At 69.6% G+C, this 55,328-nt stretch carries 53 protein-coding genes and 1 tRNA gene (2 of these 54 cut by a window edge); 26 read left to right on the top strand and 28 right to left on the bottom strand.

The annotated features are described in order from the left end of the window. A protein-coding gene (locus G5B31_RS15055) for an elongation factor G (RefSeq protein ID WP_165019017.1) crosses the window boundary here: on the bottom strand, positions 1-215 show its start. The gene continues 1,828 nt to the left of window position 1, outside the view; the window shows 215 of its 2,043 coding nt (coding positions 1-215); it begins with the start codon at positions 213-215; the stop codon falls past the left edge of the window. Positions 216-710: 495 nt separating this feature from the next. Between G5B31_RS15055 and G5B31_RS15060 the strand changes: the two genes are divergently transcribed. Further along, positions 711-1,511 carry a DUF3445 domain-containing protein gene (locus G5B31_RS15060; protein ID WP_165019018.1) on the top strand — a complete coding sequence of 267 codons (801 nt, stop codon included), beginning with the start codon at positions 711-713 and terminating at the stop codon, positions 1,509-1,511. A gap of 6 nt (positions 1,512-1,517) precedes the next feature. Here G5B31_RS15060 and G5B31_RS15065 read toward each other — a convergent pair whose 3' ends face one another. From G5B31_RS15065 to G5B31_RS15075, 3 genes are all read right to left on the bottom strand, one after another. Continuing rightward, the gene (locus G5B31_RS15065; protein ID WP_165019019.1) at positions 1,518-2,153 is read right to left on the bottom strand and encodes a hypothetical protein; all 636 of its coding nucleotides are present in this window, start codon (positions 2,151-2,153) and stop codon (positions 1,518-1,520) included. Positions 2,154-2,328: 175 nt separating this feature from the next. Further along, complete coding sequence (gene glnA, locus G5B31_RS15070; RefSeq protein WP_165019020.1) at positions 2,329-3,738, bottom strand: type I glutamate--ammonia ligase; 1,410 nt, start codon at positions 3,736-3,738, stop codon at positions 2,329-2,331. A 57-nt stretch (positions 3,739-3,795) separates the two neighbouring features. Then, positions 3,796-4,134 (bottom strand): P-II family nitrogen regulator, encoded by a 339-nt coding sequence (locus G5B31_RS15075; RefSeq protein ID WP_165019089.1) that lies wholly within the window; start codon positions 4,132-4,134, stop codon positions 3,796-3,798. 169 nt (positions 4,135-4,303) lie between these two features. Between G5B31_RS15075 and G5B31_RS15080 the strand changes: the two genes are divergently transcribed. Beyond that, entirely contained in the window at positions 4,304-5,995 is a 1,692-nt protein-coding gene (locus G5B31_RS15080) for an NAD(P)H-hydrate dehydratase (RefSeq protein WP_165019021.1), read from the top strand. A gap of 74 nt (positions 5,996-6,069) precedes the next feature. Here G5B31_RS15080 and G5B31_RS15085 read toward each other — a convergent pair whose 3' ends face one another. After that, positions 6,070-6,552 (bottom strand): Hint domain-containing protein, encoded by a 483-nt coding sequence (locus G5B31_RS15085; protein WP_165019022.1) that lies wholly within the window; start codon positions 6,550-6,552, stop codon positions 6,070-6,072. Positions 6,553-6,796: 244 nt separating this feature from the next. Here G5B31_RS15085 and G5B31_RS15090 point away from each other — a divergent pair. Further along, positions 6,797-6,881, top strand: a tRNA-Leu gene (locus G5B31_RS15090). A gap of 22 nt (positions 6,882-6,903) precedes the next feature. Next, positions 6,904-8,238, top strand: coding sequence for a trigger factor (gene tig / locus G5B31_RS15095; RefSeq protein ID WP_165019023.1), 1,335 nt, complete (start codon positions 6,904-6,906; stop codon positions 8,236-8,238). Positions 8,239-8,259: 21 nt separating this feature from the next. Here the strand turns inward: tig and G5B31_RS15100 are convergent, their stop codons facing one another. From G5B31_RS15100 to fabD, 9 genes are all read right to left on the bottom strand, one after another. Continuing rightward, positions 8,260-9,213 carry a DMT family transporter gene (locus tag G5B31_RS15100; RefSeq protein WP_165019024.1) on the bottom strand — a complete coding sequence of 318 codons (954 nt, stop codon included), beginning with the start codon at positions 9,211-9,213 and terminating at the stop codon, positions 8,260-8,262. A gap of 55 nt (positions 9,214-9,268) precedes the next feature. Then, positions 9,269-10,285 carry a GSU2403 family nucleotidyltransferase fold protein gene (locus G5B31_RS15105; RefSeq protein WP_205911964.1) on the bottom strand — a complete coding sequence of 339 codons (1,017 nt, stop codon included), beginning with the start codon at positions 10,283-10,285 and terminating at the stop codon, positions 9,269-9,271. 178 nt (positions 10,286-10,463) lie between these two features. After that, positions 10,464-11,033: a 50S ribosomal protein L9 gene (rplI, locus tag G5B31_RS15110; RefSeq protein WP_165019026.1), complete on the bottom strand. Its 570-nt coding sequence runs from the start codon at positions 11,031-11,033 to the stop codon at positions 10,464-10,466. Between the two features lie 12 nt (positions 11,034-11,045). Continuing rightward, positions 11,046-11,273: a 30S ribosomal protein S18 gene (gene rpsR / locus G5B31_RS15115; RefSeq protein WP_165019027.1), complete on the bottom strand. Its 228-nt coding sequence runs from the start codon at positions 11,271-11,273 to the stop codon at positions 11,046-11,048. Positions 11,274-11,302: 29 nt separating this feature from the next. Beyond that, positions 11,303-11,707: a 30S ribosomal protein S6 gene (gene rpsF / locus G5B31_RS15120; protein WP_165019028.1), complete on the bottom strand. Its 405-nt coding sequence runs from the start codon at positions 11,705-11,707 to the stop codon at positions 11,303-11,305. A 438-nt stretch (positions 11,708-12,145) separates the two neighbouring features. After that, positions 12,146-12,577: a PACE efflux transporter gene (locus G5B31_RS15125; RefSeq protein WP_165019029.1), complete on the bottom strand. Its 432-nt coding sequence runs from the start codon at positions 12,575-12,577 to the stop codon at positions 12,146-12,148. Positions 12,578-12,679: 102 nt separating this feature from the next. Continuing rightward, complete coding sequence (locus G5B31_RS15130; protein WP_165019030.1) at positions 12,680-12,913, bottom strand: acyl carrier protein; 234 nt, start codon at positions 12,911-12,913, stop codon at positions 12,680-12,682. A gap of 483 nt (positions 12,914-13,396) precedes the next feature. After that, positions 13,397-14,134, bottom strand: coding sequence for a 3-oxoacyl-[acyl-carrier-protein] reductase (fabG, locus tag G5B31_RS15135; protein ID WP_165019031.1), 738 nt, complete (start codon positions 14,132-14,134; stop codon positions 13,397-13,399). Positions 14,135-14,195: 61 nt separating this feature from the next. After that, complete coding sequence (fabD, locus tag G5B31_RS15140; protein ID WP_165019032.1) at positions 14,196-15,131, bottom strand: ACP S-malonyltransferase; 936 nt, start codon at positions 15,129-15,131, stop codon at positions 14,196-14,198. 244 nt (positions 15,132-15,375) lie between these two features. Between fabD and G5B31_RS15145 the strand changes: the two genes are divergently transcribed. Beyond that, complete coding sequence (locus tag G5B31_RS15145; RefSeq protein WP_165019033.1) at positions 15,376-16,560, top strand: cytochrome b/b6 domain-containing protein; 1,185 nt, start codon at positions 15,376-15,378, stop codon at positions 16,558-16,560. A 9-nt stretch (positions 16,561-16,569) separates the two neighbouring features. Here the strand turns inward: G5B31_RS15145 and mazG are convergent, their stop codons facing one another. Further along, a complete protein-coding gene (gene mazG / locus G5B31_RS15150; RefSeq protein ID WP_165019034.1) occupies positions 16,570-17,448 on the bottom strand; it encodes a nucleoside triphosphate pyrophosphohydrolase in 879 nt (292 codons plus the stop codon). 67 nt (positions 17,449-17,515) lie between these two features. Here mazG and G5B31_RS15155 point away from each other — a divergent pair, with 67 nt between their 5' ends. The 7 genes from G5B31_RS15155 to G5B31_RS15185 all read left to right on the top strand — a co-directional run bounded on the left by G5B31_RS15155 (position 17,516) and on the right by G5B31_RS15185 (position 24,427). Continuing rightward, entirely contained in the window at positions 17,516-18,679 is a 1,164-nt protein-coding gene (locus G5B31_RS15155; protein WP_165019035.1) for a M20 aminoacylase family protein, read from the top strand. Positions 18,680-19,109: 430 nt separating this feature from the next. Next, positions 19,110-19,523: a DUF6636 domain-containing protein gene (locus tag G5B31_RS15160; protein ID WP_165019036.1), complete on the top strand. Its 414-nt coding sequence runs from the start codon at positions 19,110-19,112 to the stop codon at positions 19,521-19,523. Between the two features lie 119 nt (positions 19,524-19,642). Beyond that, positions 19,643-20,608, top strand: coding sequence for an agmatinase (gene speB, locus G5B31_RS15165; protein WP_165019037.1), 966 nt, complete (start codon positions 19,643-19,645; stop codon positions 20,606-20,608). Between the two features lie 10 nt (positions 20,609-20,618). Then, positions 20,619-21,485, top strand: coding sequence for a hypothetical protein (locus tag G5B31_RS15170; RefSeq protein WP_165019038.1), 867 nt, complete (start codon positions 20,619-20,621; stop codon positions 21,483-21,485). A gap of 31 nt (positions 21,486-21,516) precedes the next feature. Further along, positions 21,517-22,572: a peptide chain release factor 1 gene (gene prfA / locus G5B31_RS15175; RefSeq protein ID WP_165019039.1), complete on the top strand. Its 1,056-nt coding sequence runs from the start codon at positions 21,517-21,519 to the stop codon at positions 22,570-22,572. Next, the gene (gene prmC / locus G5B31_RS15180; RefSeq protein ID WP_165019040.1) at positions 22,569-23,411 is read left to right on the top strand and encodes a peptide chain release factor N(5)-glutamine methyltransferase; all 843 of its coding nucleotides are present in this window, start codon (positions 22,569-22,571) and stop codon (positions 23,409-23,411) included. The genes prfA and prmC overlap by 4 nt, the downstream gene beginning before the upstream one ends. Positions 23,412-23,620: 209 nt before the next feature. Next, positions 23,621-24,427 (top strand): DUF4167 domain-containing protein, encoded by an 807-nt coding sequence (locus tag G5B31_RS15185; RefSeq protein ID WP_165019041.1) that lies wholly within the window; start codon positions 23,621-23,623, stop codon positions 24,425-24,427. A gap of 101 nt (positions 24,428-24,528) precedes the next feature. Here the strand turns inward: G5B31_RS15185 and rsmA are convergent, their stop codons facing one another. The 6 genes from rsmA to lptF all read right to left on the bottom strand — a co-directional run bounded on the left by rsmA (position 24,529) and on the right by lptF (position 32,068). Next, positions 24,529-25,380: a 16S rRNA (adenine(1518)-N(6)/adenine(1519)-N(6))-dimethyltransferase RsmA gene (gene rsmA, locus G5B31_RS15190; RefSeq protein WP_165019042.1), complete on the bottom strand. Its 852-nt coding sequence runs from the start codon at positions 25,378-25,380 to the stop codon at positions 24,529-24,531. Positions 25,381-25,443: 63 nt separating this feature from the next. Beyond that, positions 25,444-26,421 (bottom strand): 4-hydroxythreonine-4-phosphate dehydrogenase PdxA, encoded by a 978-nt coding sequence (gene pdxA, locus G5B31_RS15195; RefSeq protein ID WP_165019043.1) that lies wholly within the window; start codon positions 26,419-26,421, stop codon positions 25,444-25,446. Continuing rightward, positions 26,418-27,659 carry a peptidylprolyl isomerase gene (locus tag G5B31_RS15200; protein WP_165019044.1) on the bottom strand — a complete coding sequence of 414 codons (1,242 nt, stop codon included), beginning with the start codon at positions 27,657-27,659 and terminating at the stop codon, positions 26,418-26,420. The genes pdxA and G5B31_RS15200 overlap by 4 nt, the downstream gene beginning before the upstream one ends. 46 nt (positions 27,660-27,705) lie before the next feature. Next, positions 27,706-29,844 (bottom strand): LPS-assembly protein LptD, encoded by a 2,139-nt coding sequence (locus tag G5B31_RS15205; RefSeq protein WP_165019045.1) that lies wholly within the window; start codon positions 29,842-29,844, stop codon positions 27,706-27,708. Further along, positions 29,844-30,941 carry an LPS export ABC transporter permease LptG gene (lptG, locus tag G5B31_RS15210; protein ID WP_165019046.1) on the bottom strand — a complete coding sequence of 366 codons (1,098 nt, stop codon included), beginning with the start codon at positions 30,939-30,941 and terminating at the stop codon, positions 29,844-29,846. The genes G5B31_RS15205 and lptG overlap by 1 nt, the downstream gene beginning before the upstream one ends. Next, positions 30,938-32,068, bottom strand: coding sequence for an LPS export ABC transporter permease LptF (lptF, locus tag G5B31_RS15215; protein WP_165019047.1), 1,131 nt, complete (start codon positions 32,066-32,068; stop codon positions 30,938-30,940). The genes lptG and lptF overlap by 4 nt, the downstream gene beginning before the upstream one ends. Before the next feature lie 159 nt (positions 32,069-32,227). Here lptF and G5B31_RS15220 point away from each other — a divergent pair, with 159 nt between their 5' ends. Continuing rightward, positions 32,228-33,700 (top strand): leucyl aminopeptidase, encoded by a 1,473-nt coding sequence (locus tag G5B31_RS15220; protein ID WP_165019048.1) that lies wholly within the window; start codon positions 32,228-32,230, stop codon positions 33,698-33,700. A gap of 17 nt (positions 33,701-33,717) precedes the next feature. Next, positions 33,718-34,173: a DNA polymerase III subunit chi gene (locus G5B31_RS15225; protein WP_240904439.1), complete on the top strand. Its 456-nt coding sequence runs from the start codon at positions 33,718-33,720 to the stop codon at positions 34,171-34,173. A 192-nt stretch (positions 34,174-34,365) separates the two neighbouring features. Here the strand turns inward: G5B31_RS15225 and G5B31_RS15230 are convergent, their stop codons facing one another. From G5B31_RS15230 to G5B31_RS15240, 3 genes are read right to left on the bottom strand one after another with little or no spacing between them, the layout of a single operon-like run. After that, complete coding sequence (locus G5B31_RS15230) at positions 34,366-34,944, bottom strand: TIGR02281 family clan AA aspartic protease (RefSeq protein ID WP_165019050.1); 579 nt, start codon at positions 34,942-34,944, stop codon at positions 34,366-34,368. A gap of 54 nt (positions 34,945-34,998) precedes the next feature. Continuing rightward, on the bottom strand, positions 34,999-35,619 hold the full coding sequence (locus G5B31_RS15235) for a MarC family protein (protein ID WP_165019051.1): 621 nt from the start codon (positions 35,617-35,619) through the stop codon (positions 34,999-35,001). A 57-nt stretch (positions 35,620-35,676) separates the two neighbouring features. Continuing rightward, positions 35,677-37,521, bottom strand: a complete 1,845-nt coding sequence (locus G5B31_RS15240; protein WP_165019052.1) for an ABC-F family ATP-binding cassette domain-containing protein — start codon at positions 37,519-37,521, stop codon at positions 35,677-35,679. 163 nt (positions 37,522-37,684) lie between these two features. Between G5B31_RS15240 and G5B31_RS15245 the strand changes: the two genes are divergently transcribed. Both G5B31_RS15245 and ndk read left to right on the top strand, forming a co-directional pair. Beyond that, positions 37,685-38,077 (top strand): DoxX family protein, encoded by a 393-nt coding sequence (locus tag G5B31_RS15245; RefSeq protein ID WP_165019053.1) that lies wholly within the window; start codon positions 37,685-37,687, stop codon positions 38,075-38,077. 125 nt (positions 38,078-38,202) lie between these two features. Beyond that, entirely contained in the window at positions 38,203-38,625 is a 423-nt protein-coding gene (gene ndk / locus G5B31_RS15250) for a nucleoside-diphosphate kinase (RefSeq protein ID WP_165019054.1), read from the top strand. Positions 38,626-38,698: 73 nt separating this feature from the next. Here ndk and G5B31_RS15255 read toward each other — a convergent pair whose 3' ends face one another. Further along, the gene (locus G5B31_RS15255; RefSeq protein ID WP_165019055.1) at positions 38,699-39,040 is read right to left on the bottom strand and encodes a TfoX/Sxy family protein; all 342 of its coding nucleotides are present in this window, start codon (positions 39,038-39,040) and stop codon (positions 38,699-38,701) included. A 363-nt stretch (positions 39,041-39,403) separates the two neighbouring features. Beyond that, positions 39,404-39,595, bottom strand: a complete 192-nt coding sequence (locus tag G5B31_RS15260; RefSeq protein ID WP_165019056.1) for a heavy-metal-associated domain-containing protein — start codon at positions 39,593-39,595, stop codon at positions 39,404-39,406. A 144-nt stretch (positions 39,596-39,739) separates the two neighbouring features. Between G5B31_RS15260 and G5B31_RS15265 the strand changes: the two genes are divergently transcribed. From G5B31_RS15265 to G5B31_RS15280, 4 genes are read left to right on the top strand one after another with little or no spacing between them, the layout of a single operon-like run. After that, complete coding sequence (locus tag G5B31_RS15265) at positions 39,740-42,130, top strand: heavy metal translocating P-type ATPase (protein WP_165019057.1); 2,391 nt, start codon at positions 39,740-39,742, stop codon at positions 42,128-42,130. Continuing rightward, on the top strand, positions 42,127-42,516 hold the full coding sequence (locus G5B31_RS15270; protein ID WP_165019058.1) for a Cu(I)-responsive transcriptional regulator: 390 nt from the start codon (positions 42,127-42,129) through the stop codon (positions 42,514-42,516). The genes G5B31_RS15265 and G5B31_RS15270 overlap by 4 nt, the downstream gene beginning before the upstream one ends. 58 nt (positions 42,517-42,574) lie before the next feature. Continuing rightward, positions 42,575-42,826 carry a CopG family ribbon-helix-helix protein gene (locus G5B31_RS15275; protein WP_165019059.1) on the top strand — a complete coding sequence of 84 codons (252 nt, stop codon included), beginning with the start codon at positions 42,575-42,577 and terminating at the stop codon, positions 42,824-42,826. After that, on the top strand, positions 42,823-43,131 hold the full coding sequence (locus G5B31_RS15280) for a type II toxin-antitoxin system RelE/ParE family toxin (RefSeq protein WP_165019060.1): 309 nt from the start codon (positions 42,823-42,825) through the stop codon (positions 43,129-43,131). The genes G5B31_RS15275 and G5B31_RS15280 overlap by 4 nt, the downstream gene beginning before the upstream one ends. A 75-nt stretch (positions 43,132-43,206) precedes the next feature. On the opposite strand, the gene G5B31_RS15285 is transcribed toward G5B31_RS15280, so the two are convergent. Continuing rightward, complete coding sequence (locus tag G5B31_RS15285) at positions 43,207-43,641, bottom strand: Rrf2 family transcriptional regulator (RefSeq protein WP_165019061.1); 435 nt, start codon at positions 43,639-43,641, stop codon at positions 43,207-43,209. 392 nt (positions 43,642-44,033) lie between these two features. Between G5B31_RS15285 and G5B31_RS15290 the strand changes: the two genes are divergently transcribed. The 6 genes from G5B31_RS15290 to G5B31_RS15315 all read left to right on the top strand — a co-directional run bounded on the left by G5B31_RS15290 (position 44,034) and on the right by G5B31_RS15315 (position 55,143). Further along, positions 44,034-46,427, top strand: coding sequence for a glycogen/starch/alpha-glucan phosphorylase (locus tag G5B31_RS15290; protein ID WP_165019062.1), 2,394 nt, complete (start codon positions 44,034-44,036; stop codon positions 46,425-46,427). A gap of 11 nt (positions 46,428-46,438) precedes the next feature. Next, positions 46,439-48,607, top strand: a complete 2,169-nt coding sequence (gene glgB, locus G5B31_RS15295) for a 1,4-alpha-glucan branching protein GlgB (protein WP_165019063.1) — start codon at positions 46,439-46,441, stop codon at positions 48,605-48,607. 27 nt (positions 48,608-48,634) lie between these two features. Continuing rightward, a complete protein-coding gene (gene glgC / locus G5B31_RS15300; RefSeq protein WP_165019064.1) occupies positions 48,635-49,906 on the top strand; it encodes a glucose-1-phosphate adenylyltransferase in 1,272 nt (423 codons plus the stop codon). A 79-nt stretch (positions 49,907-49,985) separates the two neighbouring features. Next, the gene (glgA, locus tag G5B31_RS15305; RefSeq protein ID WP_165019090.1) at positions 49,986-51,419 is read left to right on the top strand and encodes a glycogen synthase GlgA; all 1,434 of its coding nucleotides are present in this window, start codon (positions 49,986-49,988) and stop codon (positions 51,417-51,419) included. After that, a complete protein-coding gene (glgX, locus tag G5B31_RS15310) occupies positions 51,416-53,524 on the top strand; it encodes a glycogen debranching protein GlgX (protein ID WP_165019065.1) in 2,109 nt (702 codons plus the stop codon). Before glgA ends, glgX begins: the two co-directional genes overlap by 4 nt. Next, positions 53,521-55,143 carry an alpha-D-glucose phosphate-specific phosphoglucomutase gene (locus G5B31_RS15315; RefSeq protein ID WP_165019066.1) on the top strand — a complete coding sequence of 541 codons (1,623 nt, stop codon included), beginning with the start codon at positions 53,521-53,523 and terminating at the stop codon, positions 55,141-55,143. The genes glgX and G5B31_RS15315 overlap by 4 nt, the downstream gene beginning before the upstream one ends. Before the next feature lie 57 nt (positions 55,144-55,200). Here G5B31_RS15315 and G5B31_RS15320 read toward each other — a convergent pair whose 3' ends face one another. Beyond that, positions 55,201-55,328, bottom strand: partial view of a lytic transglycosylase domain-containing protein gene (locus tag G5B31_RS15320; protein WP_165019067.1) — the end only. The gene runs 334 nt beyond the window's last position; only the last 128 of its 462 coding nucleotides appear in the window; its start codon lies off the right edge, out of view; its stop codon occupies positions 55,201-55,203.

Below are 55,328 nucleotides of genomic sequence, written 5' to 3' on the forward strand. Positions count from 1 at the left end.
GCGACCGAAAGCTCGGTCGAGATGCCGCGCGCCCGCGCCTCGGGGGCGGCGTCGCCCACGGTGTTGCGGTCCTTGGCGGTGCCGCGTCGGTCGGTTGCGCCGGCGGTGTGCAAAAGCGCCTCGAAAAGCGTGGTCTTGCCGCTGCCATGCGCGCCAACCAGCGCGGCGCATCGGGTGCCCCGTCTTGCCTCGGGATTCGCGGTCTTCGGGCTCATGTCTAGCCTCCCTTCGGGCCTTGGGACGGCCGTCGGGGCGGGGCGCGGGCTCAAGGCGGCCCGTCCTCGCCCGGCCGCCGGTTCGGGGGCGCCATGACCGCGCCCCATGCGGCCAGCTTAGACGCGGGGGAAGCGCCCTGTCGCGCGGAATCGTCACCGCGGCGGCATCGGGTCGCGGGCTCCCCCTGGCTTCCTTGGCGAAGGCCATCGCCTTCGCCACATTCCGACGCTTCACCTTGTCCCGGCCAGCGCCCGCCCCGCCCCCGGCGGGCGCTTCTCGCCCGCCGGGTCGGGCGCTGGCCTCTGTAGTCTCGTGCCGACAGGTCTCCGGTTGAACCCATCCGCACGGGCGGGGGCGAGGCAGTGCCTCGCCTTCTCCCGCCCGGGGAAGCCGGGTGGCGGGGTGAACCCCGCCCTACGGTCGCCGCCTTTACAGGGGGGCACCCCGCCCGAGCCCCCGTTGCAGCCCCTCGCGATCCGCCCTAGCCTGCCGCCATGAAAGACCTCCTCCCCCAGCCCGCCCCGATCCTGCAGGCGCGCCTGCCCTTCCTGCCCTGGATGGACCCGCGCACCGCCCGGATGCCCGGCATCCTGCCGGTGGAGGGCGAGGACTGGCTGCGGGTGGACGACGCCTACGCCGCCCAGATGGCGGAGCGCGAGCGGCTGATCGGTGCCGTGCCGGAGGTGGTCCACGCGCTGCTGCCCGAGGGCCGGGCGGCGGCGGAGGAGCTTTACGCTACCGTGCTCGACCGTCTTACCCGGATGGAGGGGTTCCGCATCGGCGCGGCCTCCGCCCTGCGGCCCGACGGGGTGGAGGTGGCGCTGGACCCGGGCGCCCCGCTGCTCACCCTCGGCCGGCTGGTGCAGGAGGACCTCTGCCTGATGGAACAGGCGGGGGAGGAGCACCGGCTCACCGGCGGCATCCTCTGCTTTCCGGCCAGCTGGACCCTGCGGCAGAAGATCGGCCGGGCGCTGGTCTCGATCCACCGGCCGGTCGACAGCTACGATGACGGCATGGCCCGCCGGGTCCAGCGCCTGTTCGACGCGATCCGCCCGGGCGCGGCGCTGTGGCGGATGAACTTCCTGACCTACGACGACCCGGCGCTGCACCAGCCGCGGCTGGAGGGCCAGCACCGCCCCCGCCCGCAGGGGCATTTCTTCATCCGCTGCGAGCGCCAGTGCCTGCTGCGCCTGCCGCAGAGCCGGGCGGTGGTCTTCGCCATCCACACCTATGTCGTCCCCGCCGATACCCTGACGGCCGGGGAACTTGCGGCGCTGAAGGCGGCGCAGGGCTGAGGCGGCTCAGCCCCCGGTCCGCCGGCGCAGGTCCTCGCCGTTCAGGTGGGCGATCCCAGCCAGCGCGGCGCCGACCGGTAGCGCCAGCACCAGCAGCGCATGGCCGAGCAGCCAGCCTGCCCCCGCCGCGAGCCGGTCCCGGCCGCGGGTGAAGGCAGGCGAGGCTTCCTCCGGCGCAGGGGTTTCGCGCGGCGCGGGGACAGGCTCCCGCAGCAGCGCGCGGATGGCGGCGAGGTCGCAGTCCTCCTCCGGCCCCGCCGCCGCGGGCGCGGGTCGCGCCGGCCGGGGCGCGGCGGGTTCCGCGGTGAAGATCGTCGGAGGCGCAGGCTCCTGCGCCCGGTCCCGCCCGACCGACCGCCCGGCGCGGGCCAGCACCTCGGCCCCGCCGCGGATCGCCGCCGCGGTCCGGGCGACCGAGGGTAGGAAGCGGCCGCTGCGGCCCAGCCGGTCCGGCGGCACCCGCCAGCGGCCGGTGGCGACCTCGACCCCCGAGCCCGCGGCCGAGGAGCGCCCCAGCAGCCCCGACAGCCCCTCGCGGGCGCAGGTCACCGAGGCCCGGGCGAAAGCGCGGGCGTCGAAGGGCGGGTTCTGGCTGCCCTCGGCCCAGATGCGGGGGCGGCTGTCCTTGGCGGTCTTCGGCATGGGGCCTCGCAGGGCGGATGGGCAATCCGGGCCATGCTGCGGTGGAAATCGGGCGCCGCCTGGGCGGAACCGCGGCGGAAGCGTGGCATCGCGTCGCCGTCCGGGAAACAATCCCTTGACGAGGAACGGAAAAAGGCCGCCCGGAGGCGGCCTTTCCCTTGCCTTCCCGCAGGGGTCAGCAGGAGTAATACATCTGGTATTCGATCGGGTGGGGGGTATGTTCGAAGGCATAGACCTCTTCCCATTTCAGCCCGATATAGGCCTCCAGCTGGTCGCGGGTGAAGACGTCGCCCGCCAGCAGGAAGTCCATGTCCTTCTCCAGCTCCTCCAGCGCCTCGCGCAGCGAGCCGCAGACGGTCGGGATCGCCGCCAGTTCCTCGGGCGGCAGGTCGTAGAGGTCCTTGTCCGAGGCGGGACCCGGGTCGATCTTGTTCTTGATCCCGTCGAGCCCGGCCATCATCAGCGCCGCGAAGGCCAGGTAGGGGTTGGCCGCCGGATCGGGGAAACGGGCCTCGACGCGCTTGGCCTTCGGCGATTCGGTCCACGGGATACGGACGCAGCCCGAGCGGTTGCGGGCGGAATAGGCCCGCAGCACCGGCGCCTCGAAGCCCGGGATCAGCCGCTTGTAGCTGTTGGTCGAAGGGTTGGTCAGCGCGTTCAGCGCCTTGGCATGTTTCAGGATGCCGCCGATGAACCACAGCGCCTCCTGGGAAAGGTCGGCATATTTGTCGCCGGCGAACAAGGGCTTGCCGCCCTTCCAGATCGACATGTTGACGTGCATCCCGCTGCCGTTGTCGCCCTTCATCGGCTTCGGCATGAAGGTCACCGTCTTGCCATAGGCGGCGGCGACATTGTGGATGACGTATTTGTATTTCTGGATGTTGTCGGCCTGCTCGACCAGCCCGCCGAAGATCATCCCCAGTTCATGCTGGCAGGTGGCGACCTCATGGTGGTGCTTGTCCACCTTGATGCCCATCCGCTTCATGGTGGACAGCATCTCGGACCGCAGGTCCTGCGCGGTGTCGACCGGGTTCACCGGGAAGTAGCCGCCCTTGTAATTGGCGCGGTGGGCGAGGTTGCCGCCCTCGAAGGCGGCGTCGGTGTTCCAGGCCGCATCCTCGGCGTCGAGCTGGAACGACACCTTGTTCGGCGCCACCGAATAGCGCACGTCGTCGAAGATGAAGAACTCGGCTTCCGGGCCGAAATAGGCGGTGTCGCCGATGCCGGAGGATTTCAGGTAAGCCTCGGCCTTCAGCGCGGTCTGGCGCGGGCAGCGGCTGTAGGCCTCGCCGGTGTCGGGCTCCACCACGTTGCAATGCACGCAGAGCGTCTTCTCGGCGTAGAACGGGTCGATGTAGACGCTGGCCGCATCGGGCATCAGCTTCATGTCGGACTGGTCGATCGACTTCCATCCGGCGATGGAAGAGCCGTCGAACATGAAGCCTTCCTCGAAGAAGTCCTCGTCCACCAGGTCGGCGACCAGGGTGACGTGCTGGAGCTTGCCCTTGGGATCGGTGAAGCGGACATCGACATATTCGATCTCCTCTTCCTTGATCAGGTCCAGCGCCTTTGCGACTGCGCTCATCGTGATGCCTTTCGGTTCTGGTTTGCGGGGGGCTGATTTTCGACGAAAATCAGGGGATCAGAGGGCGTCGTCGCCGGTCTCGCCGGTGCGGATCCGGATCGCCTGCTCGACGGGGGTGACGAAGATCTTGCCGTCGCCGATCTTGTCGGTGCGGGCGGCGGTGACGATGGCCTCGACGGCGCCGTCCACCATGTCGTCGGTCAGGACGACCTCGATCTTCACCTTGGGCAGGAAGTCCACGACATATTCGGCGCCGCGGTAAAGCTCGGTATGGCCCTTCTGGCGGCCGAAGCCCTTGATCTCGGTCACCGTCAGGCCCTGGATGCCGGCCTCCTGCAGCGCCTCCTTCACCTCGTCGAGCTTGAAGGGCTTGATGATCGCCTCGATCTTCTTCACGGCCCGGGTCCTCCTGCGCATCTCTGCGCCTCTCTGACCACTTCCCCGGAGGGCGGGCAATGTGACAGGCTGCTTCCCGCGGCTTTGCCGGAGGGATTCCGGGACTGCCGCCCAAAATTTGTGCAATGCGCCCGTCCGTTGGGCGGTTTGCGAAAGAGGTGCCCGGAAAATGACCGAACTCCTGACCGCCGCGCAGATGCGCGCCATCGAACAGGCCGCCATCGAAAGTGGCGAGGTGACCGGGCTGGAGCTGATGGAACGCGCCGGGCGCGGGGTGGTGGAGGCGATCCTTGCGGAATGGCCGGAACTGGCGGAAGCCGCCGGGGCGCTGCCCCGGACCCCGGAGTATTTGGGTCAAGAGGAAGGCCGCAGGCGGGCGGTGGTGCTGTGCGGGCCGGGCAACAACGGCGGCGACGGCTTCGTGGTGGCGCGGCTTTTGCGCGAGCGGGGGTGGCAGGTGGAGGGCTTCCTCTACGGCGACCCCGGGAAGCTGCCGCCGGATGCAAGGGCGAATTACGAGCGGTGGTGCGGGATGGGGGAGGTGCGTGCGCTGGAAACTCCACCGGATTTCGCCGGCGTCGACCTTCTGGTTGACGCTTTGTTCGGGACCGGCCTGACAAGGGCGCTCGCTCCCGAATGTGCAAATATTGCCACGGCTTTGATCAGTGCTGTTCGCGCTACGCTCCGGGTCTGCTCCGTCGACATTCCCTCCGGCATTTGCAGCGACAGCGGCAGCCCCTTGGAGACGGATAAGCCGACGCTTCCCTTCATATATGCCGACCTTACGGTAACATTTCAGTCGCTGAAGCTTGGGCATCTTCTGTGCATGGGGCCTGTTGCCAGCCGAAAGGTTGTCATTTGTGATATTGGAATCGGGCGGTGGCTCTCCGCTTTCTGGACGCGGGAGGGGTTGTCCCCGGTCGTTGCGCGCTTGGCCGGGGCGTCGCGTTCCGAATTGTCCAAGCGTAGCGACTCCCACAAATATACCCACGGCCACGCCCTGATCCTCTCCGGTCCCTCCGGCCATGGCGGCGCGGCCCGGCTTTCTGCCCGCGGTGCGCTCAGGATCGGCGCCGGGCTGGTGACGGTGGGGTGCCCGCCCGATACTCTGCCCGAGAACGCCGCCCGGCTGGATGCGGTGATGCTGCGGCCGGTCCAGGATGCAGATGCCTTGGCACGGATGCTGGAGGACCGGCGGATCAATGCGCTCTGCCTCGGGCCGGGGCTGGGGACCGGGGAGCGGGAGGCGGGGCTGGTGGCGGCGGCTTTGGGTCTCGACCCCGTCCCGGGCTTGACCCGGGACCTCGATCAACCGCAGGCGCTCGGCGGAAGCGGAGGCCCCGGGTCAAGCCCGGGGCGGGGTCTCGTGTTGGATGCCGACGCACTGACCATCCTCTCGCAGACCCCCGACCTCTTCGCCGCGCTGCATGACCGTTGCGTCCTTACCCCGCATGACGGGGAGTTCGCGCGGCTGTTTCCCGACATCGCCGGGAAACTTGCGGCCCCCGCGACCACGGGCCCCGCCTATTCCAAGGTGGATGCCTGCCGCGAGGCGGCGGCGCGGGCAGGGTGTGTGGTGCTGTTCAAGGGGCCGGATACCGTGATCGCCGACCCCTCGGGACGATGCGCGATCAACTCCGCCCATTACGACCGCGCCGCGCCCTGGCTGGCGACGGCCGGCAGCGGCGATGTGCTGGCGGGGTTCATCGCCGGGCTGCTTGCCCGCGGCTTCCCGCCCTTCGACGCCGCCTGCACCGGGGCTTGGTTGCATGTCGAATGCGCCCGCGGCTTCGGTCCCGGGCTGATCGCCGAAGATCTGCCGGAGGAGCTGCCCAAGGTGTTCCAGGCGCTCGGGCTGTGACGGCGAAAAGGGGGCGTCCATGACGGACGACCCCCGATCCTTTCAGGTTCTGCCAGGAGCCTTGAAGGAATTCCTCAGACGGGCGCCGGCACCGGGGCGCAGGCCAGCTCCAGCCCGCCGGCGTAAAGCACTTCCTCGCGCTCGAAGCGCAGGGTGAAGAGGCGGACCTCGGCCACCACCTCCTTGCGGATGTAGTCGCCGTCGGCCAGCCGCTGCGCCTCGACCATCGCGGCCTCCTGGCCGTAGAGCGCCCTGGCGCGCCAGTCGCGGACCAGGATCGGCTGGGCGGGGGCGACGAAGAGATCGGCGTCGGGCCGGTCGTGGCCGAGGGCGGAGGCGGAAATCCGCACCATCTGCACGTCCTGCAGCACCGAGACCTGGATGTCCTTCAGCACCCGGGCCCCGGAGCGGGTGATCACCCGGTCGCCGGGGGCCAGGAACTGCACCGGCAACTCGCCCTCCAGCGTCAGGACCATGGTGCCGGCGGTGATGCCCTGCAGGGGAACGGCCTGCTGCACGGCCCCGGCGGTGTCGAAGGTCTGGGTCAGGTTGCCCATCGGCGTCCTCGCTGCATCCTTGCCCATCGTTCTTGCCGCAGATTGTGGCAGGAATAGGTCCAATCATGGCAAAGTTTCGGGCGCCCGCCGGTTTCGGCGACGGTTTTCCAAGCCGGCGCTGCCTTGGATTTTCCTCTCGCATCCGCCTTTCGCCTTTGTTAGAAGGGCGCGGAATTTCCGGCACGGGCGGGGACCGACCCTCTGGCAGAGGGCAGGTCCCCTTGTTCGTGCAGGAACGGCACATGCGGGTGTGGCGGAATTGGCAGACGCACCGGATTTAGGTTCCGGCGCCGCAAGGCGTGGGGGTTCAAGTCCCTTCACCCGCACCAGGTAGGACAGAAGGACGCAAACATGCAGGTCACCGAGACCCTGAACGAAGGCCTCAAGCGCGGCTACACCATCACCGTCACCGCGGCGGAGCTGGAGGCCAAGGTGCAGGAAAAGCTCCTGGAGGCGCAGCCCGAGGTCGAGATCAAGGGCTTCCGCAAGGGCAAGGTGCCGCTGGCGATCCTGAGGAAGCAGTTCGGCCCGCGCCTTCTGGGCGACGCCATGCAGGACGCCATCGACGGCGCCATGAAGGACCATTTCGAGAAGACCGGCGACCGCCCGGCGCTGCAGCCCGAGGTCAAGATGGTCAACGGCGAGGAGTGGAAGGAAGGCACGGATGTCGTGGTCGAGATGAGCTACGAGAACCTGCCGCCGATCCCGGCCTTCGATGCCGCCAAGATCAAGCTGGACAAGCTGGTGGTCAAGGCCGACGACAAGGCCGTGGACGAGGCGCTGGCCAACCTGGCCGAGGGCGCCAAGTCCTTCGAGGACCGCAAGAAGGGCGCCAAGGCCAAGGACGGCGACCAGGTGGTGATCGACTTCAAGGGCTCGGTCGACGGCGAGCTGTTCGAGGGCGGCTCGGCCGAGGACTATCCGCTGGTGCTGGGATCGAACAGCTTCATCCCCGGCTTCGAGGCCCAGCTGGTCGGCGCCAAGGCCGGCGACGAGGTGTCCGTGAACGTCTCCTTCCCGGAAAACTACGGCGCCGCCCATCTGGCCGGCAAGGCCGCGGTCTTCGCCTGCACCGTCAAGGCGGTGAAGGAGCCGAAGGCGTCCGAGATCGACGACGAGCTGGCGAAGAAATACGGCGCCGAGGATCTGGCGGCGCTGAAGGCACAGGTCGCCTCGCGGCTGGAGGCCGAATATGCCGGCGCCTCGCGCGCGGTGCTGAAGCGGGCGCTCCTGGACCAGCTGGACGAGATGGTGAAGTTCGACCTGCCGTCGAAGCTGGTCGAGGCCGAGGCCGGGCAGATCGCCCACCAGCTCTGGCATGAGGAACATCCCGAGGAGCATGGCCACAACCATGCCCATATCGAGCCGACCGACGAGCACAAGAAGCTGGCCGAGCGCCGCGTCCGCCTGGGGCTGGTGCTGGCCGAGGTCGGCAAGACTGCCGAGGTCACCGTCACCGATGCCGAGATGACCCAGGCGGTTCTGGCCGCCGCCCGGCAATACCCGGGGCAGGAGCGGCAGTTCTTCGAATTCGTGCAGAAGAACCCGCAGATGCAGCAGCAGCTGCGCGCGCCGGTCTTCGAGGACAAGGTGATCGACCATATCGTCGGCCAGGCCAAGGTGACCGAGAAGGAGGTCTCGAAAGAGAAGCTCCAGAAGGCCGTCGAGGCGCTGGACGAGATGTAAGGAACTGATTTTCGACGAAAATCAGGGGGCCGCACCTTCGGGTGCGGCCTTTTCCTTTGCCGCCTCCGGCTGGCGGATGACGTAAAGGCCGGCGCCGATGATCACCGCGATGCCTGCCCAGGCGATGGCGTCCGGCATCTCGTGCCAGAAGATCCAGCCCCAGAGCACGCCCCAGAACATGAAGCTGTATTCGAAGGGGGCGACGGTGGAGGAGGGCGCGGCGCGGTAGGCCTGGGTCAGCAGCGTCAGCCCGATCGCGGCAATGCCGCCGCAGGCCGCCATCAGCCCGAGGTCCCAGAGCGAAGGCATCACCCAGCCGCGGGTCAGGAAGGCCAGAGCCGGGTCGCTGGTGCCCTCGTAGGCGCCGCCGCCCCAGATCGCCGACAGCAGCAGCGCGCAGATCAGGAAGCAGGCATTGCTCCAGAACGCCATGGCGGCAGCGGATTCGGTGCGGCCGAGCGCGCGGGCGGAGATCATCGACAGCGCATAGCCCGCGGCGCCGAGGATCGGCAGCGCCACCGTCCAGCTTAGCCCCTCGGCCCCGGGGCGCACGATCAGCAGCACGCCGGCGAAACCGGCCGCCACCGCCAGCGCCGCGGCGGGCGGCACCTTCTCGCGCAGCAGCAGCGCGGCGGAGAGGGTGATGAACAGCGGCCCGGTGAAGAACAGCGCCACCGTCTCGGCCATCGGCAGCGCGGCGAGGCCGAGGTAATAGGCGGTATAGGCGACGAAGTTGAGCAGGCCGCGCGCCAGCATCTTTCCCCAGCCGCGGGTGGCGATGGTGGCGAGGCTGCCGTCGAAGGCATGGACGATCCAGAGCAGGAAGGGCATCGCGATCAGGCTGCGGATCACCATCGCCTGGTGCAGCGGATAATCGCCGGACAGCAGTTTCAGGATCAGGTCCTGCACCGAAAAGATGGCGATGCCCGCGAGCAGGCAGAGGATTCCGGTGGCGGTGGGGCTGAGGGCGCGCATGGGGGCAGGCTAGCCCGGCCGGGGCGGCAATCTTGCCGGTTCCCGACATCGGCTGTCAAAGCGCGGCAAGCCGGGCGGCGGTTTCCGGCATCCGTTGCAGGCTGCGGCCGATATGGTCCCTCCAGGCGGGCCCCCGCGACAGCGCATCCTCCTGCGCCTCGCGCAACTCGTCGGGGCGGTCCTCGGCCAGCGCTTCGATCAGCAGGGCGGCTTGCGCCCGGTCCTTGCGCGACTTCAGCTGGTCCGGCCCGGCCTGCCGCCGGTCGGCGACGATCAGCTTGTGGATGGCATAGGCCTCGGGCCGCGGGATCTGCACCAGCACGCCGGAACGGTAGAGCGCCGCGGCCTTGATCGGCCGGGCGATCAGGAAGTTCAGGAAATGCAGCGACTGCGCCGAGACGCCGAGCGCAGGCAGGTCGCGGATGTCCTCCTCGGCGCGGAAGGAGGGGGTGAGGAATTCGACCAGCATCCCGCTGGTGCTTTGTTTCCAGCGGCAGACCGCCTTGCTGGACAGCGAGGGCAGGGGGGCGAAGTCCAGCGCGCGGAAGGTGTCGTGCAGCGAGGGTTCGACCTGGTCCCCCAGGGCCAGCGACAGGCGCTCGAAGGAAGCGACGTCGATGTCGCCGGTCTGCGCCAGGTCCGGGGTGGCGATGCGGAGGCCCAACTCGCCTTCGTAAAGGCGGAAGGCCTGGCTGCCGACCAGCGTTCCCCCCAACCGGAACACGCCGGTCCGCTCCATCGCGGCCAGCAGGCTGGCGGTGCTGCGGTCGGTGCCGATCATCCCCTCGGCCCGCAGCAGGCGGACGAGGCGGCTGCGCTCGGCCGCGCGGGCGCGGGACTGCTCGGCGAGATCGCGATGGCGGGCGATGCGGTCCTGCATCTCCGGGCTGTCCTCGCCCAGATAGCGGTTCTTCACCGCGGTGCCGAGCCGGAACATGTCATACCAGTAGCCGCGGCCATTGCGCAGAGCCAGATGCGGCCGGCCGATGATCCCGGCGGCTTCCTCGTCCTGCAGCAGGCGCAGCAGGTCGTGATAGGCGGTATGCGCGATGGGGGAGAGCGGAGTTGCCATGGTCATGCTCTACATTTGAATTTTTTGTATGGCACGTTCATGCTCTACAAAAGTCAAGACTGTAGCACATGGCCGAAGGCTTTGTGCAACAACGGGCTGCGGTTGTTGCACAAGACCCCCCAAACGAAAACCGCGCCGGGTTGCCCCGGCGCGGCCTCGTCGCCCGAAGGGCGAAGGATCACTCCTCGGCGGTCGCGGCGCCGATGTCGTCGAACAGCTCGCTGATCTCGAACTCGGCCGCGGCTTCGGCTTCGGCCGCCAGTTCCTGGATCGACTTGCCCGAGGCCTGCAGTTCGGCCTCTTCGGCCGAGCGGGCGACGTTCATGCGGATCGTGGCCGAGACCTCGGGGTGCAGCACCACCGAAACCGGGTGGATGCCCAGTTCCTTGATCGGCTGGATCAGCACGACCTGGTTGCGGCCGACGGTGAAGCCCGCTTCGGTCGCGGCCTCGGCGGCATCGCGCGCCGTGACCGAACCATACAGCGCGCCGGCGTCGGAGGCGGAGCGAATCACCACGAAGACCTGGCCGTCCAGCTTGGCGGCGACGGCCTCGGCTTCCTTCTTCGTCTCCAGGTTCTCGGCGACGAGTTGGGCCTTGCGGGTCTCGAAGGACTTGATGTTGGCCTCGCTGGCGCGCAGCGCCTTGCCTTGCGGCAGGAGGAAGTTGCGGGCGTAGCCGTCCTTGACGTTCACGACCTCGCCCATCTGGCCAAGCTTGGCCACACGTTCCAGAAGGATGACTTGCATTTCTGTCGCTCCTTATTTCACGGCGTAGGGCAGCAGGGCCAGGAAGCGGCCGCGCTTGATGGCCTGGGCCAGTTCACGCTGCTTCTTGGCCGAGACGGCGGTGATGCGCGAGGGCACGATCTTGCCGCGCTCGGAGATGTAGCGCTGCAGCAGACGGGTGTCCTTGTAGTCGATCGCAGGCGCGTTGTCGCCCGAGAAGGGGCAGACCTTGCGGCGGCGGAAAAACGGTTTGTTCGCCATGGCTTATGGACCTTTCTTCAGGCGTTTGATCAACGGCGCTCGCGACGGTCGAAGCCGCCCCGGTCACCCCGGTCGCCGCGATCCTCGCGGTCGCCGCGGCCTTCGCGCTCGTCGCGCTTCTGCATCTGGATCGACGGGCCTTCGGCGTGCTTCTCGACCTTGATGGTCAGCACGCGCATCACGTCGTCATGCAGCCGCATCAGCCGCTCCATCTCCTGCACGGCGGCAGCGGGGGCGTCGGATTTCAGGAGCGCGTAATGCCCCTTGCGGTTCTTGTTGATCTTGTAGGCCATGGTCTTCACGCCCCAGTATTCGGACTCGACGACCTTGCCGCCGTTGTCCGAGAGGACCGTGGAGAAATGTTCGACAAGGCCTTCGGCCTGCGCGTTGGACAGGTCCTGGCGCGCGATGAAGACATGCTCGTAGAGCGGCATGTGCGTTCCTTCGTCTCGGGGCGGCTTCAACGGACGGGCATGTCTTTCCGCGGCCCGTCCACGAGAGGCATCGCCGGTCATGGGTCAATGCGGAAAGATGGGGCCTTATACGGGTTTTCCCGGGCGGCGCAACCCCTGCGGAGGGGCGGACGGGGCGCGATCGGCGTCGGGTTCCTGCAAGGCTCGGCCTGGCCGGGCGGGAGAAGGCGAGGCACTGCCTCGCCCCGCCCGTGCGCGACATATCACCCGGAGACGATGGTAGCACGGAAACCCCGAGAGGCCAGCGCCCGACCGGGCGGGCGTGAAGCGCCCGCCGAGGGGCGGGCGGGCGCTGGCCGGGCCTTGAGGGCCCGGCCGGTCCAGTGGAACGGTTGTGCCTTGGCGAAGGCGATGGCCTTCGCCAAGGAGACGCAGGAGGAAGCCGGATGCCGATCCAGCCTAGCGGGCCGAGGCGGGCAGGCCGAAGATGCGGTCGAAGGCCCAGGTGAAGCCGAGGGTGTAGACGGCGAAGAAGGCCAGCAGGCCGGCGTCGTAGACCAGCGCCTCGATCAGGCCGATCTGCATCCACCAGGCTAGGAAGGGCACCATCAGCAGCAGCAGCCCGGCCTCGAACAGCGCGCCGTGCACCAGCCTGCGTTTCGCGCTGCGGCCGCGGACGGGCTGGCGGCGTTCCCAGGTCTCGAAGGCCCAGTTGAAGACGTAGCTCCAGGCCAGAGCGATCACCATCGAGCCGAGGGCGGCGCCTCCTGCGGTTTCCGCGCCGGAGGAGGAGAAGGCCATCAGGCCGAGGGTGGTGATCACCAAGCCGATGCTCTCGAACAGCACGGCGTAGAGGATGCGGCGGCGGACGGGGGTGAGGCGGAGGTCCATCCGGGCGAAGCTAGGAGGGATCGGCGGCTTCCGCAACGGGGCCGCCAAAAGCAAAGGGCGCCCCGGAGGGCGCCCCTGCCGTCCCTTGCGGGAAAGCCGGCCTCAGGCGGCCGAGGAGATGAACTTCACCGCATCGCCGAAGGTCTGGATGGTCTCGGCGGCGTCATCGGGGATCTCGATGCCGAATTCTTCCTCGAAGGCCATGACCAGTTCCACGGTGTCCAGCGAATCCGCCCCGAGGTCGTCGATGAACGAGGCATTCTCGGTCACCTTGTCTTCCTCGACGCCCAGATGCTCGACGACGATCTTCTTCACGCGATCGGCGATGTCGCTCATGTCTCTTCCTCTATCCTTGCGGGGGGTCGCCCCGGTCTGACTTTGCACCCCTAGGGGCCATTCGTCCGCCCTTGGCGGCCACTCGTCCCGAGTCTCCCCGGCGAATTGTGCGCGCCTATAGCAACAGGCGCAACCGGACGCAAACGCTTTCCCCTTCCGCTGCGGGAAACCCCCACCCCGGGAGGGACTTGGGGCAGGGCGAGGACGACGGTTGGAACCAACCTTGCACCTTTCGTCGGGTTCCATGGCGAAGGCCATCGCCTTCGCCACAGCGCACCATTTCAATCGGGACCGGCCGGGCCCCCAAGGCCCGGCCAGCGCCCGCCCCGCCCTCGGCGGGCGCTTCTCGCCCGCCGGGTCGGGCGCTGGCCTCTGTGGTCTCGTGCCGACAGGTTTCCGGGTGTAACCGCTGCGCACGGGCGGCGGCGAGGCAATGCCTCGCCTTGTCCCGCCCGAGGAAACGTCCCGCCCGCGGAAACCGCCCTACACCATCGCCATGCCGCCGTTCACGTGCAGCGTGGCGCCGGTGACATAGGCGGCCTCGGGCGAGGCGAGGTAGAGCACGGCGGCAGCGATCTCGGAGGGCGTGCCCATGCGGCCCGCCGGCACCGCGCCGAGGATGGCGCTGCGCTGCGCCTCGTTCAGCTTGTCCGTCATCGCGGTCTCGATGAAGCCCGGGGCGACGCAGTTCACCGTGATGCCGCGGCTGGCCACCTCGGCGGCCAGCGACTTCGACATGCCGACCATCCCGGCCTTCGACGCGGCATAGTTCACTTGGCCGGCGTTGCCGGTGGTGCCGACCACCGAGGAGATGTTGACGATCCGGCCCCAGCGGGCCTTCATCATGCCGCGGATGGCGGCGCGGCAGAGCCGGAAGCTGGCGGTCAGGTTGACGTCGATCACCGCCTGCCAGTCCTCGTCCGACATCCGCATCGCCAGCCCGTCGCGGGTGATGCCGGCGTTGTTGACCAGCACGTCGACCGATCCCATCGCCTCCGCCGCCCGCTTCACCAGCCCCTCGACCTCGGAGGGCTCGGAGAGGTTGCAGGGCAGCACATGGGCGCGGCCGCCGAACTCGGCGGCCAGCGCCTCCAGCGGCTCGACCCGCGTGCCCGAAAGGCCCACCGTCGCCCCCGCTCCATGCAGCACCCGCGCGATGTCGGCGCCGATGCCGCCCGAGGCGCCGGTAACCAGCGCGGATTTCCCTGTCAGATCGAACATGGCTTCTCTCCTGTCTCTTCCCGTGCGGGACTTCGATTTTTCGGCGAAAAATCGTGCCCGCTCAGCCCTTTGCCGCCGCCACGTCCTCGGGCGTGCCGATGGCGCGCAGGGTGGCTTCGCCGGAAACGATGCGCTTGATCATTCCCGACAGCGCCTTGCCGGCGCCGATCTCCCAGAACTCGGTCACGCCCGCCTTCTCCATCCACAGCACGCTTTCGCGCCAGCGGACCGAGCCGGTGATCTGCGCCACCAGCAGGTCGAAGATGCGGTCGGGTTCGGTGACGGCCTCGGCGCGGACGTTCACCACCACCGGGACGACGGGGCGCGAGATCACCACCGCCGACAGCGCCTCGGCCATCCGGTGGGCGGCGGGCTGCATCAGCGCGCAATGGAAGGGGGCGGAGACCGGCAGCATCAGCGCCCGCCTGGCGCCCCTGGCCTTGGCGATCTCGACCGCGCGTTCGACGGCGGCCTTGTGGCCGGAGACCACCACCTGCGCCGGATCGTTGTCGTTGGCGGCCTGGCAGATCTCGCCCTGCGCCGCCTCTTCCGCCACCGCCTTCGCCGCCTCGAAGTCGAGGCCGAGGAGGGCTGCCATGGCGCCGACGCCGACCGGGACCGCCTCCTGCATCGCCTCGCCGCGGATGCGGAGGAGCCGCGCGGTGTCGGAAAGGCTCAGCGCCCCCGCCGCGCAGAGGGCGGAATATTCGCCCAGCGAATGGCCGGCGACGAAGGCGGCGTGGCTTTCCACCGTGATCCCTTCGGCCTTCAGCGCGGCGATGGCGGCAAGCGAGGTCGCCATCAGCGCCGGCTGGGCGTTGCGGGTCAGCGTCAGATCGGCGATGTCGCCTTCCCAGACCAGCGCCGACAGCTTCTCGCCGAGGGCGGCGTCCACCTCGTCGAAGACGGCCTTCGCCTCCGGCCAGGTCTCGGCCAGCGCGCGGCCCATGCCGATGGTCTGGGCGCCCTGTCCCGGAAACACGAATGCGCGGCTCATCCGCCGTCCTCCCTGCGGTTTGTCTTCGCCCGGCATAGCGAAGCGGCGGCGAAAGGGCAATCGCGGCAAGGCCGGAGCCGCCTCGGGGGGCCTTGAGCCCCCGCTCCGCGGCGGTGCCTCCGGCGGGAGTATTTCGGTCGAGAGGAAGGGGCGGGTCTGCGCACAGGTCCTGTGCCGGAGGGCGTCTGTCCGGGCGCGCCGGCGCCGCTATGCTGGCGGGCGGATCGTTGCGAAGGAGGAACGGATGGCTGCGAGGAACACCCGGTCGGGATATGGAAGCGTGGCGCGCGGGCTGCACTGGCTGACCGCGCTGCTGATCGTGGCGGCCTTCCCGCTGGGCATGATCGCCGAGGCGATGCCCTTCGACACCTCCGAGGCGATGGCGCGCAAGGCCTGGGTGTTCTCCATCCACAAGACCCTGGGCGTGGCGGTGTTCTTCCTGGCGCTGACCCGCATCCTCTGGGCTTTGACCGGGGAAAAGCCGGTGCCGCTGCATCCCGGCCGGCGGCTGGAGACCTTCGCGGCCGAGGCGGTGCATTGGGCGCTTTACCTGTCGCTGGTGGCGGTGCCGCTGTCGGGCTGGCTGCACCACGCGGCGGTCGAGGGTTTCGCGCCGATCCTCTGGCCCTTCGGCCAGGGCCTGCCCCTGGTGCCGAAATCCGAGACGGTGGCGGGCCTTGCCGGGGCGGCGCATTGGGCCTTCACCAAGCTCTTGCTGGCGGCGGTGGCGCTGCATGTGCTGGGGGCGGCGAAACATGCGGTGCTGGACCGCGACGGGACGCTGGCGCGGATGCTGACGGGGCGGCAGGCCGGCGGTGCGGGCGCGCGGGCGCCGCGGCTCGTCCCGGCGCTGCTGGCGGCGGCGGTGTTTGCGGCCGGCGGAGCCGGGGCCTGGGCGGTCGCCGGCCGGGCGCCGGAAGGGCCGGAAACGCCTGCGGCCGCGGCTGCGGCGGGGGGCAACTGGCAGGTGGCGGAGGGGGTCCTGACCTTCGCTGTGCAGCAGATGGGTGCGCGGGTGGAGGGCAGCCTGCCGGCCTGGACGGCAAAGATCGACTTCGATGAGTCCTCGGGGACCGGCAGGGTGGCGGTGGAGATCGACCTGACCCGGATGACCCTCGGCTCGGTCACCGAGCAGGCGCAGGGGCCGGAGTTCTTCGACGTGGCCAATCACCCCGCGGCGCGGTTCACGGCAGAGATCGTGCCGGCGGGCGAGGGGTTCGAGGCGCGAGGGGGGCTGGCGCTGCGCGGGGCGGAGACGGCGGTGACGCTGCCCTTCACGCTGGAGATCGCGGGCGACGAGGCGCGGATGGCGGGCCGGGCGGTGCTGGACCGGCGCGATTTCGGCATGGGGGCCAGCTATGCCGACGACAAGACGGTGGGCTTCGCCGTCGAGGTCGCGGTGGAACTGGTGGCGAAACGCGGAGGGTAGCGCGCGCGCCTAGACGGCCGCGCGGCCGTCGGGCATGGGATTTCCCGCCGCTTTCCGCGCCGCCTTCTCCTCCGCCTTGGCCCGGTCCCACAGCGCGTCCATCTCGGCCAGGTCGCTGTCCGCCGGGGTCTTGCCGGCTTCCGCCAGCCAGTCCTCGATCCGCTCGAACCGGCGGGTGAACTTGGCATTCGCCGCCCGCAGCGCCGCCTCGGGGTCCACCTTCAGGTGGCGGGCGATGTTGGCGACGACGAAGATCAGGTCGCCGACCTCCTCGGCCAGCGCCTCCGGCCCCAGCCGGTCGCGCGCCTCCACCACCTCGCGGGCCTCCTCGGCCAGCTTGTCCAGAACCTGCGCCGTGGAGGGCCAGTCGAAGCCCACCCGCGCCGCCCGGTTCTGCAGCTTCACCGCCCGGGTCAGCGCCGGCAGCGCCAGCGCCACCCCGTCCAGCACCCGCGCCCGCCCGCGCTCGGCCGCCTTCAGCGCCTCCCAGTCCCGGGTCTGCTGCTCCGGCGTCTTGTCGCGGCTTTCGTCCCCGAAGACATGCGGGTGCCGGGCGATCATCTTGTCCGAGATCGCCGCCACCACATCGGCGAAGGAGAACAGCCCCGCCTCCTCGGCCATCCGCGCGTGGAAGACCGACTGGAACAGCAGGTCGCCCAGTTCGCCCTTCAGCTCGCCCCATGCCCGGCGCCGGATCGCATCGGCCACCTCATGCGCCTCTTCCAGCGTATAGGGCGCGATGGAGGCGAAGTCCTGCGCCACGTCCCAGGGGCAGCCGGTGTCCGGGTCGCGCAGCCGGGCCATGATCTCGACCAGCCGGTCGATTCCCGCCGTCTGGTCGCGGACCAGACGGTCGCTCTCGGCGCGGTCAAGGCGGGGAAGGGTCATTGCGGCCACCGTGGTTTTGCGATTTGATCAAAGGCCGAGCCAGACCCCCGCAAAGGATTCCCGCATCATGCCCGTCCTGAACCGTATCGCCTCTTACGCCGAGGAAATGAAGGGCTGGCGGCGGCATCTGCACCAATATCCCGAACTGGCCTTCGACTGCCACCGGACCGCCGCCTGGATCGCCGACCGCCTGCGCGAGATCGACGTGGACGAGATCCACGAGGGCATCGCCACCTCGGGCCTCGTCGCCGTGATCAACGGGCGGGGCGAGGGGCCTACAATCGGGTTGCGCGCCGACATGGACGCCCTGCCGATCGAGGAGATCACCGGCGCCCCATATGCCAGCAAGGTGCCCGGCAAGATGCACGCCTGCGGCCACGACGGCCATGTTGCCATGCTTCTGGGCGCCGCGAAATACCTGGCGGAGACGCGGAACTTCGCCGGGAAGGCGGTGCTGCTGTTCCAGCCGGCCGAGGAGGACGGCGGCGGCGGCCAGGTGATGGTGCAGGAAGGGGTGATGGACCGTTTCGGCATCGAAAGGGTCTTCGGCATCCACAATGCCCCCAACGTGCCCTTCGGCCATTTTCAGACCACCCCCGGCCCGCTGATGGCCAGCGTCGACACAGCCTATGTCCGCGTCACCGGCAAGGGCGGCCACGGCGCCACCCCGCACGAGACGGTGGACCCGGTGGTCGCCATCGTCGCCATGGTGCAGGCGGTGCAGACCATCATCCCGCGCAACGTCTATGCGCTGGACGAGGCGGTGGTCTCGGTCACCATGATCCACACCGGCAGCGCCTCGAACATCATCCCCGAGGACGGCACCTTCGCCGCCACCATCCGCTGCTTCAAGCCGGACGTGCGGGCGCTTCTGAAGAAGCGCTTCCACGAGATCGTGGAAGGCACCGCGGCGGCTTTCGGCGTCCGGGCCGAGATCGACTACGACTGGGGCTATCCGGCGACGATCAACCACGAGGACGAGGCCGAGTTCGCCGCCGAGGTGGCGCGCGAGGTCTCGGGCGCCGAGGCGGTGGATGCGCGGGCGAACCGCGAGATGGGGTCGGAGGATTTCTCCTACATGCTGGAGGCGCGGCCCGGGGCCTATCTCTTCCTCGGCACCGGCCCGGGAGCGGGGCTGCACCACCCGGCCTTCGATTTCAACGACGAGGCGGCGCCGGTCGGGGCCAGCTTCTTCGCGAGGCTGGTGGAACGGGCGCAGCCGCTGGGGTAGGGCGGCGGCATTCCTGCCCGGTCTCCCTTGGCGAAGGCCGTCGCCTTCGCCACCGTGCACCGCTTCCCCTTGTCCGGCCGGGCCTCAAAGGCCCGGCCAGCGCCCGCCCCGACCCGGCGGGCGCTTCACGCCCGCCGGGTCGGGCGCTGGCCTCTCGGGGTATGTGCCGCCACCGTCTCCGGTTGATATGCCGCGCAGGGGCGGGGGCGAGGCAGTGCCTCGCCTGATCCCGCCCGGGGACAACGGCGGAACTACGCTCCCTTGCGATCCCCGCTTCCGTGGGGATGACAGGAGGACCGAGAGGACGGCAGGGCGTGGAATGAGGGGCCATGCTTAGCAAAAGGAAAACCCTGCTTGGCGCAGCAACGGCGCCATGCGAGACTTGGCCGGCGCCGCCCCGATGCCGCAGCAGATTTTCATGAGGTCTTCCATGCACTTGAAACCCGTTCTTGCACTGCTTCTCCTCGGCCTCGCCGGCCCCGCCCTTGCCGACGACTGGATCGGCTTCCGCTCGCCCACCGGCAACATCCATTGCGCGCTCTACGACTGGAACGGCGGGGCCGAGGCGCGCTGCGACCTGCGCGAGCTGACTCCCAGCTACCGCACCCCGCCCGCGGGCTGCGACCTCGACTGGGGCAGCGCCTTCGGCGTCGCCGCCTCGGGCAAGGGCTTCCTGGTCTGCGCCGGCGACACGGTGATGGATCCCGGGAACCCGGTGCTGGACTACGGCCAGGCGGTCTCGCTCGGCGGCATCTCCTGCGTCTCGGCCAAGACCGGCATGACCTGCACCAATGCCGCCGGCCATGGCTTCAGCGTGGCGAAGGCCGGGCAGAAGCTGTTCTGACCGGCCCGATCCGACGGACTTGACTCGGGGGCTCCGGGCGGCTTTGCTGCCCCGGCCCGGATCCGCGCGTCTCCGGCTTCTCTCGAACGACTGCGCTTCCCGAAGCCCCGAGATTTCCCATGGCACTCGAAGACGCCAAGACGCAGGTCGATACTGCGTTCACCCGCAAGGGCCTGCGCGGCCTGTCCTTTGAAAACGCTTTCGGCGGCGCGACCAGCTTCCTGCGCCGCACCTACACCAAGGACCTGACCGGCGTCGATCTGGCGATCACCGGCGTGCCTTTCGACCAGGCGGTGACCCACCGCACCGGCACCCGCTTCGGCCCCCGCGCCATCCGCGAGGCCAGCGCCCTGCAACCCTACGACCCGCCCTACGGCTGGCCCACCAACCCGCTGGAGGAGATGGCGGTCGTCGACTACGGCGACCTCGCCTTCGACTATGCCAAGGTCGCGGACTTCCCCGACACCCTGACCGCCCATATCCGCACCATCCTCGCCGCCGGGGCAGGGACCGTCACCCTGGGCGGCGACCATTACATCACCTTTCCCATCCTGCGCGCCTATGCCGAGAAGTTCGGCCCCCTCGGCGTGATCCATTTCGACGCCCATTCCGACCTCTGGCCCGACGACGACCTCAGCCGCATCGACCACGGCACCATGCTCTACAAGGCGGTGAAGACCGGGCTGGTGGACCCGAAGCGCTCGGTCCAGATCGGCATCCGCACCACCACCGAGGATTACCTCGGCGTCCATGTCATCGACGCCCGCGAGGTGCACGAGAAGGGGGTGGCCGCCACGGTGGCGAAGGCGAAGGAGATCGTCGGGGACCAGCCGACCTATGTCACCTTCGACATCGACTGCCTCGACCCCTCCGCCGCCCCCGGCACCGGCACCCCGGTCTGGGGCGGCCTGCACGGCTGGCAGGCGGCGGCCTGCCTGCGCGACCTTGCCGGCATCAACATGGTCGGCGGCGACATCGTGGAGGTCTCGCCCCCCTACGACACCACCGGCGCCACCGCCATCGCCGGCGCCCATGTGGCCTACGAGCTGATCTGCCTTTACCACTGGGCGAAGACCCGCCGCTGAAAGGGATGCCATGTGGCAGCTGGTGCTGATCGCCTGGGGTACGAAATACGGCCCTGATGACATCAACGCGCTGGTGGCCGCGGTGCGGGCGCAGTCGCGCGGCCCGGCGCGGGTGGTGCTGATCACCGACCGCGACCGCCCCGGCCTTGCCGCCGGGATCGAGACCCGCCCGCATCCGCCGGAATTCCTGCAGCCGCCGATGACCGGCGGCGGCTGCCAGGCCAAGCTGGCGATGTTCAAGCCCGGGCTGCTGCCCGCCGACATGCCGGCGATCTTCCTCGACCTCGACACCGTGGTCCTGGGCGACGTCTCGCGGCTCTTGTCCGCCTGCCCGGCGCCGGAGAACGTGGCAATCCTGCAAAGCGCGGTGCTGCCCTTCGGCGCCGTCGCCCGCTGGATCTGGCGCCTGACCGGCGGGCGGAAATACGCCCGCGGCAATTCCTCGGTGGTGGTGTTCCACCCCGCCCATGCCGGCTACATCGCCGAACGCTTCCTCGACTGCCTCGCCCGCCACCCGGACTTCGGCTTCCGCCCGATGGCCGCCGACGAACGCTTCATCAGCTGGTGCGCCCAGCCGGTGATGCGGGCGGTGCCCACGTCGCTGGCGGTCAAGTTCCCGACCGAGTTCATGTATCCCCGGCTCTGGCTCGGCCGGCTGCGCGGGGCGCTGCCATGGGTGCGCCGCCGCCGGGCCGGGCTGGTCGCCATCACCCTGCCGGGGGTGGAGGTGAAGGCGGCCGAGCTGCTGGCGCTGCCCGAGGGCGCCATCGTCACCGATCGCAAGGGGCGGCGGATGGAATGGTCCGACCGCTACCTCGGCCCGATCCGGCAAAGGCTGGTCGCGCTCCTGTCCCGCAACCCGCCGCCGGGGCCTTGACCGGGGCGGCCTTCCGCGCCAAACCGCCGCCATGGTTCCCTTGGACAAACTCGCCCAGATCACCCAGCGTTTCGAGTTTCTCGAAGCGCGGCTCAACGCCGGCGCGGCGCCGGCCGAGATCGCCCGCATCAGCCGGGAATATTCCGAGCTGAAGCCGGTGGCCGAGGAGATCGCCGCCTACCGCCAGGCGCTGACCGACCTGCAGGACGCCGAAGCCATGCTCTCCGACCCCGAGATGAAGGCGTTGGCCGAGGAGGAAATCCCCCGCCTGCGCGCCCGCATCCCGGAGATGGAGGACCGGCTGCGCCTCGCGCTGCTGCCCAAGGACGCCGCCGATGCCCGCCCGGCCATCATCGAGATCCGGCCGGGGACGGGAGGCGAGGAGGCCAGCCTCTTCGCCGCCGACCTCGCTCGGATGTATCAGCGCTACGCCGAACGCATGGGCTGGCGCTTCGAGGTCTTGGACCATCAGGCCAGCGACCTGGGCGGGGTGAAGGAATTCACCGCCCATGTGCAGGGCGAGGGGGTCTACGCAAGGCTCAAATACGAATCCGGCGTCCACCGCGTGCAGCGGGTGCCGGAGACCGAGGCAGGGGGCCGCATCCACACCTCCGCCGCCACCGTCGCCGTGCTGCCCGAGGCCGAGGAGGTGGACATCGACATCCCCGCCAGCGACATCCGCATCGACACCATGCGGTCTTCGGGGGCAGGGGGCCAGCACGTCAACACCACCGACTCGGCGGTGCGGATCACCCATATCCCCAGCGGAATCGTGGTGACGTCTTCGGAAAAATCCCAGCACCAGAACCGCGCCATGGCGATGCAGGTGCTGCGGGCGCGGCTCTACGAGATGGAGCGCGACCGGCTGGCCTCGGAACGGGCGGCGGAGCGGAAGTCGCAGGTCGGATCGGGAGACCGCTCCGAACGCATCCGCACCTACAACTTTCCGCAGGGACGGATGACCGACCACCGCATCAACCTGACCCTCTACGCCCTGCCGCAGATCGTCGGCGGCGATCTGGACGAGGTGATCGACGCGCTGATCGCCCATGACCAGGCGGCGAAGCTGGCGGAGATGGAGGGGTGATCGCCCGGGCCGCGCTGGCCGCCGCCGTGCCCCGGCTGCGCGCGGCGGGGGTGGAGGATGCGCCGCGGGATGCGAGGCTGCTCATGGCCCATGCGCTCGGTGTGGCGCCGGACCGGCTGACCCTGCACATAGGCGACGAGATGACCGGGCCGCAGGCGCAGGTCTTCGAGGAGGCCGTCGCCGCCCGCGTGGCCCGCAAGCCCTTGTCGCAGATCACCGGCCGCAGGCTGTTCTGGGGCCGCAGCTTCCGCGTCACCGCCGATACGCTGGACCCGCGGCCGGAGACGGAAACCCTTGTGGCAGAGGCGCTTGCCGGCAGTTTCTCAACCGTCCTCGACATCGGCACCGGCACCGGCTGCATCCTGCTGACGCTGCTGGCCGAACGCCCCGACGCGACCGGCCTCGGCACCGACATATCTCCTGCCGCCCTCGCCGTGGCCCGGGAGAACGCCGCCGCGCTGGACCTCGCCATCCGCGCCGATTTCCGGCAGACCAGCTGGCTCGACGGCATCGAGACCCGCTTCGACCTGATCGTCTCCAACCCGCCCTATATTGCGGCAGATGAGATGCCGGCCCTTGCCCCCGAGGTCCGCGACCACGAGCCCCTTGCCGCGCTGACCGATGGCGCCGACGGCCTTACCGCCTACCGCGCCCTCGCCGCGCAGGCCCCGGCGGTCCTTGTTCCCGGCGGAAGGCTGCTGGTCGAGATCGGCCCGGCACAGGGCAGGGCCGTCGCCGCGCTCTTCGCCGCCGCGGGCCTTGCCGACATCCGCATCCTGCAAGACCTGGACGGCCGCGACCGGGTGGTCGCCGCCCGCCGGCCGGTGGAAACCCGCTGACCCTGCGGCGTTGCGCCGCTGTCGGCCCCTTGCAGAATCCGCCACGCATCCACAAATAAATCTTGTCACAGTGCAAAGCCTGTGTTTAGTGGCGCCACGTCAGGGAGGGGCATCGGCCCGGCCCGGCGACCTACCAGCCCCTGCGGAGATTTGGAAGCTGCCCCGAAAACCGGGCGGCAGCCGCAGGCCAAAGCCATCATAAGGACAAGATGCGCTCTTCCAAGAAACGCTCGCGTTCCAACCAGAACCGCCCGCGCAGCCTCGGCAACATCATCAACCGCGTCTTCGATTCCTCGGGTCCCGAGGGCAAGGTGCGCGGAACGCCGCAGCAGATCATCGAGAAATACCAGATGCTGGCGCGCGACGCCCAGCTGTCGAACGACCGCGTGGCGGCCGAGAACTTCCTGCAGCACGCCGAGCACTACACCCGGATGCTGGCCGAGGCGCAGCGCGAGATGGCCGCCGAGCAGGAGGCCCGCCAGCAGCAGTATCAGCAGAACAACCAGCAGAACGGCAACGGCGGTAATGGCAACCGCGAGTTCCGCGACCGCGACGACCGCCGCGACTACCGCGAGCGGGAGGACCGCCGCGACAGCCGCGAGGGGCGCGACTTCCGCGACCCGGGCAGCGAGGAACAGCCGATGGCGGTGGAGGTGATCGACCTCGACGCCCAGGCCGGCGACAGCGGCCTGATCGAGACGCCCGAAACCCGCCGCCGCGAGGAACCCGCCGAGCCCGCCCCGCGGCGCGAGGGCAGCCGCGACGGCCAGCCGCGCAACCGCGACGGCAACCGCGGCCGCGACAACCGCAACCGCCGCGAGCCGCAGGAGCAGCCCGAACTTCCCGCCTTCATCACCGGCCCGGCCCCCGAGCCGAAGCCCGAGGCCCCGAAGGCCGAGGTCCCGAAGACCGAGCCGCAGCCCGAAGCCTCGGCCGAACCCGCCCCCGAAAAACCCCGCCGCGCCCCGCGCAAGCCCAAGGCCGATGGCGAGGGCAAGAAGGAAGCCGCCGAATAAGGCACATCCCGGGGCCCGCGCGGCCCCGGTTTTCTATGCGGGTCATGGCGGAACTCGCGCTGCCGTCATTCGCGTCGGTGGCAGATTCCGTAGGGCGGGGTTCACCCCGCCGCCCTGCCTCCGACCTCCCGCGCCAGGGCGCAGAAGCCTTCCAGCGAAATCTCCTCGGCCCGGGCCGTCGGCGGAATGCCCGCCGCGTCCAGCATCCCCTCAAGCCCCGCCCCGAGGCCCTTCAGCGAGGACCGCAGCATCTTGCGGCGCTGGTTGAAGGCCATCGCCGTCACCCGCTGCAGGACCGCGAAGTCGCAAGGGTAGCGCGGCGCCTCCAGCCGCTTCAGGTGCACCACGGCGGAATGCACCTTGGGGGCGGGGGTGAAGGCCTCGGGCGGCAGCAGCATGACGATCTTCGGCTCCGCCCGCCATTGCGCCAAGAGCGCCAGCCGGCCGTAGTGGTCCGACCCGGGCCTGGCCACGATCCGCTCGGCCACTTCCTTCTGGAACATCAGCGTGAGGCTCTCCCAGAACGGCGGCCAGACCTTCGGCGACAGCCAGCGGATCAGCAGCTCGGTCCCGACGTTGTAAGGCAGGTTCGCCACCACCTTCACCGGCGGTTTCAGATGCGCCGCCACGTCCAGCTCCAGCGCATCGCCCTGCAGCACGGTCAGCCGGCCGGGATGGACGGCGGCGATCTCCTCCAGCGCCGGGATGGCGCGGGGGTCCTTCTCCACCGCCACCACATGCCGCGCGCCCTCGGCCAGCAACCCGCGGGTCAGCCCGCCCGGCCCGGGCCCGACCTCCAGCACATCCGCGCCCGACAGGTCCCCGGCGCAGCGGGCGATCTTGGCGGTCAGGTTCAGGTCCAGGAGGAAGTTCTGCCCCAGCTGCTTCTTCGCCACCAGCCCATGCGCCGCGATCACCTCGCGCAGGGGCGGCAAACCGTCGATCGTCCCCACACCCGCCTCCCTGATTTCATCTGTCCATAAATATCCCGGGGGGTGCGGGGGGCTGGCCCCCCGCTACGCCCGCTTCAGCCGCGCCGCCGCCATATCCTGCGCCATCCGCAGCGCCGCCACCAGCGAGGAGGGATCGGCCACCCCAAGCCCCGCGATGTCGTAGGCCGTGCCGTGATCGGGAGAGGTGCGCACGAAGGGCAGCCCCAGGGTCACGTTCACCCCGCCGGCGAAGTCGATGGTCTTGATCGGGATCAGCGCCTGGTCGTGGTAGCAGCAGACCGCCGCGTCATAGCCGGCCCGCGCCGCCGCGTGGAACATCGTGTCGGCGGGCAGGGGGCCGCGGATCGCCATCCCCCCGGCCGCCAGCCGTTCGACCAGCGGGCGGATCATCCGCTCGTCCTCCCAGCCCATGGCGCCGCCCTCGCCGGCATGGGGGTTGAGGCCCGCCACGACGATCCGCGGTGCGGCGAGGCCGAAGTCGCGGACCAGCGCGGCATGGGTGATGCGGATGGTCTCCTCCAGCAGCGCCCCGGTCAGGGCGGCGGGCACCTCGGACAGCGGGATGTGGATCGTCGCCGGCACCACCCGCAATCCGGGGCAGGCCAGCATCATCGCCACCCGCTCCACCCCGGCCAGATGGGCGAGGAATTCGGTATGGCCGGGGAAGGCGAAGGCCGCGCCGTCCTTCAGCGCCTTCTTGTGGATCGGCGCGGTGCAGATCGCCCCGGCCTCGCCCGCCTGCACCAGCGCCACCCCGCGCGCGATGGCGGCGATCACGCCGGCGGCATTGGCCGGGTCGGGACGGCCGGGCAGGGCAGGGGCGGCGAAGTCCAGCCGCAGCACCGGCAGCTGCGCGGGCGGCACGGCGGCGGCCTCGGCCACATGCGCGATCTCGGCCACCTGCGTGCCCGGCGGCAGGTGCCGCGGGTCGCCGATCCAGGCGAAGGGCAGGTCGGCCCCCAGCAGCGCCCGCGCCTTCACCGCGATCTCCGGCCCGATGCCCGAGGGATCGCCGCAGGTCAGGACCAGCGGCGCGGTCACGGCTCGCGGATCAGCGCATTGGCCTTCAACTCGGCCATGTAACCCTGCGCCAGCCCGTCGATCTTCTGGTTCTGCACCTGCTCGCGGATCTGGTCGCGCGTGGGCGGGGTGTCGGCCTCGACATTGCGCGAGCACAGCATCAGCACCATCCGCTGCCCCGCGGCCGTCCGCGTGGTCGCGATCTCGCCGGGGTCCAGCTTGGCCAATTCCAGCCCGATGTCCTGCGGGATTTCCGACATCGGCTTCGACTCGATCACCAGCGTCTCTGCGGGCTGGCCCTTGGCGAGGCCATAGAGGTCCATGCACTTGTCGGTATTGGCCACCACCTCGGCCACCGCCGCGGGATTGTCGGGGATGTAATAGCGGGCATATTCCACCGAGACGCCGATCGGCTCGGCGGTCTCGTCCTCGGCCACGTCGCGCAAGAGGAACAGCACCACCGCATTCGGCACCGCCACCGGCTTCGACACCTGTCCCTCGCCCAGGCCGAGAAGCTGGCCGGCGATGGTCGGCGGCAGGTTCGACAGCGGCAGCCAGTCCAGCCGGCCGCCGTTCCCGGCCGTCGGCGCCGCGGAATGGGCGCGGGCGGCGGCGGCGAATTCGGCCTCGGTGTCGATGGAGGCGTAAAGCCGGTTCGCCAGCGCCATCGCGCTGTCCTCCTGCCCGGGCGGGGCGGCGATCACCAGTTCCGAGGCCAGCACCTTCAGCGCCCGCGGCCGGGTCATCGTCTGCATCGCCTTGTCGATGTCGGATTCCGAGACCGAGACCTGCCCGGCATAGCGGGCCCGGATCGCCTCGCGCCACAGAAGCCCGGCGACGACGAAGTCGCGGTAGGTCTGCGGCGCGATGCCGACCTTCTGCAACTCGGCCACCAGCTGCTCGGCGGTCAGGTTGGCGCGGGCGGCGAATTCCTCCATCCCCTGCGTCACCTGCTCCTCGGTGACGGTCAGTCCCAGCCGCTTGGCCTCGGCCATGCGCAGCCGGTCCTCGGTCAGCGCCTTCAGCGCCTCTTCCATCGGGTCGCCGGGGGCGCGCAGCACCTTGAGGAACAGGGCGCGCTGGATCACCTCGTATTCGGTGATCACCTGGTCGTTGACGTAGAGCCGCGGCGCGAACAGGTTCTGCGCCGCCGCCGGCAGCCCCGCCAGCGTCACCGCCGCCGCCAGGGCCAGCGCCCGCAGCCCGCCCCGCATCCCCCGCATCCGCTGTGCCATCTGCCCGAAATCCTGCATCGCCATCCTGCGCCCGTCTGTCTTCCCGGGTCTTCCTGTCCTGGGCCGTCCCCTACCTGCAGCGCCGCGCGGGGCCGGCGGTGCCGGTGCCGCTGATGCCGATCAGTTCGAAGGACAGGCCGAAATCCGTCGTCGGCGTCACACTAGTCGAGGATGTGAACCGGCGCGAGAGGGAAACATCCACCGCCAGGCAATCCGTCCGGTATTCCAGCCCGAGCGCGGCCAGGGTGCCGCGGTCGGCCTCGAAGTCGTAGCTGCCGGAGAGACGGGTGGTCAGCTGGTCGGTGGCGCGCCAGGCGGCGTCGAAGGTGAATTCGCGGATCGGGTCGGGGCGGTTCTCGTAGAGCGGGTCCGCCACCACCCAGAGCATCGAGGTCGCCAGCGCCAGCCGGTCGCGGTTGACCGAGACCCGGGCCTCGGCCTTCGACAGGTTCAGATCGCTGTCGAAGGTGGCGCGGCCGGCGATGGCATAGCCGTTGGCCAGGGTGAAGTTCACCCCCGCCAGCCAGTCCGAGCTTTCGCCCGCCAGGCCCGAGGCCGGGCCGAACTGCGCGTAATCCTTCTCGCGCCAGACCCGGCCCAGCGTGACCCCCATGGTCCAGCCGGCCGGATCGTGCCGGGTCCAGGTCACGCCGACATTGGCCCGCCGCCCCAATTCCACCGCGTCCGAGCCGGGGAAGCGGTTCAGCGAGAACAGGTTGCCCTCGTCGAATTCCACCAGTGCGGAATCCTCGTTCGGGATGCCGCCGCCGTCGCTGCCCGCCCAGACCAGCTGCACCACCGGCTCGATCACATGCACCGCGCCGGAGGAGGCGGCCTTGACCCAGGGCCAGCGCAATTCGACCCCCGCGGCGGCATGGCTGCGGGTCTTGTGGCCGGCATAGGTCGCGTCCTGCGAGATGACATAGGCATCCGCCGTAGCCTCGCCCAGCAGGGTGGCCTCGATTCCGGCGGGCAGGACCAGGCTTCGCCGCCAGTCGATGCGGGCCGAGAACCTCTGCATGTCGCGCCCATCCGAAATATCGTCGCCGTCAGGGTCCAACGGGCTGGAGGAACTGCGCCAGTGGCTGTGGGTCTGCAGCCGCAAGCCCCCCTCGCCGCCGAAGGGGCCGAGCGAGAAGCGGCGGTGGAAGGTCAGGTCCGCCACCACCGAGGGGATGGTGGTGTTGTCCTCGTCATCGCGCAGGGTCTGGAAGCTGATCACCCGGCCCGAGATGTATTCGTTGCGCCGGGTGCGGTCGATGGTGATCCGGCTGTCCAGCCGGTCGGTGTTCATGATGCCGTAGTCCAGCAGATAGGCCGGGTCCGACACCGTCTGCAGCTTCAGGTCCAGCCCGAAGCCCTGCGGCAGGTCGAAATGGCCGGTGGCGAAGAGATAGCCGCGGTCCTCGCCCGGCAGGATCCGGTCGCGCGAGAAGGCGCCGGTCACCTCGATCCCGCCGGTGGCGAAGGCCTGGCGGTAGCGCAGCTCGACCGAGCGGCCGTTCTTGGTGGTGATGTAGGGGGTGATGGTCAGGTCGCGGCTGTCGCCGATCCTGATGAAATAGGGGAATTTCAGCCCCGTCCCCAGTTCCGAGGTGGTGCGGAGCGAGGGTTGCAGGAAGCCGGTGGCGCGGTCCAGCGTCGGGTCGGGCATCCGCAGGCGGGGGATGTAGAACACCGGAATCCCGGCCACCCGGAATTGCGCATGGTCGAAGTAGAGCTGCCGCTCCGCCTGGTCGTGCACCACCCGGCGGGCGCGGATTTCCCAGACCGGCACCGGGTTCGCCGCGCAGACCTTGCAGGAGGAGGCCACCACGTTGTCCAGCGCGGTATAGCGCCCGTCGACCCGCATGATCCGGTTCGCCGCAAGTTGCAGCTGCCGGTTCAGCACCATGCGGGCGCTGATCAGCAGCCCCTCGGACAGGTCCGCCGCCAGATCGGCCTGCGAGGCCAGGATGACGGTCTGGCCGCTTGCCTCGGTCAGCAGGATCGGGCCTTCGATCACCAGCCGGTCGCTGGCCTGGTCGTAGACGATCCGGCTGGCCTTCAGCGTGCGGCCCTTGAAGAAGACCTCGACATTGCCGGTCGCGATCAGGCGGGTGTCGCCGGTGATCTCCAGCCTGTCCGAGACCAGCGCGGCGGTCTCCTGCGCCAGTGCGGGAGAGGCGAGCGCCAGCAGCAGCGCGAGGAGGCGGAGAAGGGCGCGCATCAGCCGTCCTCCAGATGCAGGACGAGGCCGAGGGCGAGAAGGGCGGCGGCCAAGGGCGGGCTCCAGGCCGCCAGCAGCACCGGGATCTGGCCGGAATCGCCGAGGGCCTGGGCGAAGTTGCGCAGGAAGAACACCGCGAAGCCCGAGAGCATGGCGTAAAGCACCATGGTCCCGGTCCTGCCGAAGCGGGCGTGGCGCATGGTGAAGCCGGCGGCGATCAGCACCATCGCGGCCAGCAGCAGCGGCTGCGCCAGCTCCATCTGGAACCAGAGCCGATAGGAGCGGGCGGTGAAGCCCGCGCTTTCCAGCCCGTCGATATAGCCCGGCAACTGCCAGATCGGCACCGCATTCGGGGTGCCGAAACTGTCGCGGATCCGCTCCGGCGTCAGGTCCGAGGGCAGGCGGGTGCCGTCGGGCCAATGCGTCGCCGCGAGTTCCGGGTTGGGCGCCGCCAGATCCCACATCTTCGCCCCGTCCAGCAGCCAGGCCCCGGCGGTCAGCTTGGCCCGCGTGGCCTCCACCCGCGTGGCGGGGGTGCCGTCGGGGCCGAAGGTCAGTAAGGTGACGGCGGACAGCTCGGTCCCGTCCAGGTTGGCGCGGCCCGCCTGGATGACGGTCTGGCCGTATGTGCCGCCCTGCCGCAGCCAGAGCCCGGTGTCCGACACCGACAGCACGGAATCCCCCGGGCTGAGCCAGGCCGCGCGCTGCTCCTCATAGGCCTTCTGCGTCGCCGCCACCAAGGGGTTGAGGATGCCGACGGCGAAAAGCCCGATCGCCAGCGCGGCGGCCACCGGCGTCACCAGGAAGCGCAGGCCCGACCGGCCGGCGGCGCGCACCACCACCAGCTCCGACGACCGCGCCAGCGCCAGGAACAGCGCCACCGAGCCCATGATCAGGATCAGCGGCAGGATGCGGTAAAGGGTGTCCGGCACGTTCAGCACCGACAGCCGGAAGGCATCGGCCAGCCCGGCATCGGTGCCCGACAGCTTCCGCATCTGCTCGATCATGTCGATCAGCAGCAGGATGCCGAAGAAGATCAGGAACACCATGCCGACCGTGGTCAGGAACCGGCGGGCGATATACAGCGACATCGTCATGCCGGCGCCTCCGCCCCGGCCTGCCGCGGCCTTCGCCGCGGCCGCTGCGCCAGCCACAACAGCCCGACCGCCATCGCCAGCCCGGCCAGCGGCGCCAGATAGACCAGCGGCCAGGCCATGTCGCTGGCCAGCGCCCGGCCCGAGGCGACGGTGGAGATGGTCTGCAGCACGATCAGCAGCCCGACGCCGAGCGCGATCTGCGGCAACATGCCGAAGCGCGAATAGCCCCCCAGCATCAGCGCCGCGAAGCCGACCAGCGGCGCCGCCAGCGCCAGCAGCGGCGAGGCGATCCGGCTGTGCGCCTCTTCCCGGAAGGCGGCGCGGTTGCTTGCCGTCGCCTCCAGCAATTCGGGCGGGGCCGCCAGCAGGTCCAGCGTCGACAGTTCCCGCAAGGACTGCCGCCGCGCCGCCCCGGCATCGACCAGCCCCGCCAGTTCCATGGCGAAATTCTCGAAGCGGGTGACGGCCAGCCGCTGCCCCTCGCGCGCCAGCCTCTGCGCCGCGCCGTCGATCATCACCAGCACCGGCCCGGCCTCGCCCCGCACCAGAAGCGCGGTCTCGGCGGTATAGACCACCCGCTCGGCCTCGCCCCGCTCGTCGGAGAGGAAGATCTTCTTCAGCTCGCCCAGGGGGCTGATCTCGCTGATGTAAAGCGTGATCCCGGTGGCGGGGTGCATGAACCGTCCCTCGTTCAGGAAGCGGGCGGTGGCGTTCTGCGAAATCTCCGAGGTGCGCTCGCCCAGCCTTGCCTGCGACAGCGGCACCAGCACGTTGGTCAGCACCATCTGCATCGCCAGCACCGAGAGGCCGAAGAACAGCACCGGACGGGCCAGCCGGAAGGCGGAGAAGCCGGTGGCCTGCATCACCACCAGCTCGCTTTCCTGGTTCAGCCGGTTGATGGCGTAAAGGCAGGCGGCGAAGGCGGAAATCGGCAGCACCAGGCGGATCACGTTGGGCAGGGTCAGCAGGGAAAACTCAAGGAAGACCACCGCCGACTGGCCGTCGCCGATCAGCTGGTCGAACAGGCCGACGGCGCGGTTGACCCAGTAGACGGCCACCAGCACGAGGCTGAAGAAGCCGAACAGCGCCAGCAGCTGCGACAGCAGGTATCGGTCGAATCTGGACAAGCGGAAATGCGTCCCCACAAGATGTTGCGTGACCCTAACGGATTTGCCGGGGGCCCGAAACTCATATCTGGCAAAGCCCGCGGCCAATCTGTAGCCTTTGCGCAGCCGCCCGCCGATCCCGGCCGGGCCGGGCGCATCCCACAGACGCGAAGGCATCCCATGACGCATCCCGCCCCGATCCGATTCACCGAAACCGACCTCGACCGGCTGGCCGCCCATCCGGGCCGCATCGCCGTGCTGGCCGACGGGCCGACCGGCATGACCCCCGCGGCGCGGCGGCTGGACCGGGCGACGAAGGGGGCGCTGGCGCGCGCCATGGGGTCCGAGGGCTGGGGCAAGCTGAAGCCGGGCGAGGCGCTGGAACTGGCCTTCCCGGCCGGGCTGGCCGCCGAGGCGCTGCAGGTCGTCCGGCTGCCCAAGCGCACCGATGCCGCCTCGGCCCGCAAGGCCGGCGCCGTCCTCGGCAAGGCGCTGTCGAAGGCCGACCTGCTGGTGATCGCGGAGAACCATCCCCGCGCGGCCGAGGTCTCCTTCGGGCTGGCGCTGCGGGCCTATGACTTCACCCCGCACAAGACCGGCGAGCAGGCGGCGAAGGGCGCGGTGGAGATGATGGTCTCCGCCCCCGAGGCGGTGGCTGCCGAGGCCGCGCCGATGGCCGCGGTGGCCGAGGGCGTATTCTTCACCCGCGATCTGGTGAACGAGCCGGCGAACATCCTGACCACCGACGATTTCGCCGCCCGGCTGGCGGCGATGCAGGAACTGGGGCTGGAGGTGGAGATCCTGGAGGAGCCCGAGCTGAAGAAGCTGGGCATGGGCGCGCTTCTGGGCGTCGGGCAGGGCTCGGAAAGCCCCTCCAAGGTGGTGGTGATGCAGTGGAACGGCGGGGCGAAGGGCGAGGCCCCCTTCGCGCTGGTCGGCAAGGGCGTGGTCTTCGACACCGGCGGGATTTCCATCAAGCCGGCGGCCGGGATGGAAGAGATGACCATGGACATGGGCGGCGCCGGCACCGTGGCCGGGGTGATGCGCACCCTGGCGCTGCGGAAGGCGAAGGCCAATGTGGTGGGCCTTGTGGGCCTCGTGGAGAACATGCCTGACGGCCGGGCGCAGCGCCCGGGCGACGTGGTGCGCTCGATGAAGGGCGACACCATCGAGGTGATCAACACCGATGCCGAGGGCCGTTTGGTGCTGGCCGACGTGCTCTGGTATGCGCAGGAGCGGTTCCAGCCGAAGGGCATGATCAACCTCGCCACTCTGACCGGGGCGATCATCGTCGCGCTCGGCCACGAGAACACCGGCGTCTTCTCCAACGACGACGACCTCTGCACCGCCTTCCTCCGCGCCGCCAGCGCGGAAGGCGAGGGCGCCTGGCGGATGCCGATGGGCGAGGCTTACGACGCCAAGCTGAAATCGCGCATCGCCGACATGATGAACGTCGGCGGCCGCGACGGCGGCGCGATCACCGCGGCGCAGTTCCTGGCCCGCTTCGTCAAGGAAGGGACGCCCTGGTGCCACCTCGACATCGCCGGCACGGCGCTGGTGAAGGCCGACACCACGCTGGCGCCGAAAGGGGCGACCGGCTGGGGGGTGATGGCGCTGAACCGGCTGATCCGCGACAGGTTCGAGGCGAAATAGCCCCGATGGGCGCGGTGATGTTCTACCACCTGACTCGGCACGGCATGGACGAGGTGATCGACATGCTGGTGCCGCGGGCGCTGGCGCAGGGCTGGCGGGTGATGATCCGCAGCCCCGACCGCGCCGCGCTGGAGCGGCAGGACCAGCGGCTCTGGCTTTCCCCCGAAGAGGGCTTCCTGCCGCACGGGCTGGAGGGCGGCGCGCATGACGCCGAGCAGCCGGTGCTCTTGGGGACGGGCGCGCCGGTGAACGGGGCGCAGGCGCTTTTGCTGATGGGGCCGCAGGCGGTGCAGCCGCAGGAGGCGCAGGCGCTGGAGCGGGTCTGGCTGGCCTTCGAGGGCCGCGACGAGAGGCAGGTGCAGGCGGCGCGGCTGCAATGGAAGGCCGTGACCGCGGCGGGTCTTGTCGCGCAATACTGGAACGACGACTCCGGCCGCTGGGAGAAGAAGGCCGAAAGCGCCGCGAAGGGCTGAACGGTTGCCATATGTGCGCCTTGGCAGGCGCAAGCCTTTCGTCTCGCCTCTGCGCCTTTCAGGCGCAACCGGCTCGGGTGCCTCCGGCGGGGATATTTCCATCCAGAAAGAGGCAAAGGCTCCTCCTCTTTCTGGACGCAAATATCCTCAGGGGGTTTGGGGGCAGAATGCCCCCGAGGCCGGGGCAGGGCGCTACCGCCCCAGGATCATCTTGTCGCCGGCGATCTCGATCCTGAACCTTCCGAGGTAGTCCATCCCCAGCAGCGAGATGTCCATCTCCCCTTCGTTCACCCAGGCCGAGACATTGCTGTCGGCGAAGGGGCCGAGGCCCACCGTGTCCAGCGTCACCCGCGCGGTGCGGACGCGGCCGTTGGCGGTATAGGCCTCGCCCAGGTAGAGCAGCGCCTCGGGGTCGAGGCCGATGGCTTTCGCATCCGCCTTGGTCAGCACCATGGTCGAGGCGCCGGTGTCGGCCATGAAGCGCAGGTCCACGCCGTTGACCGTCAGCGTGGCGTAGTAATGCCCGTCCGGCGCGCGGGGCAGTTCCACCCGGCCGGCCTCGGTCAGGATCTGGTCGGGGATCGCCTGCGGGCCGCGGATGTCGGTCCAGAGTCCGTAGGCCGCCATCACCCCCAGGAAGATCAGCCCCCAGGCCGCCGCCACCCGCAGTGCCTGGCCCATGCGGCCGCGGTATTCCACGATCATCCAGCCGCCGATCGCCGCCAGCAGCAGCGCCAGATAGCCGAGCCTTGCGAAACTGTCGCCGTCCATGCGGTCTCCCTCGTCCTTCCCGGATATGGGGCATCGCGGCGCGGAAGGGAAGGCTCAGCCGACGAGGCCGGTCTGCCGCACCCCGTCGATCACGAACTGCACCGACAGCGCCGCCAGCAGCATCCCCAAGAGCCGGGTGATCACCACCACCCCGGTGCGGCCCAGCATCCGCTCCAGCGGCGGCGAGGCGAGGAGGAAGGCGAAGGTCACCGCCATCATCGCCAGCAGCAGCCCGATCACCCAGGCCGCGCCCTGCCAGCCGGGGCCGGACTGGCCGACCAGCAGGATCATGGTGGCGATGGCGCCCGGCCCGGCGATCAGCGGCGTGGCGAGGGGGAAGACCGAGGGGTCGTGGTCGGGGTCCGGCTGCTGGCCTTCCCTCCGCTGGGTCCGCCGCTCGAACAGCATGTCGAGCGCGGTGAGGAACAGCAGGATGCCGCCGGCGATGCGGAAGGCGGGCATCGAGATGCCGATAAAGCCGAGGATCGACTCGCCGAAGAGGCCGAAGGCGGTCAGCAGCACCGCGGCGATCAGGCAGGCGCGGCGGGCCATGGCGCGGCGGCGTTCGGACGACATGCCGCGGGTGAGGGCGATGAACATCGGCACCAGCCCGGGCGGGTCGATCACCACGAAGAGGGTGGCGAAGGCGGTGATCAGGAAGGCGGTCTCGGGCATCGGGCCTCCGGGTTGGCAGGCAGGCTAGCCCGCGGGGCGGGGGCTTGGGAAGGGCCGTCAGCCGCCCGCCGCCTCCAGCCGTTCCTGCGCCTCCAGCCACAGCGCCTCGGCGCGGTGCTCGGCGGCTTCCAGTTCGGCGAACTTGGCGGTGAACTGGTCGAGGTCGGCCTTGCGGTCGGCGTCGTAGAGCGCCGGGTCGGCCATGCGGTCGGATAGCTTCGCCCGCATCTCCGACAGCTTCGCCAGCCGCTCCTCGGCCTTGCGGACCTCCGTCCGCAGGGCGGCAAGGTCGGTGACGGGTTTCTTCGGCTTCTCGGCGGGTTTCGTGACGGTCTTCGCCTCGTCGCCTTGCAGGAGAAGGCTGCGATAGGCCTCCAGGTCCTGCTCGAACGGCGCAACGGTGCCGCCCTTCACCAGCCAGAGCCGGTCGGCGACCAGGCTCAGCAGGTGCATGTCGTGGCTGACCAGGATCACCGCGCCGGTGTATTCGGTCAGCGCCTCGACCAGCGCCTCGCGGCTTTCGATGTCGAGGTGGTTGGTCGGTTCGTCGAGGATCAGCAGGTGCGGCGCGTCGATGGTGGCAAGGAGCAGCGACAGCCGCGCCTTCTGCCCGCCGGAGAGCCGGCCGACCGCGGTTTCCGCCTGTTCCGCCATCAGCCCGAAGCCCGCCAGCCGGGCGCGCAGCCGCGCGGGAGGCTCTCCGGGGCGCAGGCGGGCGACATGGGCCAGCGGCGTGTCCTCCACCTCCAGCTCATCGACCTGATGCTGGGCGAAATAGCCGATCCGCAGCTTGGACGACCGATGCAGGCGGCCCTCGGAGGGATGAAGTTTGCCCGCCAGCAGCTTGGACAGCGTGGATTTCCCCTCGCCGTTGCGGCCGAGAAGGGCGATGCGGTCGTCCTGGTCGATCCGCAAGCTCAGCCGCCGCAGCACCGGCGGGCCGCCGTAGCCGACGGCGCAGCCCTCCAGCGTCAGGATCGGCGGCGACAGCTCTTCCGGCTCGGGGAAGGTGAACTTCGCCAGCGCCGCCTCCTGCGGGGTGGAGGTCAGCTTCAGCCGCTCGATCATCTTCAGCCGCGACTGCGCCTGCTTGGCCTTCGAGGCCTTGTAGCGGAAGCGGTCGACGAAGCTTTGCAGATGGGCGCGGCGGGCCTCGGCCTTGCGGTTCTCGGCCTCGGCCACGGCAAGGCGGGCGGCGCGGGTTTCGGCGAAGGTGTCGTAGGGGCCGGAGTAATAGGTCAGCTTGCGGTCTTCCAGATGCAGGATGCCGGTCACGGCGCGGTTCAGGAGGCCGCGGTCGTGGCTGATGATGATGACGGTATGGGGGTATTTCGCCAGATAGCTTTCCAGCCAGAGCGCGCCTTCGAGGTCCAGGTAGTTGGTCGGCTCGTCCAAGAGCAGCACGTCCGGCTGCGCGAACAGCACCCCGGCCAAAGCCACCCGCATCCGCCAGCCGCCGGAGAAAGCGGAGCAAGGCAGCAGCTGCTGGTCGGGCTCGAACCCCAGGCCGCGCAGGATCGAGGAGGCCCGCGCCTCGCCCGACCAGGCGTCGATGTCGATGAGCCGGGCCTGGATCTCGCCGATGCGGGCGGCATCGGTGGCGGTCTCGGATTCGGCCAGCAGCGCGGCGCGTTCGGTGTCGGCGGCCAGCACGGTGTCGATCAGCGACACCTCCGAGGACGGCACTTCCTGCGCCACCCCGCCGATGCGGGCGCGCTGCGGCAGGCTGATGGCGCCGCCCTCCAGCGTCAGCTCGCCCCGGATCAGCCGGAACAGCGTGGTCTTGCCGGTGCCGTTGCGGCCGACCAGGCCGACCTTGTGGCCCTCGGGGATGGTGGCGGAGGCGCCCTCGAACAGGGGGCGGCCCTCGACCGAATAGGTGATGTCGGCGATCTTCAGCATGGCGCGGAACGCTTGGCCTGTCCTTGCGGCAAGGTCAACCTCTCGCGGCGCGTCGCAGGAAGTCCTTGCGGCATCGGGCGACGGGCGGCTAGCCTTTGCGTGCTGTCCCGCAACCGGCCGGAAGCCAGACGACCGCAGGAACAATCAACGACAGGACACCCACATGCAGATGACATTCCTCCAGCCCTGGGCGCCGCAGATTCGCAGCGTCCTGCGCATCCTGGCTGCCGCGACCTTCCTGACCCATGGCTCGATGAAGCTGTTCGGCTGGCCCGTGCCGATGGAGTTTCCGCTGAACACCCTGATGACTGTCGCCGGGGTGCTGGAAGTGGCGGGCGGGCTTCTGCTCGTGATCGGGCTGTTCTCGCGGCCGGTGGCCTTCGTGCTGTCGGGCATGATGGCCGTCGCCTATTTCATGGCCCATGCCCCGGGCGGGTTCTTCCCGGTGCTGAACGGCGGCGAGCCGGCGATGCTGTTCTGCTTCGTCTTCCTCTACATCGCCGCGGCGGGGCCGGGGCCGTGGAGCCTGGATGCCGTGATGGCGCGGAAGACCTGAGCGCGACACGGAAGGGGGCTGCCGTCGGGCGGCCCCCTGGTGCCATCTTTTCTTTGCCCGGCGCCCGTGCTAGCAGCCCGGCCACGCGAAAAGGGCCGCATCCGGCCCCTGAAATGGAGAGCCATATGGCCATTGAACGCACCCTCTCGATCGTCAAGCCCGACGCCACCAAGCGCAACCTGACCGGCAAGATCGTCGCCAAGTTCGAGGAGGCCGGCCTGCGCGTCGTCGCCTCCAAGCGCATCCACCTGACCCCGGCCCAGGCCGGCCAGTTCTACGCCGAGCACAAGGAACGCCCCTTCTACGGCGAGCTGTGCAGCTTCATGGCCTCCGAGCCGGTGGTGGTGCAGGTGCTGGAAGGCGAGGGCGCCATCGCCAAGAACCGCGAAGTGATGGGCGCGACCGATCCGGCCGCCGCCGCCCCGGGCACCATCCGCAAGGAATTCGCGCTGTCGAAGGGCGAGAACTCGGTCCACGGCTCGGACAGCGAGGCCTCGGCCGCGCGCGAGATCGCCTTCTTCTTCTCGGGCCTCGAACTGGTGGGCTGAGCGCAAATTCCTTGGAAGGAATTTGCAAGCTCCTTCCAAGGAGCTTGACAATTTTCCTGCAGGAAAATTGCGCCTAGCCTTGGCGTTCCACCACGCCGAAGAACGAAAGGGCCGCCTCCAGATCGGAGCGGCCCTTTTCCTTTGTGCCCCGGACCGAGGCCTTGATCGCGTCGAACTTCGCCCGCAGCGCCTTCTTCTCCTCGCCCTGGCAATCGTTCCAGGGCCGGCCCTGCAGGCCCATCACCAGCACGTAATAGCCGATGAAATGCGGCGGACTGCCGGAGAGGAGAAGCCGCCGGTAGCCCTCGTCCGCCCCGAGCGCCCGCAACTCTTGCGCCGAATGGATGCCGGCCCGGGCGAAGGCCGCCTCGGAGGCCGGGCCGAGATTGGGGATCGAGGAGACGGGATCGGGCATCGGGGCGGCCTGCGAACGGAAACGGGGCCAGCCTACAGGCCGGCCCCGGGTTCCGGCAAGCCGCCGGGATCAGATCGACGCCCAGTCCTTGAAGACGGGCTTGCCCTGCGGCTTGGGCGCGCTGCCCTGCTGCTGGGGTTGCTGGGCCGGCGTGGTGCTGCCGCCTTGCTGCTGCGATGACGTGGCCATTGTGACTGCTCTGCCTCGGCTCTGGTTTCACATGGCCTTGATGTGCCTTTTACAAATGGCGGCAGCAAGTCCGGGACATGGCCCCATTGCGACAATCGCGATCACATGTGCGACATCGGCAACAAGTTTTTCCCTGCAGGCGCAAAGGGTTTCCTGGCAGGCATAACCGGCCGGTCAGCCGACCACGCTGGCCGGAAAACCGATGGCCTCCAGCGCCTTGACCAGCGCCTCGGGCGGGGCGCCCTCGGCGGTGACGCGGCGGGCGGGCAGGTCGACCTCGACCTTTGAGGCGAGGGGGGAAAGCGCGGCCTCGACGCTGGCCTTGCAATGGCCGCAGGACATGTCGGGAACGGAAAGCACGGTCATCGGGAATCTCCTTCTGCCGGCGATATGGGGCTTCCAGCAGGGGGAAGGTCAAGGGCCGTCGTCGGGTCGATTTTCTGCGGGCGGAGGGGTTGACCTTCCAGTCGCTGGAAACCTTATATCCGGCAGGCGAAGGAGAACACGCCGATGGATACCACCGCTCTGCCCCCCGGAACCGACCCTGAAACCGCCCGCTTCCGGCTGGAGGGGATGACCTGCGCCTCCTGCGTGGCCCGGGTCGAACGCGCGCTGAAGGCGGTGCCGGGGGTGGAGGCGGCCGCGGCCAATTTCGGCACCGGCGAGGCCACGGCCCGCTTCCATGCCCCCGCCACCCGCGAGACGATGGCCGAGGCGCTGGCGAAGGCCGGCTATCCGGCGGTGCCGGAGGTGGTCACGCTCTCGGTCGAGGGCATGACCTGCGCCGCCTGCACCGGACGGGTGGAGCGGGTGCTGAAGGCGCAACCGGGGGTGGCCTCGGCCGTGGCGAACCTGGCGACGCGGCGGGCGCAGGTGACCCTGTGGGAGCGCGCCGACCCGGCGGCGCTGGCCGCGGCGGTGACCCGTGCGGGCTATGCCGCCGCGCCGCTGGAAGAGGCCGCCCCCGCCGATCCGGCGGCCGAGGAACACCGGCTCTGGCGGGATTTCATCATCGCCGGCCTGCTGACCCTGCCGGTCTTCGTGGCCGAGATGGGCGGGCACCTGTTCCCGGCCTTCCACCACTGGCTGCACGGCGCGGTCGGGCAGCGGCCGCTGTGGATCATGGAATTCCTGCTGACCACCGCCGTGCTGGCCGGCCCGGGGCGGAGGTTCTTCCTCAAGGGTATCCCCTCTCTGCTGCGCGGCGGGCCCGACATGAATGCGCTGGTCGCGGTGGGGACCCTCGCGGCCTGGGGCTTCTCCACCCTTGTCCTGTTCGCGCCGGGGCTGATCCCGGCGGAAAGCCGCTCGGTCTGGTTCGAGGCGGCGGCGGTGATCGTGACGCTGATCCTGCTGGGCCGGGCGCTGGAGGCGCGGGCGCGGGGCAGGGCGGGCGCGGCCATCGCCCGGCTGGTCGGCCTGCAACCGCGGGTGGCGCGGCTGGAGGACGGGCAGGAGGTGCCGGTGGCGAGCCTCTTGCCGGGGATGCGGATCGTGCTGCGACCGGGCGAGCGGGTGCCGGTGGACGGGCTGGTGGCCGACGGCGCCTCGGCGGTCGACGAATCCATGCTGACCGGCGAGCCCTTGCCGGTGGAGAAGCGCAGCGGCGATGCGGTGACGGCAGGCACGGTGAACGGCACCGGCGCGCTGGTGGTCGAGGTGAAGGCGGTCGGCGCCGCCACCACCTTGGCCCGGATCGTCGCCATGGTCGAGGAGGCGCAGGGGTCGAAGCTGCCGGTGCAGGCGCTGGTGGACCGGGTGACTTTGTGGTTCGTGCCGGCGGTGATGGCGGTGGCGGCGGCGACCGCGGTGATCTGGCTGTTGGCGACCGGCGATGTCGCCCGGGCGCTGGTCTCCGGCGTCGCGGTGCTGATCATCGCCTGCCCCTGCGCCATGGGGCTGGCGGTGCCGGTCTCGATCCTGGTCGGCACCGGGCGGGCGGCGGAACTGGGGGTCCTCTTCCGCCGCGGCGATGCGCTGCAGGCGCTGGCCGGCATGACGGTGGTAGGCTTCGACAAGACCGGCACCCTGACCGAGGGCAAGCCGCAGGTGGCGGCGGTCCACGGGCCTGACTGGGTGCTGCCGATGGCCGCGGCGGTGGAGCGGGGCAGCGAACACCCGCTGGCCGCCGCCGTGCTGGCCGCGGCGACGGATGTGCCCGAGGCGACCGGCTTCAAGGCCCGCCCCGGCTATGGCGCCGAGGCGATGGTGCAGGGCGCAAGGATCGAGGTGGGCGCGGCGCGGATGTTCTCCGCGATCCCTCCCGACCTCGAGGCCAAGGCGGCCGAGGCCGCGGCCCAGGGGCAGAGCCTGCTCTACGTCGCCCGCGACGGCGCGGTGGAGGGCCTGATCGTCGCCGCCGATCAGCCGAAACCCGGCGCGGCCGAGGCGGTGGCGGGACTGGCGGCCCTCGGCGTCGAGGTGGCGATGATCTCCGGCGACACGCCGGCGGCGGCGCAGGCGGTGGCCTCGGGCCTCGGCATCCCGCGCGTCCATGCCGGCATCCTGCCCGAGGGCAAGCAGCAGATCGTCCGCGACATGCGCGGCGCCTTCGTCGGCGACGGCATCAACGACGCGCCGGCGCTGGCGGCGGCCGAGGTCGGCATCGCCATGGGCACCGGGACGGATGTGGCCATCGAGGCCGGCGAGGTGGTGCTGATGCGCGGCGACCCGCGCGCCGTGGTCTCGGCGGTCAGGGTCAGCCGGGCGGTGATGCGCAACATCCGCCAGAACCTGGTCTGGGCCTTCGGCTACAACGTCGCGCTGGTGCCGGTGGCGGCGGGGCTGCTGGTGCCCTTCGGCGGGCCGCAGGTCTCGCCCATGCTGGGGGCGGGCGCGATGGCGCTGTCCTCGGTCTTCGTCTTGTTGAACGCGCTGCGGCTGAAAGGAGTGAAGGGATGAACATCTCCGAAGTCGGAACCCGGGCCGGCCTGCCCGCCAAGACCATCCGCTATTACGAGGACATCGGCCTGATCCGCCCCGAGCGGGGCCCGAACGGCTACCGGAGGTTCCGCGAGGCCGACCTGCACAAGCTGGCCTTCATCGGCCGGGCGCGGGGTCTGGGGTTCTCGATCGAGGATTGCCGGGCGCTTCTGGCGCTCTACGAGGACAAGGGCCGCGCCAGCGCCGATGTGAAGGACCTGGCCGAGCGCCACCTGGCGCGGATCGAGGCCAAGGTGGCGGAACTGCGGGCGATGCAGGCGGTGCTGACCGACCTGGTGCACGCCTGCGCCGGCGACGCGCGGCCGGATTGCCCGATCCTGTCGGGGCTGGCGGAGAAGGAGTGAGGGTTGGAACGCCTGCCAGCGGGTGCTAGGATTACAGGTGATTACAAGGGAACACTCCATGCCGCAGCGAGCGCCCTCCGAGCCGATCACCATCAGGACCAGCAAGGTGGCCGAGATCGACGCCTTGGCCAGCGCGATGGACCGTTCGCGCAACTACGTCGTCAACCAGGCCATCGAGCAGTATCTGGAAGTCAACGCCTGGCAGATGGAGCGGATCGCCGCCGGCGTTGACGCCGCCCGTGACGGCAAGGTTCTGCCCGCCGAGGAGGTCTTCGCGGGAATCGCCGCAAAACACGGCTGGACCCGTTGAAACTGGTCATCGCCGAGCCTGCGGCGCGGGACCTCGCGGCGATCGTGGATTATGTGGCGCTGGACGATCCGGTTGCCGCCGAAAGGGTGTTCCGCGGCATCGTGCAAGCGGCGGAAAGGTTGACCGACTTCCCGGCCCTCGGCCATCCCGGGCGCCATCCTGAAACCCGGGAATTGAACCTGGCGGGTCTGCCCTATCTGATCGTCTATCAGGTCGGCGCCGGTGCGGTGACGATCCTGGCGGTGTTCCACACCTCGCGCGATCTGGTGCGGGCGTTGCGGGACAGGATGCAGAAGGGGTCCTGAGGCGCTCGTCGGCGGCTTCGCCTTCTCCTCGCAGGGCGCGCCGCACGAGGAGAAGGCGAAGCCGCCGACGAGGGCTTACGCCACCTTCAGGATGAACTGCAGGTCGCAGTTCTCCTCGACCAGGTCGGTGACCGACACTTCGTCCAGCCTGGCGTAGAAGGCCGCCAGCGCGTCCGACAGCAGGCATTTCAGCCGGCAGGCGGCGAAGAGCGGGCATTGGTTGGCGTCGCCGGCGAAGCATTCGGCGAAGGGCAGCGGCGCCTCGAAGGCGCGGAAGACCTCGCCCACGGTGATGCCCTCGGGCGCGCGGCCCAGCATCAGCCCGCCCGCACGCCCGCGTATGGTGCGCAGGAACTTCTTCTGCGCCAGGAGGTGGATCACCTGCGCCAGATGGTTCTCCGAGGCGTTGCAGGTCGCGGCCACCTCCTGCCGGCGGACGATCCGGCCGGGGTTCACCGCGCAGAACATCAGCGTGCGCATCGCCAGATTGGTGCGTGTGGTCAGCCGCATCGGGGGGCCTCCGCCCTTGGGTTCTTGAATAAGGATGCGGCGGGGCGGCGGCGGGGGACTTGATCCAGATCAGATCGGCACGGTTTTGCGGTGTTTCGGATGCGTCATTTCGTCCGCCCCGGGCGTGTGGCGGCAGGGGCGGGGCGCCGGACGGAGCATATCCCGCCGATGGCGGGGAAGTCCTTTGCCGTCAAGGGCTTGGCCCCGCGCAGCCTGCCAAAGCGGTTTGAGAGCCGAAGGCCATTGGTTTTGCAACGAAATATTTTGATGGACTCGGGCCATGTTTGCGGTAACAGGAAAGCGGTTCGGGTCGGCCCCGGAGCGGCCCGCTTGACCGTGGCGGGGCCGGGCCTAGGCTGGCCGGACGACAAGCAGCGAAAGCGGACCCCAGCGTGACCGACCTGAGCCTGACGCCAAACCTCCTGAAAGCCGACATCCAGCGCCACCTGACCTATACCCTGGGCAAGGACGCCGCCAATGCCAGCGCCTACGACTGGCGGATGGCGCTGTCCTACGCCATACGCGACCGTATCGTCGGGCCCTGGTTCGCCTCCACCCGCCGGACCTGGGCCGAGGACAGGAAGCGCGTCTACTACCTGTCGATGGAATTCCTGATCGGCCGCATCCTGGAGGATGCCACCGCCAACCTGGGCCTGACCGAGGCGGTGGAAGAGGCGATGGCGGCGGTGGGGCAGGACTTCCGCAGCCTGGCCGCCGAGGAGCCCGATGCCGCGCTCGGCAACGGCGGGCTGGGGCGGCTGGCGGCCTGCTTCATGGAAAGCATGGCGACGGTGGGCTGCCCGGCCTATGGCTACGGCATCCGCTACGAACACGGATTGTTCCGCCAGCGGTTCGAGGGCGGGCGGCAGGTCGAGGCGCCGGAGGACTGGCTGAGCCAGACCAACCCCTGGGAATTCCCCCGCCCGGAAAGCGCCTATACCATCGGCTTCAAGGGCCATGTCGAGACCCGCGACGGGCAAGAGATCTGGGTGCCGGGCGAGACGGTGAAGGCCGAGGCGCATGACACGCCGGTGGTGGGCTGGCAGGGCAGATGGGCCAACACGCTGCGGCTGTGGGCGGCGAAGCCGACGACGCTGTTCGACCTGGAGCGCTTCAACCGCGGCGATTACGCGGCGGCGGCGGAGCCGGAGGCGCTGGCGCGGACGCTCTCGCGCGTGCTCTACCCCGACGACACCACCTATCAGGGCAAGGAGCTGCGGCTGAAGCAGGAGTTCTTCCTGACCTCGGCCGCGTTGCAGGACATCCTCCGCCGCTATCTGGACGCGCATTCCGACCTGAAGGCGCTGCCGAAGCATGTCGCCATCCAGATGAACGACACCCATCCGGCGATTGCGGGGCCGGAGCTGGTGCGGCTGCTCTCCGACGACCACGGCATGGCCTTCGAGGAGGCGCTGGAGACGGCGCGGGCCTGTCTCGGCTACACCAACCACACGCTTCTGCCCGAGGCGCTGGAGAAATGGGCGACCTTCACCTTCGGCAACGTGCTGCCGCGGCACATGCAGATCGTCGAGCGGATCGACAGCTGGCACCGGCGCGCTTACCCGAACCGGCCGCATTACGTCGGCATCGTCAAGCACCACGAGGTGCGGATGGGGGAACTGGCCTTCGTCATGGCGCACAAGGTCAACGGCGTCTCGGCGCTGCATTCCGACCTGGTGAAGCAGAGCCTGTTCCCCGAGTTGAACCGGCTGCACCCGGGGCGGGTGATCAACGAGACCAACGGGGTGACGCCGCGGCGCTGGCTGAAGACCTGCAACCGGCCGCTGGCGGCGCTGATCACCGACACCATCGGCGAGGGCTGGGAGGCCGATCTGGAGCGGCTGCGGGGGCTGGAAGCGCATGTCGACGACGCCGGCTTCCGCGCCGCCTTCGATGCGGCGAAGCGGGCGAACAAGGCCCGGGTGTCCGACTGGATCGGGCGGGAGTTCGGGGTGAAGGTCAGCCCCGATGCGCTGTTCGACGTGCAGGTGAAGCGGTTCCACGAATACAAGCGGCAGCTGCTGAACATCCTGGAATGCGTGGCCTACTGGCACGCGCTGCGCAACGGCGCGGTGAAGAACCCGGTGCCAAGGGTGCGCATCTTCGGCGGCAAGGCGGCGCCGGGCTATGCGGTGGCGAAGGAAATCATCCGCCTGATCAACGATGTGGCGGCGGTTGTTAATGCTGATCCTCAAGTCGGCGACTTGCTGAAGATCGTCTATCCGCCGAATTACAACGTCTCGATGGCCGAGCGGGTGATCCCGGCCGCCGACCTGTCGGAGCAGATTTCGACTGCGGGCAAGGAAGCCTCGGGCACCGGCAACATGAAATTCATGATGAACGGCGCGCCGACCATCGGCACGCTGGACGGGGCCAACGTGGAAATCCTGGCCGAGGTGGGCGAGGAGAACTTCTTCCTGTTCGGCCTGACCGCCGGGCAGGTGGCCGAGCGGCGGGCTGATCCCGAACACGCCCGCAAAGCGATCGAGGCTAGTGCGCCCTTGCAGGACGTGCTGCAGATGGTGGCCGAGGGCCGGTTCTCGCCGGAGGAGCCGGAGCGCTACCATGGCCTCGTCCATGCGGTCTGGCATTCGGACTATTTTCTCGTCGCCTCGGATTTCGACGCCTATCACGCCGCGCAGGGCCGGGTGGCGGAAGCCTTTGCCGACCGCGGGCGTTGGCTGCGCATGGCGGCGATGAACACGGCGCGGTCGGGGTTCTTCTCCTCGGACCGCACGATCCTGAGCTACATGAAGGACGTCTGGGACGTGACCCCCGCCCTGTGAAGGAGGCGCCGATGGCTGACCGCGATCTGGACGAAGGCACCGCCCGGGCAATTGCCGAAGGGCGGCATGGCGATCCCTTCGCGGTGCTGGGGCCGCAGAAGCGCGGCAAGGGCTGGCTGGTCACCGCCTTCGTGCCGGGGGCGGAGCGGTTGTGGGTTCTGGAAGAAAAGACCGAGGAAGCCGTGCCCTACCCGGGCATCCCGGGGCTGTTCACCCACCGGATGCCGAAGAAGGCGGCCTACCGGCTGCGGGCGCAAGGCGCCGGCACGGAATGGGAGTTCGAGGACCCGTTCCGCTTCGGCCCCGTCCTCGGCGAGCTGGACGAATACCTGCTGGGCGAGGGCACGCACAAGCGGCTCTGGCAGGTTCTCGGCGCGCATTGCATCACCCATGAAGGCGCGGAGGGGGTGCATTTCGCCGTCTGGGCGCCGAATGCCGAGCGGGTCTCGGTGGTGGGCGATTTCAATGTCTGGGACGGGCGGCGCCATCCGATGCGGCGGCGCGGGCCGACCGGGGTCTGGGAAATCTTCGTCCCCGGGCTGGCCGAGGGCGAGACCTACAAATACGAAATCCGCGGTCCGGGCGGAGCGCTGATGCCCTTGAAGGCCGATCCGGTAGGCTTCGGGTCCGAGCATCCGCCGGCCAATGCCTCGGTGGTGCGGCGGATCGGCGGGGAGTTCCATGACGGCGGCTGGATGGAGACCCGGGCGGCGAAGCAGAGCATCGACGCCCCGATCTCGGTCTACGAGGTGCATCTGGGGTCCTGGCGGCGGGCGCCGGGCGACCGGATGCTGTCCTACCCGGAACTGGCCGAGCAGCTGGTGAATTATGCCGCCGACATGGGCTTCACCCATATCGAATGCCTGCCGGTCAGCGAATATCCCTTCGACGGCAGCTGGGGTTACCAGCCCATCGGCCTGTTCGCGCCGACCATCCGCCACGGCACGCCTTCGGAATTCCGCGCCTTCGTCGATGCGGCGCACCGCAGGGGCCTCGGCGTGATCCTCGACTGGGTGCCCGGGCATTTCCCGACCGATGCCCATGGCCTCGGCCGCTTCGACGGCACCGCGCTTTATGAGCACCAGGACCCGCGCGAGGGCTTCCACCAGGACTGGAACACGCTGATCTACAACTACGGCCGGCGCGAGGTGCGGAACTACCTGGTCTCCAATGCGCTGTATTGGCTGGAGGAATACCACGTCGACGGGCTGCGGGTGGATGCCGTGGCCTCGATGCTCTACCGCGACTATTCGCGGAAAGAGGGCGAATGGGTGCCCAACCGGGACGGCGGGCGCGAGAATTACGAGGCCATCGCCATGCTGCGGGACATGAACGTCACCGCCTATGGCCAATGTCCGGGGGTGATGACGGTGGCCGAGGAAAGCACCGCTTTCCCGGGCGTGTCGCGGCCGGTGGACCACGGCGGTCTCGGCTTCGGCTTCAAGTGGAACATGGGCTGGATGAACGACACGCTGTCCTACATGCAGCGCGATCCGGTCCACCGGAAGTATCATCACCACCAGATGACCTTCGGCCTGCACTACGCCTGGTCGGAGAACTACATCCTGCCGATCAGCCATGACGAGGTGGTCCACGGCAAGGGCAGTATGCTGGCGAAGATGCCGGGCGAAGGCGACCAGAAATTCGCCAACCTGCGGGCCTATTACGGCTTCATGTGGGGGCATCCGGGCAAGAAGCTCTTGTTCATGGGGCAGGAGTTCGCCCAGGGGGCCGAGTGGAACCACGACCGCAGCCTCGACTGGCACCAGCTGGAGCTGCCGCAGCACCGCGGCGTGCAGGCGCTGGTGCGCGACCTGAACCGGATCTACCGCGCGACCCCGGCGCTGCATGTCAACGACTGCCGGCCCGAGGGCTTCGACTGGATCGAGGGCGGCGATGCCGAGGCCGGGGTCTTCGCCTGGGTCCGAAAGGGGGCGGCGGGTGATCCGATGGTGGTGGTCGCCGTCAACATGACGCCGGTGGACCGCCGCTACCGCCTCGGCCTGCCCGCGGCGGGGCATTGGGCCGAGGTGCTGAACACCGATGCCGCGGCCTATGGCGGCGGCAACCGCGGCAACCTGGGCGGGGTGACCGCGGAACCGACGCCATGGCACGGCCGGAAGCAATCGGCGCTGGTCACGCTGCCGCCGCTGTCGGCCGTCTATTTCCAACAGGGCTGAAGGCCCGGGTTCCCGAGGGAGGACACCATGAAGGCAAGAGCGAACCAGAGGCTGTCGTCGCAGGCCATGGCCTTCGTGCTGGCGGGCGGGCGCGGCAGCCGCCTGAAGGAGCTGACCGACCGGCGGGCCAAGCCGGCGGTCTATTTCGGCGGCAAGACAAGGATCATCGACTTCGCGCTGTCGAACGCGCTGAATTCGGGCATCCGCAAGATGGCGATCGCCACCCAATACAAGGCCCACAGCCTGATCCGCCACATGCAGCGCGGCTGGGGCTTCTTCCGGGCCGAGCGGAACGAATACCTCGACATCCTGCCGGCCAGCCAGCGGATGGACGAGGTGAACTGGTATCGCGGCACCGCCGATGCGGTGGCGCAGAACATCGACATCATCGACAGCTATCGCATCAAGTATGTGGTGATCCTGGCGGGCGACCACATCTACAAGATGGATTACGAGATCATGCTGCAGCAGCATGTCGAGACCGGGGCGGACGTGACCATCGGCTGCCTGACCGTGCCGCGGATGGAGGCGACGGCCTTCGGGGTGATGCATGTCGACAAGGACATGCGGATCACCGATTTCCTGGAAAAGCCCAAGGACCCGCCCGCGATCCCCGGCGACCCGGACCATGCGCTGGCCTCGATGGGGATCTATGTCTTCGACTGGACCTTCCTGCGCGACCTTCTCTTGCGCGACATGGTGGACGACAACTCCAGCCACGACTTCGGCAACGACCTGATCCCGATGATCGTCAGGAACGGCAAGGCGATGGCGCACAAATTCGCCGATTCCTGCGTGACGAGCGGTCTGGAGGACGAGCCCTACTGGCGCGACGTCGGCACCATCGACGCCTTCTGGCAGGCCAACATCGACCTGACCGACTTCGTGCCGAAGCTGGACATCTACGACAATTCCTGGCCGATCTGGACCTATTCCGAGATCGTTCCCCCGGCCAAGTTCATCCATGACGAGGACGGGCGGCGGGGGATGGCGGTCTCCTCGCTGATCTCGGGCGACTGCATCGTCTCGGGCTCGGCGGTGTCGAACAGCCTGCTGTTCACCGGCTGCCGGACGCATTCCTTCAGCAGCCTCGACTATGTGGTGGCGCTGCCGCGGGTGATCGTCAACCGCAAGGCGGAGCTGGCGAATTGCGTGATCGACAGCGGCGTGGTGATCCCCGAGGGGCTGGTGGTGGGGCAGGACCCGGAGGAGGACGCGAAGTGGTTCCGGCGGACGGAGGCTGGCGTGGTGCTGATCACGCAGGCTATGCTGGAGGCGCGGGCGAAGGCGAAGGGCTGAGGCTCCTTGCGGAAAGCGCCGGGGGGCCAGCCCCCCGGACCCCCCGGGATATTTGAGGACAGATGAAGAGGCTTTGGCGATGAAGGGGCGGGTGCTGTCGGTCGCATCGGAATGCGTGCCTCTGGTCAAGACCGGGGGGCTGGCGGATGTCGTCGGCGCGCTGCCCGCGGCGCTGGCGGCCGAGGGCTGGGAGATGCGGGTGCTGCTGCCGGCCTATCGGTCGCTGCGGGCCCGGGCGAAGGGCTGGCCGGAGGTCTGGCGCGAGCCCGGGCTCTGGGGCGGCGAGGGGCGGGTGCTGCTGGGGCAGGTCGACGGCATCGAGGTGATGCTGCTCGACGCGCCGCATCTCTACGACCGCGAGGGCGGGCCCTATGCCGGGCCGCAGGGCGAGTGGGGCGACAATCCGCAGCGCTTCGCGGCGCTGTCCTGGGTCGCCGCGGCGCTGGCGCGCGAGGGCGCGGCGGGCTGGAAGCCGGACGTGCTGCACGCGCACGACTGGCAGGCGGGCTTCGCCCCGGCCTATCTGGCCTATCACGGGTCCGGCGGCTGCCGGTCGGTCCTCACCATCCACAACATCGCCTTCCAGGGGTGGGCTGAGGGTGGCCTGCTGGCCGACCTGCGGCTGCCGGGCGAGGCCTTCCATTCCGGCGCGCTGGAATATTACGGCGGGTTGTCCAGCCTGAAGGCCGGGCTGGTGACGGCGGATCGGATCACCACCGTCTCGCCGCGCTATGCCGAGGAGCTGATGCGGCCGGAGTTCGGCATGGGGCTGCAGGGCGTGATCGCGGCGCGGGCCGCGGCGGGGGATGTCTGCGGCATCCTGAACGGGGTGGACCTGTCGGTCTGGTCGCCGGAGGGCGAGGCGGAGAACCCCTATTCGGCGAAGGACCCCAAGGGCAAGGACGCCGCGCGGGCCGCGCTCTGCGCCGTGTTCGGGCTGGAGGTCCCGGGACCGCTGGCCATCGTCGTCAGCCGGCTGACCGACCAGAAGGGCATCGACCTGCTGCCCGCGGTGGTGCCGGATTTCGTGGCGGCGGGGGGCGGGCTGGTCGTGCTCGGCTCCGGCGATCCGGGGCTGGAGGCGGCGATGAAGGACCTCGCCGCCCGCTTCCCCGGCCGGGTGGCGGTGCGGATCGGCTATGACGAGGCGATGAGCCATCGGTTGTTCCAGGGCGCCGATGCCGTGCTGGTGCCCAGCCGGTTCGAGCCCTGCGGCCTGACCCAGATGTATGGCCTGCGCTACGGCGCCCTGCCGGTGGTGGCGGCGACCGGGGGCCTGGCCGATACGGTGATCGGGGCGACGCCGGCCAGCCTTTCCGCCGGGGTGGCGACGGGCTTCGTCTTCCACCCGACCGATGCGCTGGCCTTCGGGCAGGCGCTGCGGCAACTGGTGGCGCTTTACGCCGACCGCCGGGCCTGGACCCGCGCCCGCAAGGCCGCCATGGCGCAGCCGGTGGGATGGGAGACCTCGGCCGCCGCCTATGCCGCGCTTTACGCCGGGCTGGTCGGATGACCACCCGCGCCAACGGCCACTCGGTCGGCCCCGGCCAGCCCTGGCCGATGGGCGCCACGCTGACCGGCGACGGGGTGAACTTCGCCGTCTTCTCCGCCCATGCCGAGCTGATCGAACTGTGCCTGTTCTCGCCCGACGGCCGCAAGGAGCTGCTGCGCCTGCCGATGCGCGACCGCGACGGCGACATCTGGCACATCCATGTCGGCGGGCTGACCGCGGGCTGCGTCTACGGCTACCGCGCCCATGGCCCCTACGAGCCGGAGCGCGGCCACCGCTTCAACCCCCACAAGCTGCTGCTGGACCCCTATGCGCGGGCGCTGGAGGGGCGGCTGAAATGGTCCGATGCACTGATGGGCTACAAGGTCGGCAGCCCGAAGGGGGACCTTTCCCTGGATACCCGCGATTCCGCCTTCGCGGTGCCGAAGGCGGTGGTGGTGGACCCGGCCTTCGGCTGGGGCAACGACACCGCCCCGCGGATTCCGCGGGCCGGGACGGTGATCGCCGAGGCGCATGTCCGCGGGCTGACCCGCCGCCATCCCGGGGTGGAACAGGGGCTGCGGGGGACCTACCTCGGCCTCGCCTCGGACCCGGTGCTGGAGCATCTGACCCGGATCGGCGTGACCACGGTGGAACTGCTGCCGGTCCACGCCTTCGTCGACGAACGCTTCATCACCGCCAAGGGCCTGCGCAACCACTGGGGCTACAATTCGCTGGCCTTCTTCGCGCCCGAGCCGCGCTACATGGGCCGGGGCGGCGGGTTGTGGGAAGTGCAGACCATGGTGCGCCGGATGCATTCGGCGGGGATCGAGGTGATCCTCGACGTGGTCTACAACCACACCGCCGAGGGCGACGAATGGGGGCCGACGCTGTCGTTCCGCGGGCTGGACAATGCCAGCTACTACCGGCTGACCGAGGGCGGGCGGCGTTATGCCAATGATGCCGGCACCGGCAACACGCTGGACCTGACCCGGCCGATGGTGCTGCGGATGGTGATGGATTCCCTGCGCTACTGGGTGGAGCATGTGCATGTCGACGGCTTCCGCTTCGACCTCGCCACCGTGCTGGGGCGCGAGGCGCATGGCTTCGACCCGAACGGCGGCTTCTTCGATGCGATACGGCAGGACCCGGTGCTGAGCCGGGTGAAGCTGATCGCCGAGCCCTGGGACATCGGCCCCGGCGGCTATCAGCTGGGGGCCTATCCGCATCCGTTCCTGGAGTGGAACGACCGCTTCCGCGACGGGGTGCGGCGCTACTGGCGCGGCGACGCCGGGATGACCCGGGACCTTGCGGCGCGGCTTCTGGGGTCGGCCGAGAAGTTCGACCATTCCGGGCGGGCTGCGACCTCGTCGGTGAACTACATCACCAGCCACGACGGTTTCACGCTGGAGGATCTGGTCTCCTACACCGTCAAGCGCAACTGGGCCAACGGCGAGGAGAACCGCGACGGCCATTCCGAGAACCATTCCGACAATCTGGGGGTCGAGGGGCCGACCGAAGACCCCGCGGTGCTGGCCGCGCGGGCCTTGCGCAAGCGCAACCTGCTGGCGACCTTGTTCCTGAGCCAGGGCGTGCCGATGCTGCTGGCGGGCGACGAGATCGGCCAGACCCAGGGCGGCAACAACAACGCCTATGCTCAGGACAACGAAGTGTCCTGGCTGGACTGGTCGCAGGCCGACCGGGGGCTGGCGGATTTCGTGGCCCGGCTGGCGGCGCTGCGCCGGGCGCATCCGGTGCTGCGGCAGCGCCGGTTCCTGCACGCAAAGCCGCGGCCCTGGGACGGGTTGCGCGATGTGGTCTGGCGGCGCGCGGACGGCACCGAGCCGAGCCCGCAGGACTGGCACGACCCTTCCTTCCGCTGCCTCTGCGTCGAGCTGCGCATGGCGGCCGAGGGCGGCGACCCGGGCGAGGAGGCGATCTTCGCCGTCTTCAACTGCGGTGCCGGCGTGGCCCTGGTCCTGCCCGGCAGCGAGCCCGGCTGGGAGCTGATCCTCGACACCACCAGGCCCGATCTGACCGCAGGCCCGGCCCCCGCCCTGGCCCCCGCCCATTCCGTGCTGCTGATGCGCAGCCTGCCCGCACCCCGCCCGAAGGGAGAGACCCCATGACCACCGTCGCCACCAGCCCCATCGCGGGGCAGAAGCCCGGCACCTCCGGCCTGCGCAAGAAGACCCCGGTCTTCATGGGCCGCCACTACCTGGAGAATTTCGTCCAGTCGGTGTTCGACGTGGTGGGGGCGAAGGACAAGACCTTCGTCCTCGGCGGCGACGGGCGCTACTTCAACGACCGCGCGGCGCAGGTGATCCTGCGGATGGCGGCGGCGAACGGCGCCTCCCGGGTGATCGTGGGGCAGGGGGCGATCCTGTCGACCCCGGCGGCCAGCCACCTGATCCGGCTGAACAGGACCGACGGCGGCATCATCATGTCGGCCAGCCACAACCCCGGCGGCCCGGAGGAGGACTTCGGGGTCAAGTTCAACATGCCCAACGGCGGCCCGGCGCCGGAAGGGGTGACGGAGGCGATCTACAGGCGCACCACCGAGATCAGTGAATACCATATCGCCGAGGCGCAGGACGTGGACCTTGGGGCCATCGGCCGGCACCAGTTGGCCGGGATGGTGGTCGATGTGGTGGACCCGGTGGCGGATTATGCCGCGCTGATGGAGACGCTGTTCGACTTCCCGGCGATCCGTGCCATGTTCGCCGGCGGCTTCCGCATGAGGATGGACAGCATGTGCGCCGTCACCGGCCCCTATGCGGTGGAGATCCTGGAAAACCGGCTCGGCGCGGCGAAGGGAACGGTGGTCAATGCCATGCCTCTGCCGGATTTCGGCGGGATGCACCCGGACCCCAACCCGACCTGGGCCAAGGCGCTGATGGACGAGATGTTCGGGCCCGATGCGCCGGACTTCGGCGCGGCCAGCGACGGCGACGGCGACAGGAACATGGTGGTGGGGCGCGGGGTCTATGTCTCGCCCTCGGATTCGCTGGCGGTGCTGGCGGCGAATGCCCATCTGGCGCCCGGCTACAAGGGCGGCCTCAAGGGCATCGCCCGGTCGATGCCGACCTCGGCCGCCGCCGACCGGGTGGCCGAGGCGCTTGGCCTGCACCATTACGAGACGCCGACGGGCTGGAAGTTCTTCGGCAACCTGCTGGACGCCGGCCGCGCCACGATCTGCGGCGAGGAGAGCTTCGGCACCGGCAGCGACCATGTGCGCGAGAAGGACGGTCTCTGGGCGATCCTCTTGTGGCTGAACATCCTGGCGGTGCGCAGGGAAAGCGTGGCGCAGATCCTGCACGGCCATTTCCGCCGCTACGGCCGCAACTACTACAGCCGCCACGACTTCGAGGCGATCCCGGTGGAGCAGGCCGACCGGATGATGGAGGCGCTGCGCGCCGCGCTGCCCGGTCTGAAGGGCCGCGACTTCGACGGCATGGTCGTCACCCATGCCGACGATTTCGCCTATACCGACCCGGTGGACGGCTCCGTCTCCACGAAACAGGGGGTGCGGGTGCTGTTCGACGGCGGCTCGCGGGCGGTGTTCCGCCTCTCCGGCACCGGCACCGAGGGCGCGACGCTGCGGCTTTACCTCGAACGCTTCGTCCCCGGGCCGGACGACCTGTCGGACGACCCGCAGGCGGCGCTGGCCCCGGTGATCCGGGCCGCCCATGCCATCGCGGCGATCGCCGCGCATACGGGCAGGAGCTTGCCGGATGTGGTGACCTGAGCCCCCGAGTTTTCGCCGAAAACTCGTATCTTACGGATTTTCGGCGAAAATCCGGGCTCAGCTGCGCAGGCCGGTCTCGTAGAGCAGGCCCATGCGCTTGGCCTCGTAGTAATAGCCCTTGGCATACCACATCACCGCCTTGTCCGGGTTGCCGCGCGACACCAGCCAGGCGCCGCGCAGGTATC

It is taken from the genome of Rhodobacter sp. SGA-6-6 (assembly GCF_011043545.1).
In the GTDB taxonomy this organism is placed as follows: domain Bacteria; phylum Pseudomonadota; class Alphaproteobacteria; order Rhodobacterales; family Rhodobacteraceae; genus Pseudogemmobacter.

Coding starts and splice junctions, on each gene's coding strand:
- G5B31_RS15285 (WP_165019061.1), bottom strand. CDS start 43,641: ATGCGGCTGACCACACGCACCAATCTGGCGATGCGCACGCTGATGTTC.
- G5B31_RS15230 (WP_165019050.1), bottom strand. CDS start 34,944: ATGGACGGCGACAGTTTCGCAAGGCTCGGCTATCTGGCGCTGCTGCTG.
- prfA (WP_165019039.1), top strand. CDS start 21,517: ATGGTTCCCTTGGACAAACTCGCCCAGATCACCCAGCGTTTCGAGTTT.
- ndk (WP_165019054.1), top strand. CDS start 38,203: ATGGCCATTGAACGCACCCTCTCGATCGTCAAGCCCGACGCCACCAAG.
- G5B31_RS15270 (WP_165019058.1), top strand. CDS start 42,127: ATGAACATCTCCGAAGTCGGAACCCGGGCCGGCCTGCCCGCCAAGACC.
- G5B31_RS15200 (WP_165019044.1), bottom strand. CDS start 27,659: ATGGCGATGCAGGATTTCGGGCAGATGGCACAGCGGATGCGGGGGATG.
- G5B31_RS15235 (WP_165019051.1), bottom strand. CDS start 35,619: ATGCCCGAGACCGCCTTCCTGATCACCGCCTTCGCCACCCTCTTCGTG.
- G5B31_RS15220 (WP_165019048.1), top strand. CDS start 32,228: ATGACGCATCCCGCCCCGATCCGATTCACCGAAACCGACCTCGACCGG.
- G5B31_RS15185 (WP_165019041.1), top strand. CDS start 23,621: ATGCGCTCTTCCAAGAAACGCTCGCGTTCCAACCAGAACCGCCCGCGC.
- glgB (WP_165019063.1), top strand. CDS start 46,439: ATGGCTGACCGCGATCTGGACGAAGGCACCGCCCGGGCAATTGCCGAA.
- rpsR (WP_165019027.1), bottom strand. CDS start 11,273: ATGGCGAACAAACCGTTTTTCCGCCGCCGCAAGGTCTGCCCCTTCTCG.
- G5B31_RS15100 (WP_165019024.1), bottom strand. CDS start 9,213: ATGCGCGCCCTCAGCCCCACCGCCACCGGAATCCTCTGCCTGCTCGCG.
- G5B31_RS15060 (WP_165019018.1), top strand. CDS start 711: ATGAAAGACCTCCTCCCCCAGCCCGCCCCGATCCTGCAGGCGCGCCTG.
- fabG (WP_165019031.1), bottom strand. CDS start 14,134: ATGTTCGATCTGACAGGGAAATCCGCGCTGGTTACCGGCGCCTCGGGC.
- glgX (WP_165019065.1), top strand. CDS start 51,416: ATGACCACCCGCGCCAACGGCCACTCGGTCGGCCCCGGCCAGCCCTGG.
- speB (WP_165019037.1), top strand. CDS start 19,643: ATGGCACTCGAAGACGCCAAGACGCAGGTCGATACTGCGTTCACCCGC.
- G5B31_RS15080 (WP_165019021.1), top strand. CDS start 4,304: ATGACCGAACTCCTGACCGCCGCGCAGATGCGCGCCATCGAACAGGCC.
- tig (WP_165019023.1), top strand. CDS start 6,904: ATGCAGGTCACCGAGACCCTGAACGAAGGCCTCAAGCGCGGCTACACC.
- G5B31_RS15265 (WP_165019057.1), top strand. CDS start 39,740: ATGGATACCACCGCTCTGCCCCCCGGAACCGACCCTGAAACCGCCCGC.
- G5B31_RS15125 (WP_165019029.1), bottom strand. CDS start 12,577: ATGGACCTCCGCCTCACCCCCGTCCGCCGCCGCATCCTCTACGCCGTG.
- glgA (WP_165019090.1), top strand. CDS start 49,986: ATGAAGGGGCGGGTGCTGTCGGTCGCATCGGAATGCGTGCCTCTGGTC.
- G5B31_RS15260 (WP_165019056.1), bottom strand. CDS start 39,595: ATGACCGTGCTTTCCGTTCCCGACATGTCCTGCGGCCATTGCAAGGCC.
- G5B31_RS15240 (WP_165019052.1), bottom strand. CDS start 37,521: ATGCTGAAGATCGCCGACATCACCTATTCGGTCGAGGGCCGCCCCCTG.
- G5B31_RS15155 (WP_165019035.1), top strand. CDS start 17,516: ATGCCCGTCCTGAACCGTATCGCCTCTTACGCCGAGGAAATGAAGGGC.
- glgC (WP_165019064.1), top strand. CDS start 48,635: ATGAAGGCAAGAGCGAACCAGAGGCTGTCGTCGCAGGCCATGGCCTTC.
- G5B31_RS15065 (WP_165019019.1), bottom strand. CDS start 2,153: ATGCCGAAGACCGCCAAGGACAGCCGCCCCCGCATCTGGGCCGAGGGC.
- G5B31_RS15245 (WP_165019053.1), top strand. CDS start 37,685: ATGCAGATGACATTCCTCCAGCCCTGGGCGCCGCAGATTCGCAGCGTC.
- G5B31_RS15225 (WP_240904439.1), top strand. CDS start 33,718: ATGTTCTACCACCTGACTCGGCACGGCATGGACGAGGTGATCGACATG.
- lptG (WP_165019046.1), bottom strand. CDS start 30,941: ATGACGATGTCGCTGTATATCGCCCGCCGGTTCCTGACCACGGTCGGC.
- G5B31_RS15085 (WP_165019022.1), bottom strand. CDS start 6,552: ATGGGCAACCTGACCCAGACCTTCGACACCGCCGGGGCCGTGCAGCAG.
- glnA (WP_165019020.1), bottom strand. CDS start 3,738: ATGAGCGCAGTCGCAAAGGCGCTGGACCTGATCAAGGAAGAGGAGATC.
- G5B31_RS15255 (WP_165019055.1), bottom strand. CDS start 39,040: ATGCCCGATCCCGTCTCCTCGATCCCCAATCTCGGCCCGGCCTCCGAG.
- G5B31_RS15145 (WP_165019033.1), top strand. CDS start 15,376: ATGGCTGCGAGGAACACCCGGTCGGGATATGGAAGCGTGGCGCGCGGG.
- G5B31_RS15130 (WP_165019030.1), bottom strand. CDS start 12,913: ATGAGCGACATCGCCGATCGCGTGAAGAAGATCGTCGTCGAGCATCTG.
- G5B31_RS15105 (WP_205911964.1), bottom strand. CDS start 10,285: ATGGCAACTCCGCTCTCCCCCATCGCGCATACCGCCTATCACGACCTG.
- rpsF (WP_165019028.1), bottom strand. CDS start 11,707: ATGCCGCTCTACGAGCATGTCTTCATCGCGCGCCAGGACCTGTCCAAC.
- G5B31_RS15170 (WP_165019038.1), top strand. CDS start 20,619: ATGTGGCAGCTGGTGCTGATCGCCTGGGGTACGAAATACGGCCCTGAT.
- mazG (WP_165019034.1), bottom strand. CDS start 17,448: ATGACCCTTCCCCGCCTTGACCGCGCCGAGAGCGACCGTCTGGTCCGC.
- rplI (WP_165019026.1), bottom strand. CDS start 11,033: ATGCAAGTCATCCTTCTGGAACGTGTGGCCAAGCTTGGCCAGATGGGC.
- G5B31_RS15275 (WP_165019059.1), top strand. CDS start 42,575: ATGCCGCAGCGAGCGCCCTCCGAGCCGATCACCATCAGGACCAGCAAG.
- fabD (WP_165019032.1), bottom strand. CDS start 15,131: ATGAGCCGCGCATTCGTGTTTCCGGGACAGGGCGCCCAGACCATCGGC.
- G5B31_RS15160 (WP_165019036.1), top strand. CDS start 19,110: ATGCACTTGAAACCCGTTCTTGCACTGCTTCTCCTCGGCCTCGCCGGC.
- G5B31_RS15205 (WP_165019045.1), bottom strand. CDS start 29,844: ATGCGCGCCCTTCTCCGCCTCCTCGCGCTGCTGCTGGCGCTCGCCTCT.
- G5B31_RS15315 (WP_165019066.1), top strand. CDS start 53,521: ATGACCACCGTCGCCACCAGCCCCATCGCGGGGCAGAAGCCCGGCACC.